This window comes from Vibrio sp. 10N.239.312.D08 (assembly GCF_041466145.1).
GTDB classification, from domain to species: Bacteria; Pseudomonadota; Gammaproteobacteria; order Enterobacterales; family Vibrionaceae; genus Vibrio; species Vibrio crassostreae_C.
In genome coordinates this window covers 1-57422 of record NZ_JBFSSD010000015.1, presented here as the reverse complement: position 1 = coordinate 57422, position 57422 = coordinate 1, and the positions used below count along the sequence as shown (strand labels likewise).

The following is a 57422-nucleotide window of genomic DNA, read 5'->3' as shown; positions in this document are numbered from 1 at the left end:
CTCGACTTGTCACTCGGCTCAGAATCTCAATATTGGTCACTTCCAAATCGAAATCCATTACCGATAGCTGACGCTTGTAGTCGATGCGGCTCTTCATTGTGGTCACGCTGATCTTTTCATTCGAGAACAGTGAGGTGATGTCTTTCAACAAGCCATTACGTTCTAGCGCTTCAACACGCAGCGTTAGGATGTATGAACCGACAAAGCCATTACCCCAAACGGTATCAATGATACGTTCTGGCGCATGCACGCTTAGCTCGCCTAGCTGTTCACAGTCAGCGCGGTGCACTGAGATACCACGACCTTGAGTGATGTAACCTTTAATCACATCACCTGGGATTGGCTGACAGCAACGCGCTAGGTGCGTCATTAGGTTATCTACGCCTTCAACGACAACTGCATCTTTCTTAGGACGACTCTGTTGTGCCGGCTTGTTTTCCGACTCAAGCAGTTTCTCTAGCGCTTTCTTGTCTTCTTCTTCCGCCGTTGGCTTATTCACTAGCGCATTGATGTGATTAACCACTTGGTTAATACGCAAGTCGCCACTACCAATACCTGCATAGAGTTCGTCTGGCGTATTCACGTTAAAGCGTTTTAGTGCGTATTGATCAGCATCTTTTAGGGTTGCGCCTACTTTCGCTAGCTCAACTTCCAGGATATCACGACCCGCTTCTAGGTTTTTCTCACGGCTTTGTGCGCGGAACCAAGCGTTGATTTTCGCTCGAGCTCGACCAGAATGAACAAAACCTGTGGTTGGATTTAACCAGTCACGAGATGGGTTCGGCTCTTTCTGCGTGATGATCTCAACTTGATCGCCCATCGATAGTTTATGAGTGAACGGTACGATACGCCCCGCTACTTTGGCACCGATACAGCGGTGTCCGACCATCGAGTGGATGTGGTAGGCGAAATCCAACGGGGTTGCGCCCATTGGTAAGTCGACCACGTCACCACGTGGAGTAAATGCGTATACACGGTCATCGAAGACTTGGCTACGTACCTCATCCAGCATCTCGCCAGAGTCCGACATCTCTTCTTGCCAGTCGATAAGTTTACGCAACCAAGTGATTTTCTCATCGTAGCCACTACGGCCGCTTGAAGCTCCTTCTTTGTACTTCCAGTGCGCCGCCACACCAAGCTCAGAGTCTTCGTGCATTTGCTTAGTACGGATCTGAATCTCAATGGTCTTGCCTTCAGGGCCAAGTACTACGGTATGAATCGACTGGTAACCATTTGGCTTAGGGTTCGCCACATAATCATCAAATTCGCTCGGGAGGTGCTTGTATTTAGTGTGTACCACCCCAAGGCCGGCGTAACAGTCTTGCAGCTGGTCAGCGATAATACGTACTGCTCGTACGTCAAAAAGCTCATCGAAGGCTAAGCCTTTCTTCTGCATTTTGCGCCAGATACTGTAGATGTGTTTTGGTCGGCCACTCACTTCAGCATTGATGTTTGAACGCTGCATTTCTGCGGTTAAATCATCAACGAAATCTGTGATGTATTGTTCACGAACGATACGACGCTCAGACAGCTGTTTTGCAATCTGCTTGTAGGTATCTGGTTGTTGGTAGCGGAATGCGTAATCTTCGATTTCCCACTTAAGTTGGCCGATACCTAAACGGTTTGCCAGTGGGGCATAGATGTTAGAACACTCTTTTGCGGCCGCGCGACGCACAGCATCAGGCGCTTTTTTTACCTCGATAAGGTTACAGATTCGTTCAGCGAGTTTGATGACTACGCAGCGGAAATCATCGACCATAGCCAGTAGCATGCGTCGAACGTTATCAACTTGACCCGAGGCAGCACTGCCTTCAAGGGTCACGTTTAACTGGCCTAAGGCCGCCATTTCTTCAACGCCATCGATCAACTTTACGGTTTCTTTACCGTAGCTTTCTTCAAACGCTTCGCGCTCAAAAACGCCGCTTGAGACGACGGGGAAAAGTTGTGCAGCAATTAAAGTGGCACGGTCCATGGACAAGGTGACCAAGATTTCGATCATCTCACGGCCACGCCAAAGCAAGAGCGATGCTTGCTCGTGATCTTTTAAAAGTTCTTCACAGTGACGATAAACTTTAATCAGTTTATTCGAGGTTTTTGCGTCTTGATTCAATGACGCAATCCAACTTTCTAGCTCAAACTGTTCGCTTGGGTTTAAATGTGCGCTTCGTACCGCAACCATCATGCCTTCCTAGTTATTATGTTTTATACCCAATTCAATATGACTAACTGGTTCCAAGTTAGTTCGACCATATTGATATCAGCGCAGGCTTCCCTGCGCCTTTGTGATTCATTTGAAGCCTTGTTTAAGGGCCTCTAAGCCTTGATAAAGAGAGCCATCGATTCTAGATGACTGGTGTGTGGGAACATGTCCAACATACCCAGTTTGGCTAATTGATAGCCTTGTTTTTCTAAGCTCTCAGAATCTCTAGCTAGAGTAGCAGGATTACACGAAACATAAACCACACGCTTCGCTCCTAACGCTGAAATTTGATCAACGATCCCACTCGCTCCCGCACGTGCCGGGTCAAGCAATACTTTATCGAATTTCTCTTTTGCCCAAGGCTGTGAAGATAAGTCTTCTTCAAGGTTAGCTTGGTAAAATTCCGTATTGCTTAACTGGTTTAACGCTGCATTAGATGCGGCTTGCTGAACCATTTCATCAACGCCTTCTACACCAACCACAAACGCCGATTGTTGCGCGATAGGCAGACTAAAGTTACCGAGACCACAAAACAGGTCTAGCACTCGCTCATCCGCTTGAGGTTCTAGCCACTCAATCGCTTGAGCCACCATCTGCTGATTCACTTTCTGGTTTACTTGGATAAAGTGGTTTGGCTCAAACGGTAACGTCACGCCAGTTTCGCTGTAGCTAGGCGCATCACCAACCAGACGGGCCAACTTATCGGTTTCAGGCATCGAGTACAGCGTAGCGCCTTCTTCTTTTACTAACGCAATCAGCGCTTGCTCATCTTTTTCAACTAAAGGCTTAAGGTGACGTAGAACCATAACAGGGCCAGTATCGCCCAACACCAATTCAACGTGTCCTAAAGACGTAAGGCTGTTGAAAGTGTTCAGTAAATTTTTCAGTTTTGGCAGCAACACATTAAGGCGAGGATCAAGCACGGCACAGTCGGTGATGTTTTCAATCTGCTTACTCTGCTTCTTACGGAAACCGAATTGAAGCTGTTGTGTCTTCTTATCAACAAATAGGCTGATACGTGCGCGACGTCGATAACCGGTTTCATCACCGACAATAGGTTGTGCAACTTCAGTGTTCGCCGTTTGGTATTGGCTCATCAGGTGCGTCAGAGATTGCGATTTATGCTCAACCTGAGAAGAGTAACCTAGGTGTTGAAGGTGACAGCCACCACACTGATTAAAGTGCTTACAAAACGGCTTTAAACGCTGCTCGCTCGGCTTCAATAACTTGATGAGTTTAGCTCGCGAAAACTTACTTTTGCTCTCAGTAAGTTGAATAACCACCTGCTCACCGGGCAATGCGCCATCAATGAAAACCGGTTTATTCTTTTGATAAGCGATGCCAGCGCCATTGTGATCCATTCGTTCAACCAAAACCGATTGATGCTTGGTCTCGAGTTGAGTTTTCTTTTTTGGTTGGAAAAAACGTGCCATTGCTTGTGCCTAATGTATCTTTTAATAAGTAATTGGTATCCAGGACTCACTATTATGTCTTGGAATCATTGTCGAACGTCACGGCTTTGATTAAGCTTACCGTTCACTTAACCGCCATTGTGTGCGTTATTTTCCCATATCCAGACCTCGATGTAATTAAAGAACATGACCAGATATGGCTTAAGAGCCCGTGTAATTACCTTAACTCTAGCTCCAACCCTGATTATTGGGTTGCTATTGAGTGCATTTTTCTCATTTAACCGCTATCAAGACCTTGAAGGTCAAGTGGTTAACACTGGTACTAGCATCATTGAGCCACTTGCGATTACGAGTGAATCAGGCATGAAGCTCGAAAGTCGAGAGTCTGTTCGTCAGCTTATTAGCTATGCGCATCGAAAGAATTCTAAGCTAGTGCGCAGTATCGCGGTGTTTGATGAGCGTCATGAGTTGTTTGTAACCTCAAACTTCCACCCCGATTTTGAAAGCCTGACCTACCCCAAAGATAAACCGATCCCGCATTTAAGCTCATCGAACCTTCTCGATAATACGCTGATTCTGCGGACACCTATCATCGCCGAAGGCCAGTACATCAATTCAGCCAACGGTCAGTCTCAAGCTAATCAAGCGATCGGCTACATTGCGATTGAATTAGATCTTTCATCACTTCGATTGCAGCAATATCAAGAAGTGTTCTCTGCATTCTTAGTGTTGATTCTCGGGCTTGGTTTATCGGGCGTGTTTGCGTTCCGCTTAATGCACGATGTCACTCAACCGATCACACACATGAAAAACATGGTCGACCGAATTCGTCGAGGTCACCTAGATGTGCGTATCGAAGGTAAGATGCATGGTGAGCTAGACTCGCTGAAAAACGGTATCAATGCGATGGCGGTATCGCTATCAGAGTATCACGTCGAGATGCAGCACAGTATCGACCAGGCCACATCAGATTTGCGTGAAACTCTTGAACAGCTAGAGATTCAAAACGTTGAGTTAGACATCGCGAAGAAACGCGCTCAAGAAGCGGCTCGTGTTAAGTCTGAGTTCTTAGCGAATATGTCTCACGAATTGAGAACGCCGCTGAACGGTGTGATTGGCTTTACTCGTCAAATGCTCAAGACTCACCTATCGAACAGTCAAACCGATTACCTACAAACCATTGAACGCTCGGCAAACAACCTGCTTAGCATCATCAACGATATCTTGGACTTCTCGAAACTTGAAGCCGGTAAATTAGCCCTAGAGAACATCCCATTTGAATTCCAAGCCAGCCTTGAAGAGGTAGTAAACCTTCAAGCAACCAACGCTCATGAGAAAGGCCTAGAACTGACACTGAAGATCGACCCTAAAGTACCGCCAGGTGTGGTGGGCGATCCACTGCGTATTCAGCAGATCCTAACCAACCTTGTTGGTAACTCAATCAAGTTTACCGAACGCGGCAACATTGATATCAGCGTTGAGCTTCGCTCACAAAGTGAAGACAACATCGAGCTGCAATTCATGGTTCGCGATACGGGTATTGGTATTTCTGAGCGTCAACAAGCTCAGCTTTTCCAAGCTTTCAGCCAAGCCGATGCAAGTATCTCTCGTCGTTACGGCGGTACAGGCTTAGGTCTGGTTATCACCCAAAAACTGGTCAGCCAAATGGGCGGAGAGATCAGCCTAACCAGTCGTCTTCACCAAGGCTCTACCTTCTGGTTCACCTTGAGACTATCAACGACTGATATGCCGATGACAGAGCTGATTGAGACGCAGTGTCTGCAAGACAAACAACTGCTGCTTATCGAGCCAAACATGCAAGCGGCATCGATTACTCAGCAAATCCTAACCCAAGAAGGCTTAGTGGTAACGTATCGTTCGGTGATGCCAGATGAGACGACCTCGTATGACTACGTTCTGCTTAACCTAGCCGCCAACCAAGAGTATCAATTTGATACTGTGAGTGGTTGGGCGATCGGTGCGAAGAAGATTGCTCAAAACGTGATTATTGGTACACCAAGTACCGAGCTAGCGTTGGGTGAGCAACTAATGAAAGAGGTCGATGTTCAGTGCATCACCAAGCCTCTTTCTCGTAAGAAGTTGCTGCAAACTCTGGTATCGAATCAGGCACCTACCTTGATTGCACCAGCGATTGAAACGCATTCTGAAGAGAAGTTACCGCTTACTGTGATGGCAGTAGACGACAACCCAGCCAACCTTAAGTTGATTACCGCGCTGCTTAAAGAGCGTGTAGAAACCGTCATCAGTTGTACCAGTGGTCAGCAGGCGATAGACAAAGCGACAGAGACGCCATTTGATATCATCTTCATGGATATTCAAATGCCACAGATGGACGGTGTAACCGCTTGTCAGAACATCAAAAAACTGGCGAACAATGCGAATACACCTGTAATTGCCGTGACCGCACATGCAATGATTGGCGAACGAGATCGACTGCTTGAAGCGGGCATGGATGACTACCTAACCAAACCTATTGAAGAGCATGTTTTACAGCAGGTTCTGATTCATTGGAGCTCGACCTCTGAGGTTGAGCACATCGAAAAAATAGATCCAGACCACCCAGCGGTCTCTGCTGAAGTCGACAACGGTCCGGTGTCAGAAACTGAAGCCAGCGTGCACACAAACATCATCATTGATTGGCAAGCTGCGATGAAACAAGCCGCCAATAAAGAAGACCTCGCACGCGATATGCTGCAAATGCTCGTCGACTTTATTCCAGAGGTGTATGAGGCAGCAGACAAAGCGATAGAAGACAGTGACTATCCAGTTGAAGAGCTGATACACATCATTCACAAGATGCATGGCAGCAGCTCGTACAGCGGCGTACCAAGGCTAAAATCGGTATGTGCGACAATAGAGAAAGAGCTGCGTTCAGGTACTTCTGTTGAAGACATTGAACCTGAGCTTTTCGAGCTTCAGGATGAATTAGATAAGGTTCAAGCAACCGCGATTCACTACTTGAAACAGGCGAAGGCCTAGCGGGTACTTGTTACTCACTAGTATTCTTTAGAGGGTTTACCCGCCAATAAAAAAGCAGAGCTCATGAGCTCTGCTTTTTTCTGTCTAGAGCCAAGAGCACTAGATATAAAGTCGCGATAATCTGTTTACGATTCGAGTAACACCGTTGCCACAGCGTAGTGACGCTCATCCGAGATAGTCAGATGAATCGATGTTGTGCCATTCGCCTCTGCGATTTCACGCGCTTTCTTGTGTAAGCTCAATACTGGCTTACCATGCTCATCGTTTGAAATCTCAAAGTCGTGGAAGGTAACACCCAGCGCAATCCCCGTACCTAACGCCTTAGATGCAGCTTCTTTAGCAGCAAAACGTTTTGCAAGGTAACGGCCTTTTTGCTTCAACTGTTGGAATACTTCAAACTCAGAATCCGTCAAAATACGCTGAGCAAAAGCGTCGCCACTTCGCGACAGCGCCTTCTCGACACGTTCGATTTCTGCGATATCTGTACCTAATCCAACAACTGCCATGTTTCTTCTACTACTTAACTTCTGTCTAATGATTAACTGTACATCGCTTAGTGCCGACGACTTGCCGAACTAAGCGTTGTTACGTGCTGTTTCCATGATTGCTTTCATGTCTGCAACGGCTTTGTTTAAGCCATCAAACACTGCACGTCCCATGATCGAGTGACCGATGTTCAGCTCGTAGATCTCTGGAAGTGCCGCAATAGGTGCTACGTTGTGGTAAGTCAGACCATGACCCGCATTGACTGTGATACCTAAGTCATCTGCATAGCTTGCGCCTGCTGCGATCTTCTTAAGCTCGTCTTGTTGATCTTCTTCTGTCTTAGCATCAGCATAGTGACCAGTGTGCAGTTCAATGAACGGTGCGCCACACGCTTTTGCAGCATCGATTTGCTCACGGTCAGCATCGATAAACAGAGATACCTTGATACCTGCTGCAGACAGTTTTTGTGTCGCCGCTTTGATCTTCTCTAGTTGACCAACTACGTCCAAGCCACCTTCAGTGGTTAGCTCTTCACGTTTTTCAGGAACCAGACAAACAAACTCAGGATTAGTATCGAGTGCAATTTGAACCATCTCGTCCGTTACGGCCATCTCCAAGTTCATGCGAGTTTGAAGTGTTTCAGCCAGAATACGCACATCGCGATCAACGATGTGACGACGGTCTTCACGCAGGTGAATAGTAATGCCATCTGCACCAGCACGTTCAGCGATTTCAGCTGCGTGTACTGGATCTGGGTATTTAGTACCACGTGCATTACGTAGTGTTGCAATATGGTCGATATTAACGCCTAAAAGGATTGAGCTCATTTTCCAATACTCCGTGCTCTGGAGAGGGCTATTGTTGGCATAAATAGCTCTCTACTTTTTAATGGTTTGCCGCCAAGATACGGCTTTAAGGCTATGCGTGTAAAGCGTTTTGCCGCTTTTAACTGCTCTTTAGTGATAAACCTACGTTCGCTGATTGCAATAAGTTCATCGCCCATAAAAGTCAGGTTATCTCGACGTACTGAAGCGATGAAACCTTTCTGCTCTCGATAGCGATAAGTCATGCTCGGATCAATCGCTTCGCCAGTGCCCGCGCAGTGTAAAAAGTCGACGCCGTAACCCATAGCAGATAATAGAGCCAGCTCAAAGCGACGCAGTGCTGGCTCAGGATTATCATTATGCGCCAGCTCTGTTAAAGCATGAAGATAGTCGTGAAAAAGTGCAGGCATCGGTACTTCCGCCATCAATACCCGACCGATAAGCTCGTTCACGTACATGCCTGAATACAGATTAATACCGGCGAGAGGGAGCCCCAAGCTGATGGGTTCAGCTTGGCGTAAGGTTTTCATCGAACCATTACCAGACCACTTAAGCAATAGCGGCGTAAAAGGTTGTAATGCACCTTTCAAATTGGAACGCTTGCTGCGAGCGCCTTTAGACATCAACGTCACCCGACCGAACTCTTCGCTGAAGACGTCCAAGATCAGGCTCGACTCACTGTATGGTCGACGGTGCAACACAAAGCATCGCTGTAACCCTTCGCTCAATCACTTACCCTTATTACAGATACAAAAAGAGAGAGTTCGCACTCTCTCTTGGATTTATCTTCAGTTCAACTTTCTTAATCTCAGAAAGTGACGTTCAATATATTATAGATCGTCGATGTAGCCTAACGAGCGAAGTGCACGCTCATCATCAGCCCAGCCAGATTTAACCTTGACCCAAGTCTCTAGGTAAACCTTACGGCCGAATAGCTCTTCCATATCGATACGCGCTTCACGACCAATCGTTTTGATCTTCTCGCCCGCTTTACCAATCACCATTTTCTTCTGGCCTGTACGCTCAACAAGAATCAGTGCATTGATGTGGAAGCCATCGTTATCTGGGTTGTAATCGAAACGTTCGATTTCAACCGTTACCGAGTAAGGTAGCTCGTCACCCGTAAAGCGCATCAGCTTTTCACGGATGATTTCAGATGCCATAAAACGTTGCGAGCGATCAGTCACGTATTCTTCAGGGAAGTGGTGTGTCGCTTTAGGTAAATGTTCACGTACGTGCTTACGCAGTACATCAATATTTTTACCTTGCTTCGCTGAGATTGGCACTACATCAATGAAGTCCATCTTCTTAGAGACTTCCATCATGTGCTGCATCACGTTAGTACGGTCTTGAACGTTATCTACTTTGTTGATGCAAAGTACAACTGGGAAGTCAGTCTTCTTCAGTTTGTTCAGAACCATCTCATCGTCGTCAGTCCAGTGAGTACCATCGACAAGGAAGAATACTAGGTTTACATCACTCAATGAGCTGTTCGCCGCACGGTTCATCAAGCGGTTGATGGCACGCTTTTCTTCAATATGAAGTCCAGGAGTATCAACAAAGATCGCTTGGTAATCACCCTCAGTTTCAACGCCCATAATACGGTGACGTGTCGTCTGTGGTTTACGTGATGTAATAGAAATCTTCTGACCCAGAATATGGTTCAGAAGCGTCGACTTACCTACATTTGGGCGACCGACAATAGCGATGAAGCCACAGTGTTGGTTTTCCGGTAGGCCTGTTTTTTTGCTATCAGATGAAAAGAATGCATCGATATCGAAATCTTGGTTGTTATCAGACATTGCTTAGTTGCTCTAATGCTGTTTCAGCAGCCGCTTGTTCTGCCTTGCGGCGGCTAGTGCCTTTACCGATAACAGGTTTATCCACACCTGCCACTTCACACTCAACCGTAAACTCTTGGTTGTGTGCTTCACCTTTAATATTAGTCACTGTGTAGACAGGTAGAGGATTTCTTCGACCTTGCAAAAACTCTTGTAGGCGAGTTTTCGGATCTTTTTGAGATACTCCAGGCTGAATAGCATCTAGGCGAGATTGGTACCAGCTTAAAATAATGCCGCGAACCGTCTCGGTATCACTATCTAAATAGACAGCGCCGATGACCGCTTCAACCGCATCCGCTAGAATAGAATCACGACGGAAACCGCCACTCTTCAACTCACCTGGACCTAATTTTAAGTAATCTCCTAGTTCGAATTCACGACCTAGTTCTGCCAATGTATGACCACGTACTAATGTTGCGCGCATGCGGCTCATATCACCTTCGTTTACCTTAGGAAAACGGTGGTAAAGATCATCAGCGATAACAAAACTTAAAATTGAATCGCCCAGAAACTCAAGACGTTCGTTATGTTTACCTGCGGCGCTGCGGTGAGTCAGCGCCAAGTGGATAAGATCGGCATCATTAAACTGATAGCCAATCTTTCTCTCTAGTTTATCAATTGGAGAATTCATGCTCTCTCGATGTGTTATGTGATCGATTAATGAATCCCACCGATGCGATTAAAACGCACACCAGTAGGAATCCATGTTGGAAGTACACTGTCTGAACCGCGTTCGAATTCGAAGCTGATCCAAATAGCAACGGCCTTACCAACAAGGTTTGCTTCAGGGACAAAGCCCCAGTAACGGCTATCGGCACTGTTGTCACGGTTATCACCCATCACAAAGTACTGGCCTTCTGGAACGACCCATTCGTTAACACCATTGCGAGGCTGATATGCTTGCACACGATCGCGGCGCAATGGGTTAACTAAAATCTGGTGTTCTACGTCTCCAAGCTGTTCGTTCAGCTGAATCAGAGGCACACCATCTTGAATAAATTGGCTCTCTTCAACATTACTTAGTTTCACTGGTTCACAGCTACTTGTACCCTTCGCCTGAATGCAGATCTCTTTACGACTGCTGTAGCGAATGGTGTCACCTGGCATACCAACAACACGCTTGATGTAGTCGATGTTAGGCTGAGGTGGGTACTTAAATACGATTGAATCACCACGCTCTGGCTTGCCCGTTTCTACCAGTTGAGTGCGCCATACTGGGTCTTTTAGACCGTACGCGTACTTCTCTACCAAGATGAAGTCACCAACCAAAAGCGTTGGCATCATCGAGCCAGAAGGGATTTGAAACGGTTCATAAATAAATGAACGCAGAACCAAAACAAATGCAATTACCGGGAAAATGGACACACTGTTCTCAACCCACCAAGGTTGAGCCGTAACTTTTGCGCTAGTTTCAGCGTCTAGGCCATTCGATTGTGCTTCAACGTCAGCAAGCTTTTGCTGGCGCTTCTTCGCCCACACAAACTTTTCCAACGCCCATACAATGCCGGTCACTAGAGTTACGATCACTAAGATAAGCGAAAATGTATTAGCCATTGATATCCCTTAAATTTCATTTCTTTAAAAATAACGAAAGTGAAAGAGCATAACTCTTTCACTCTGCTTAATATTTCTAATTTGTATCAATCATGCTGACTAAATGCTGGGAAGATTACGCAGGAAAAATCGTTTAGTTCGAGGCGCAAAGTGCAGTGACTAGTGGGCCTAATTGCAATCTTTGCAACAAAGAAATAAACGATTTTAACCAGTAATATTCAGCAGATAGTTAGTGCGATTGATACCTAGTCTTTGCCAACATGAAGGATTGCAAGGAAAGCTTCTTGAGGCAGTTCAACGTTACCGATCTGCTTCATACGCTTCTTACCTTCTTTTTGTTTCTTAAGAAGTTTCTTCTTACGACTGATATCACCACCGTAACATTTTGCGATTACGTTCTTACGCAGTTGTTTCACTGTAGAACGAGCAATGATGTGGTTACCAATCGCTGCTTGAATCGCGATATCGAACATCTGACGAGGGATGAATTCTTTCATCTTCTCTACCAGTAGACGACCACGAGACTGAGCAATATCTTTGTGCGTAATGATAGCTAGTGCATCAACTGTTTCGCCATTCAGCAGTACGTCTACACGTACCATGTTTGATGGCTCGTAACGTTGGAAGTTGTAATCCAATGATGCATAGCCGCGAGACGTTGACTTCAGACGGTCGAAGAAGTCTAGAACTACTTCTGCCATAGGAAGATCGTACGTCACAGCAACTTGGTTACCGTGGTAGACCATGTCTACTTGTACGCCACGCTTCTCAACACACAGTGTGATTACGTTACCTAGGTAATCCGAAGGTACCAGAATATTACAGCGTGCAATTGGCTCACGAATTTCTTCTAGGTCATTAACCGCTGGCAGTTTAGCCGGGCTATCAACGTAAAGAACCGTTTTATCTGTTTTTACAACTTCATACACTACTGTTGGAGCAGTTGTGATTAGGTCTAGGTCGTATTCACGCTCTAGACGCTCTTGGATGATCTCCATGTGAAGCATTCCTAAGAAGCCACAACGGAAACCAAAACCAAGTGCTGCTGAACTTTCTGGTTCAAAGAACAGTGATGCATCGTTCAGGCTTAATTTGCCTAACGCGTCACGGAAGTTTTCGTAGTCATCAGATGATACAGGGAATAGACCAGCGTATACCTGAGGCTTCACTTTTTGGAAACCAGGTAGACGTTCAGTGCTGCCGCCTTTTGCAAGCGTCAACGTATCACCAACTGGTGCACCTAGGATGTCTTTAATACCACAAACAACCCAACCTACTTCGCCAGTATTTAGCTCTGTAGTATCGATTTGCTTAGGCGTGAAGATACCTAGACGGTCAACACCCCATACTTGGTCTGTCGACATTACTTTGATCTTATCGTTCTTCTTCAGCTTACCGTTTTTGATACGAACCAAAGAAACTACGCCAAGGTAGTTATCGAACCAAGAGTCAATGATCAACGCTTGTAGAGGCGCTTCAGGATCACCTTCCGGTGGCGGGATTGCCGTCACGATGTTTTCTAGAACATCATCAACACCCAAACCTGTTTTCGCAGAACAGCGAGTCGCTTCCATCGCATCGATGCCAACGATCTCTTCGATTTCTTCAGCAACACGTTCTGGTTCAGCAGCTGGTAGGTCAATCTTGTTCAAGATTGGCACTACTTCCAGTTCCATTTCGATTGCTGTGTAACAGTTTGCTAGAGTTTGTGCTTCAACACCTTGGCCAGCATCCACTACAAGTAGTGCGCCTTCACAAGCCGCTAGAGAACGAGATACTTCGTAAGAGAAGTCTACGTGTCCAGGAGTGTCGATAAAGTTAAGTTGGTAAGTTTCACCATCTTTAGCTTTGTAATCTAAAGTCACACTCTGCGCTTTAATTGTAATACCACGCTCGCGTTCTATATCCATAGAATCGAGGACTTGAGCTGCCATCTCACGTTCACTTAATCCTCCACAAACTTGGATTAAGCGGTCAGAAAGGGTCGACTTACCGTGGTCGATGTGGGCGATAATCGAAAAATTACGAATGTGCTTCATAGGCTTGGTGTGACTAAACTCTTTGAATAGGGATAATAAGAAAGCCGCGACGCGTCCAATCTACAGTCAGCATTGGTGGCGGCATTTCAATCAAGTTGGCAGATTCTACCCAATTTAAGGGCAAGAAGCATCATAAATTAGACGAGAGACTCACCTAGGATTCGAATCAAGACGACTTCTTGCTTGGATTTGTCTTCCATGGGTTTGGCTAACCGCTTCGCTAAGGCAATCCCACCAGCAGTAAACAGTGCTGCACTTAAGATAACAATGCCCTCGCCGCCCTGGAGTAAGGGTTGTAACAAGAGTTGCCCAAAACCAGCACCAATCATCAACATGAAAAGTGGGATGAGATAAACAATCGCCGCCGACTGAAGTAGGCTTTTTTCTGGAAAGCCAATTTCTACGATTTGTCCAGCTTTGACTAAGCTTTTGGTTTTAAGCTGCCAAAACAAAGATTTATTGCCAACAGCCTTGGTCACAATACCCGTACCGCAGTTTTTTTGAGAAGAACAGCTGCTACAACTGGTTTGTTGTTCGCAGCTCAATTGAACAAAGTATTGCTTACCTTTTTGTTCAACCGAGCTAACGGTCGCCAGCGCGGTCATCATTGCGCTTGTACCGATTTATTAAATGTAACTGACTGAGCAATACGTTTTGCAGTTGCCGGCGGAATGTCACCAACCACAGAGATCTCTTTATCGCCAATCACTAAGCTGTGCAAGGTTCTACGCCCTTGACGCACCAGCTGCCCTTTCAATGAATGCTCATCTTTTTCCGCGATATAAACCGAAAAGTTAAACAGTCCATCACTGAAAAGCTGACTTTCAACCATTTTATCGGTCGCAGCCATTTGATAGCGGCTAAGCTCTTTTGATTTAAACCCTTCAGGAATCCACGACGCTTGCCAGTTAGTTTCACTCACTAAGCCTTCCGGTAATGATAAAACTTTCGGCAATTGAGCTTGGCTCAAGCCACCCATAGCCTCAGCAATCTTATCGTTCACCACGTAAGAGATAGTGCGGTACTGTTCAAGCACTTCGCCATCACGATCCAAAAGGTCGGCACGCAAAGGAAGATTCGTTTTTTCGTCTACCCAAACCACGTAAGAGTAGCGAAGGCCATCTTTCGGCACGACACGCAGCACTTGAGTGGTGCTACCTGCTTCACGAGAGCGACCAACTTTCACAAAGTCGTAGTACTGATTCAGAGATTCGATATCTCGATTAATCATCGGAATAACAGGCGCAACCATGCTGCCTGACTGAATCGTAAATGGCTCTGTACCCGGCTCGATGTAGCTAACTTCGTTGCCACGTCGAATGACTTCACGAACAGGGCCGCTTAGATAAACAAGGTGTGCAAGTTGTTGGTCGTCGTTAACCGCATGGCGATAAACAAGAGGCTCAATACTGCTCTTCTTTATCAAAATGTAGGAGAGTTCGTAATTTAGATGCTGACTGGCCTCGTTCATTTGATGCAACAAGGCCTTTGCAGTGGTTTCCTCTGCAAAGGCTGTTGGAGACATCAAGCTGAACAGTGTCAGTGCACTGACCAGGATTTTCTTCATTCAATGTCCGATTCTAGATGTGCATCTTGCATTGGCGATGCATCACTGTTTAATCTTAGCTGCAGCTCATAATCTTCTAACAATGCATGAACGCGTTTGCGCTGCTCTTGCAAGTTAGCTTCAGATGCTGGTTTCTCAACAGAGTCACGCGTTAAACTTACTGGTTCCGCAGAACCGGCAAATGGAATCGTCTGGAGTACAGGCAACTGCTCTGGTGCTGCAGGGTCGCTACCACCATATTGTTGAACACCTAATACAACGGCTAATGAAACACACGCTGCCACGGCAACTTGTCCAAACTGTTGTAACCACGCCGGAAGCTGACGCTTCGCTTGCTGAGGTTTAGGTTGCTCTTCAATTGGAGCAACAGTAGGTTCAACATTCACTTGGTGCAGGTTCGACATTGAACCATGTGCAGGCTCGTTCTCAAGCGCTGCCGCTACACTATTAGCAATGCTCCACTCTGGAGTTTCTGGCGAATCCCCACGCATAACATCACCAATTAAATGGTAACTCTGCCAAGTATCCATGCTTTCTTGATCAGATTCTAGATCTACAATGAGAGCTTTATCGATCGTTTCACCATCCATGAGTGCCGAAAGCTTTTCTTTATCAGCCATTATTTTCACCATAATTATTACAAGTTCTAGCGTTGCAAAAGAGGTTTGATTTTCTTTTCCACCGCTTCACGAGCTCGGAAAATACGCGAACGTACGGTTCCTACAGGGCAATCCATTACTTCTGCAATCTCTTCGTAGCTCAAACCTTCGAGCTCTCGCAACGTCATTGCAGTTTTTAAGTCTTCTGGTAGCGCTTCAATCGCTCCAAAAACAACTTGTTTCAATTCTTTTGACAGCGTTAAGTTCTCAGGGTTCGATATTTCTTTTAACGCGCTGCCTGTTTCGTAATATTCTGCATCTTCTGCATCAACATCGGTTGCTGGCGGCCTACGGCTTTGGGCAACGATATGATTTTTAGCGGTGTTCACGGCAATTCGGTATAACCATGTATAGAAGGCACTCTCGCCACGAAAGTTAGGTATCGCGCGGTAAGCTTTAATAAAAGCTTCTTGTGCTACATCAGGTACATCACCGGAATTATTCACGTATCGAGAGATAAGATTACAAACTTTGTTTTGATACTTAACCACTAGTAAGTTAAATGCCTGCTTATCTCCACTCTGAACTCGCTCAATCAACACTTGATCGGTTAGCTGCTCGTTCATTCGAGCGGGTACTCCTATTGTTATAACCCTCACCTTCACAGATATGGGGACTAATTATGCGAAATGTAGTATTGACACCACCGTCTACAAGAGCACTATTGTGACTAAGCCAAATACCGAAAGTTCCAACTTTCTTAAAATTATTTGCCATTATTGTTTCACAATGTGATGTAATAAAAATAGCTATCCCTATCAATTTGGGGAAACTTGAGCAAAAGCAATGGTATTGAGCAATTAAATATTTCTAGATAGCTGTCTATATATTGATTTTGCATAGCGTTTAAGGATGACTCTGGAGAGATTATAACAGTCTTAGCCAAACTCCTAAAACAAGACAAAGTCAATTGAGAGTGGACAACTCGACTATAGCCCGGGATTTAATAAGTTTTATGAACGCAAACCGTGAACATCAGTGTGATGTATTAGTGGTAGGAAGTGGTGCGGCAGGCTTGTCATTAGCCTTACGCGTAGCAGAACATGCAAAAGTAATTGTATTAAGCAAAGGACCACGCAGCGAAGGATCGACGTATTACGCACAAGGTGGTATCGCCGCGGTGTTCGATGAGTCGGACAGTATTGAGTCTCATGTAGAGGATACTCAAATCGCTGGGGCTGGGTTATGCGAAGAAGATACAGTTCAATTCATTGCTGAAAATGCGAAAGAGTGTGTGCAATGGCTGATTGATGGTGGTGTTCCATTTGATAAAGATGAGAACAGCACAGAAGGCCAACCAAAATATCACCTCACTCGTGAGGGTGGCCACAGTCACCGCAGAATTCTGCACGCTGCCGATGCAACTGGCATGGCGATGCAAACCTCACTACAAGATAACGTCAACAACCACCCAAATATCGAGATCTTCGAGCGCCACAATGCGCTGGATTTGATCACGGAAGATAAGATTGGTGGTTCAAAAGACAAGGTGATCGGTGCCTACATTTGGAACCGTAACCAAGAACATGTTGAAACCGTGCGCGCTAAGTTTGTTGTATTAGCAACAGGCGGCGCTTCAAAGGTTTACCAATACACCTCTAACCCAGATGTTTCTTCAGGTGATGGTATTGCTATCGCTTGGCGTGCGGGTTGTCGTGTGGCAAACCTTGAGTTCAACCAGTTCCACCCAACTTGTTTATTCCACCCAGAAGCGCGTAACTTCCTACTAACGGAAGCACTGCGTGGTGAAGGTGCTTACTTGCGTCGTCCAGATGGTTCTCGCTTTATGAAGGACTTCGATGAGCGCGGTGAACTGGCGCCACGTGATGTGGTTGCTCGTGCAATTGACTTCGAAATGAAGCGCTTAGGTGCCGACTGTATGTATGTTGATATCAGCCACAAGCCTGAAGAATTCATCACAGCGCACTTCCCGATGATCCATACTCGCTTGATGGACTTGGGCATCGACATGACCAAAGAGCCGATCCCTATCGTACCAGCCGCTCACTACACGTGTGGTGGTGTCATGGTGAATAAGCAGGGTCAAACCGACCTAACGAACTTGTATGCGATTGGCGAAGTGAGCTACACCGGCTTACACGGTGCAAACCGAATGGCTTCTAACTCACTGCTTGAGTGTGTGGTTTACGCATGGGCAGCAGCAAAAGATATCGTTGAGAACATCGACCAATCTCAACTGTGCGCTGAACTGCCAGCATGGGATGAAAGCCAGGTCACCAACAGTGATGAAGAAGTTATCATTCAACACAACTGGCACGAACTGCGCCTATTCATGTGGGATTACATGGGCATTGTTCGAACGGATAAACGACTAGAGCGAGCATTGCGTCGCATTCAGATGCTGCAACAAGAAACTCATGAGTACTACAGCTACTTCAAGGTTTCGAATAACCTATTAGAACTGCGTAACTTGCTACAAGTGGCAGAACTAATGGTTCGTTGTGCAATGCAACGTAAAGAGAGCCGCGGCCTCCACTACACGTTGGATTACCCTGAACTTGCAGAAGACAGTGGCCCAACGATTCTGACGCCAGAGAAACGCCAATCATAATAATTGGTTAAACGTGCTTAGCGAATTAGCCGTCAGCGGAAAATGATTAAACGAAAGGGAGCCGAGTGCTCCCTTTTCTTTTGTCTAACGCTTTCTTTTATCTAATACTTTCTTTCATCGAATAGTTTGGCTTCTCTAGCGCGCTCGTTGTAAGTTCGCCAGAAAATGGCGATATTCTCGCTCGCAACAGCTGTCCCGCCAAAGCAGTACCGAGTGCCCACATTCAAACTGCAATTTAACGAAGAACTGCGCCCAGATCTTATCAACGGACTTGAGTCGGTAAGTTCGGTCATTGAGTCGAATATCACCATCCTCTCTGTAATCAAAACGCCCATAGACACTATTTAGAATCACATGATTGTTTCTGAACAAGCGGATCATTAAAGCTAAGCAATAAAGGCTGGCGGCAAGTGGAATAGAAGACAGGACGATGAAAAACAAAAGGCACCCAAAAATAGTGCCTTTTGCAAATAATGCGGAATACGAAGGGTTAAGCTGAAGCTTAACGAACCTTGCTGAGGTTGTGTGCGACAATTTTATCAACCATTGATGCATGGCCTAGGTTTTCACTGCGTCCGTGTCCCATCACCCAAGTAAACAAATCTGGGTCATCACACTCTAATAGAGAAACAAACTCGCGCTGTTCCTGCTCTTGCAATGAATCAAAACACTCTTCGAAAAATGGCATGATGACTACATCAAGTTCTAACATGCCGCGACGGCAACCCCATTTAATTCGTGCTTTCTGCTCTGCAGTGTACATTGGCTATCCTCACCTATAATTTTTCTTTCTCGGAGTGTAACAAGTCATACGCCCTGTAACTACTATGTGAGTCACAGTCCCTATCTAAGCTCACAAAAAAACCTAGGCTGACAAAGAAACAGAACCGGATTAACATAGAGCCAAATAAAATTCTTAGGAAAGATAAAATGGATTGGAAAAACACATTTCAGCCACTCGCTCATACGCAAAATGAATCGCTTCCAGAACTGATGATGACACACGTGTCAGACTGGAGTGCAATTACCATGATAGGCGATGACAAAAAGTCGTACCTACAGGGTCAAGTAACGTGCGATGTCGTCACTCTTCCTAATGATGAATCCACATTAGGCGCGCACTGTGATGCAAAAGGAAAGGTATGGAGTATCTTTCGTTTGTTCCACCACAACGGTGGCTACGCACTCATGCAACCTAAATCAGCGATTGAAGTCGAGCTCGTTGAAATCAAGAAGTACGCGGTGTTCTCTAAGGTCGATATCGAGCAAACGTCTGACGTTGTTATCGGTGTGATGGGTTCGTCAGCTAATCAATACATTGATTCTATTTCAGAAAGCCAAGGTAATGTGCGTGCTATCTCTGGTGGTACAGCGGTTCAAGTTGCAGATAACCGCTGGGCTCTACTTGTGACAGAAGAAGCCGCTGAAGCCTTGGTATCAAACAGCGCTGCGGAGAAAGTATCAGAAACACTTTGGCAATATCATGAAATTCTTGATGCTCAGCCTAACCTATCGAAAGCAGAGCAAAACGAGCACATCCCTCAAGCGCTTAACCTGCAAGCGATTGGCGGTATCAGCTTTTCAAAAGGCTGTTACACAGGTCAAGAAACGGTTGCTCGTGCTAAGTACCGTGGCATGAACAAGCGTGAGATGCGCATTGTGTCGGGCACAACTGCGGACGTGCTGTCGTTAGAAAACCCTATTGAACTGGAACGTAGTGTGGGTGAGAACTGGCGTGGCGCAGGCCGACTATTAAACGTCTATCAATTTGCTGATAACCGAGCGATTGGTTTGATGGTACTGCCAAACAACCTTGATGACGATGTTCAGCTGCGACTGACCGCGCAGCCTGATCAAACATGGAATATCCTGCCACTGCCGTACAGCCTTGACGACGAGTAACCACGTGGAAACGCTGATTACACAATGGCTGGATCAACAGCAGGTGAATTATCGCCTGCTGATGCAAAGCAAGCCAACCACCAGCATTGAAGAAACCGCACAAGAGCGAGGCATCGACGCCTCTCAAATGGTGAAGTGCATCCTGCTTAAGGATATGGGTAACCAGTATGCGTTAGCCTGTACTGCTGGTGACCGCTCTGTCGATCCCAAGAAAGTACGCTCGGTACTGAATTGCCGTCGAATGACCTGCGTGTCTCTCTCTGATGTTGAAACAATCACTGGCTTTAAAGTGGGTTGTGTTGGCCCGCTCGCTCTCAAGAGACACATGCCGATCATTTTTGATCCTTCCATTCAAAACAACTCGACCGTAACCATTAGCTCCGGCGACCGAATGGCTGGCGTTGCGCTGGATCTCAATGATCTTATGGCGCTATGTGCACCGACCGTCGCGGACATCAGTCGATGATCGTTTAGATCATGCTTCGCAAACTTCATTTTAATATTTCATTGAGTACATTTTTAGTGTGAACCTCGTCATAAGAAGAACACACCATTTATAAATAGTTACTCAAAATAAAAGCATAAGTAGTCACAAAGTTAAATTTGCGTTATTGTAAATTTACTGACTAGCTATTAAGCAAATCAGTGCAAGTGAATCCACTGAGTAACATCAGTATCCACTTTTGTGTAATGCATCTGTGACTATTCGCCCGTTTTAGACGGGCTTTTTTTTGTCCGAAATTTACAATTTGATTACACAAACAAAAAAATCCCGCCTATTCTTATACTTGTAACATTATCACTGCTTAATACTGAACAGAAAAGTTCACGGCAGTTCACTACTCAATATTATTTTGGGGAGGAGCTCACGTAAAAATAGATATTTACTGAAGAAAGTGCTTAGAACAGCACAAATATCTAATTAACGTCAACGCTACTGCATATAACTCCATGCTTATCACAATTATTATCTCGGAGTTTTTCTATAATATGCAGGCTAGGTAAATATAAGGATAATTAAGAATGAGACTGTTTAAGCGCTATACACCGAGTATGATTGCTAAACATGTAAGTCGACTTTTCAAAGGACGAATCTACATTTACGGCGTAGGAAAATTTGAGTTTGATAACGGTAAGCTAGTGCTACCAGACCGAGCAGAAAAACGTCACTTTCAAACAGTGAAAGAAATAAATAGTGAAATCATGAAACTGCGCTGCGCGTACGCATGACCTGATTATCTACAGAATTAAAAACAAAAAGGGTTGGCATTATGCCAACCCTTTTTTCGTACCAATTTTCGTATCAATGATGATTCGATATACCACCAGAACACTATGTCATTATCGATGAGTCACTGGACGCTTAGCTAAGTCAGGAAGATTGCCAGACAAACCCAGTGCGCGCTTCATGATCTCATCTTTCGCACCCGGTAATTGGCCCGCAAGCTTCATACCAATGCCACGAATCAGCTTCTTAGCTGGGTTATCGCCTTCAAACAGATCTTTAAAGCCCTGCATTGAAGCAATCATTTTCGCCGCCTCTGCTTTTCTCCAGCGCTCGTAGCCGCGAAGATTACGCTTGGTGCCAATGTCTTCACCCGCAGACCATAGCTTTAACAGCTCTTGCGCTAGGCTTGCTGCGTCTAATAGGCCAAGGTTCACGCCCTGCCCTGCTAATGGGTGAATGGTATGAGCAGCATCACCAACCAAAGCCACACGCTCTACCGCAAAGTCACGCGCATAACGCATGCGCAGTGGGAAGGCAAAACGGTCACCAACCACTTCACATAAGCCCAGCTTTGCATCGAACTCAGCTGTTAACTGCTTGTTGAATTCAGCATCCGACATTGATACGAGGTTCTCGGCACGATTTGGTTCCGTAGACCAAACAATCGAGCTCATGTTGCTTGGTTGCATTGGTAGGAATGCCAATGGGCCTTGAGGCGTGAAGATTTGACGAGCAACGCTGTGGTGCGGCTCTGTGGTTTTGATGTTCGCGACAATCGCACTGTGTCCGTAATCCCAATGTGTTAATGGGATATCTTGCTGCTTACGAACCCAAGAGTTTGCGCCGTCTGCTCCAACAACTAACTTAGCTGTCAGTGCTTGACCATTGTCCAATATTAACCAAGCTTCACTTTCACCAATCGCCATCGTTTTACACGTTGCGGGCATATACAGGCTGACGTTGTCTTGTTTCTTAACCTGATCAAGCAGCGCTAATTGAATCACACGGTTTTCAACGATATGACCAAGATTAGGCTGAGCCAAGCGTGTCGAGTCAAACTCAATACGAGCGAAACTGTCTTGTTCCCACACTTCCATCGCTTGATACGGTGCAGCGCGTCTTTGTTCGATACCTTGCCATGCACCTAGGTTACGAAGAATCACTTCACTAGAACGACTCAACGCGGATACACGCACATCAGGCAGCTCACTCAGCCCTTCACTAGGCGCTCTGCCTTCAATGACAGCGATTCTTAGGTCACTGTCTTTTAGGGCAGCAGCAAGCGCTAGGCCAACCATGCCACCACCAACAATCGCGATATCAACACTTTGCATCATTATTTATTACCTTATCTTTCTACTAGGCCAAGCGTATGACGCAAAAGTGGACCTTTAAGTGGTGGAAGGTTATCTATTACGGCTAACCCAAGATTACGCCCAATGCGAGCGGTCATATAATCGTTTGAGAACAGGTGAACTAGGCTTGAAGTCAACGTGATCGTTGCGTCTCGGTCTTGTTCTCTACGCTTTCTAAAGTTAACAAGACCACGGTAACGACCTACATCATCTAACTGGGTACACAACTCTTCTGCCAAGGAAGCCACATCTCGGATGCCTAGGTTAAAGCCTTGCCCCGCAATTGGGTGAAGCGTTTGAGCAGCATTACCAACAATGGCAAATCGATGAGAGATATTTTGCTGTCGGTGACGAAGAATCAGAGGGTAACTCGCGCGCTTGCCGACCTTCTCTAATCGGCCAAGTCGCCAGCCAAAGTCATTCTGCAATTGCTCAAGAAATTCATTGTCGTTTAGCGTCATCACTTTTTGTGCTTGCTCTGGTGTTAAACACCAAACCAGCGATAAACGGTTGTCACTCATCGGTAATAGAGCAACTGGCCCATGATGGGTAAAACGCTCAAATGCGCGACCTTGGTGAGGTTCACTCGCCACAATATTGGCAATCACAGCGACTTGCTCAAAGTCATGCTCACTCAATGAGATATTGAGCTGTTGGCAACAGGTTGAGATTGCACCGTCAGCAGCAACCAGTAACTTAGTGGTTACTGTTTGCCCACTTGTCAGTTCAATCGTCGTCAACGCTTCTTCACGTTCAACTTTACTAACAGACTCAGGACAAAGCATGGTAATTGCCGCTTCTGATTCAAGTTTCTGCTGATAGATTCGACCCACATCTGCTAACTCGACCACGTAGCCAAGCGCATCTACAGCAAGTTCTTCACTGTAGATGTCTGTCATTCCGGCATGCCCGCGATCCGAAACATGGATATCTTTAATCGGGGTCGCGACCGGAGCGATAGATTGCCATAAGCGCAAAGAATCCAGGATCTGCACTGTGCCATAGGACAAAGCAATCGAACGAGAATCAAACCTAGGGTGAGCTTGATGATCAACCTGATAAGGCTCCACTACCGCAATCGACAGTGAACCTTGGCTTAGGTGATTCAAAGCAAGGGCTAAGGTTGCCCCTGCCATTGCGCCACCAGCAATTACAACATCATACTGAGCCATCATAACCTCAAACCGGCCAACGAATTAATGAATGGTAGGCGCCGCATCTTCAGATGGGCGAGCACCAAATTCAGCATGAATCGTTAGTGCACACGCTTTTACGTGCTCAATAACGTGCTCTAGAAGCTGCGCTTGCTCTTCCAGATCATCATCTTCGTCAATGCCTAGCTTGGCCATCTCTTCTAGATCAACTAATGCTTCTTTTGTACTGTCAGACGCTTTGTTCAATTGAGCGCCAACCAAGCCTAGACCAGAAATGAAATGGTTAATCCAATCAGACACACCATCAGCCAAGTCAAATAGGCTTGCGCTTGCGTCTTCGTCCGGCAGCAGCATAGACAGTTCCATGCCTGAGCCTGTGATTTCACTGGTTGTGACTTTCAGTGTTGCTTCCGCAAGCGTTAGCGCGCGATCTGGCCAGCCCATACCTTCATTGGTGTAATCGAAGATCAGTGGTTGCCAGCTTTTATCTGCAAGGTTTAAGCCTCCGCTTAACATACCCGTTAATAAACCATGCATCTCAGCAGGGGTTACGGCTAGACTTGCCGATTGAAGTTCAGTCGCAACCGTTAGGTAGTCAGGTAAAGTAGTTTCGCTCATCAGATAGCTCGCTCAGTTATTCTTTATATCGATAGTATAATCGTACCACTTCACCCCAATTCTGGTAAGCATCGATCCCCAGCAATTGAAGGATGACTGACTACCAATTGTTCAATTTGCTGAATTACTGTGTGCTCAAGCTCTCATTTACAAACAGTCACTCTGAAAAGCTTGAATCTTAATAGCGGTTTACCTATAGTTTCTCCCTCAGAGGAGATTGCTTCCTCATCGGTACTTGCACTTTTTCTTTCTCAAAAAATGGCGAAGGGCAACAGCCTTAAAATAGCGCGTTAAAGAGTTCATCCATCATGAGTAATCAAGCGGTAGACGTTGAAATATTAGGAAAACTGACTCGAGTGAATTGTCCACCAGGGCAAGAAGAGTCATTGATTGCAGCGGCGGCCGATCTTGATAATCGATTGAAAGAGATGGCTGAACGTACTAAGGTAACCAATGAAGTGAAGCTGCTGACTATCGCAGCTCTGAATATTTGCTACGAATTACAAACCAAGAAGTTTGAAGCAAATGATGAACAAAACGCACTGACCGAGCGAATGGAACAGCTCACGACATCACTTTCAGATGTCCTCAGTAAAGTTAAGCACGGACAGCAATAGCGTACACAAAATTTACCCTGGAGTGTTTGTCAGAGGATTCACGTCCCCGAGCCGATAAGCAATCCCTAAGGGTTAGTACTTGAGTGCTATTGAGCATGCTCGGCCCGACCGAGAAGCCTACGGTAATCATTGCTGATCCGCCTTGAACTCGCTGGTTCAAGGGCCATCTATTCTCAACGGCACTTTGGGGTATCCCTTCTTATGAAGACGCTCACACGCAGCGAATTTCGCAAACAGATCCGTATCAAACGCAATGCCTTATCTGGCGACCAACAAACTCAATCCGGTATCGACTTAGTTAAGCAGTGCATGCAGCTTGATGAAATTCAGTCTGCTCAGCATATTGCCCTCTATATCTCTATCGATGGCGAACTCGATACTCAGCCTTTAATCGAATGGTTATGGGCGCAAGGTAAGCAAACTTATTTACCAGTATTGCACCCCTTCTCTGCCGGGCACCTGCTGTTTTTACACTACTCGCCAACCACACCGACGGTCTTGAATAAGTACGGTATTGTCGAACCTCAGCTCAATCAAATGCTGGTTAAACCTTGTCAGCAACTCGACCTTATTCTTACGCCCCTTGTCGGCTTTGACTCCCATGGCCATCGTTTAGGTATGGGCGGCGGATATTACGATCGCACCTTGGCAAAGTGGTTCGAGACGGGCGAAGGTGCAGCTCCTATTGGTTTGGCTCATGATTGCCAACATGTTGATACGCTACCGATTGAAGAATGGGACATTCCGTTACCTAAAATCGTGACTCCGAGTAAAACTTGGCAATGGGAAAACAACCATTAAAGCGCTATAATCGCGCCGCAAACGTTAACCTCGATATATAAACGTTAACTTCAATACGCGAACGATTAATTCAAAGCGCAAGACCTTATTCAGGAGAATGGCATGACTCAAGATGAAATGAAAAAAGCAGCTGGCTGGGCAGCACTTCAATATGTTGAAGAAGGCAGCATTGTAGGTGTAGGTACTGGCTCTACAGTAAATCACTTCATCGACGCACTTGGCACAATGAAAGACAAAATCAAAGGTGCGGTTTCAAGCTCTGTAGCCTCTACTGAAAAACTAGAAGCACTAGAAATCAAAGTATTTGAGTGCAACGACGTATTCAAACTAGACATCTATGTTGATGGCGCAGACGAGATTAACGCTTCACGCGATATGATCAAAGGCGGCGGCGCTGCTTTGACTCGTGAAAAAATCGTAGCGGCTATCTCTGATAAGTTTGTGTGTATTGTTGACGGCACTAAAGCAGTTGATGTGTTGGGTAAATTCCCACTGCCTGTTGAAGTAATCCCAATGGCACGTTCATACGTGGCACGTGAGTTGGTTAAGCTTGGTGGTGACCCAGTTTACCGCGAAGGCTGCACAACCGATAACGGCAACGTGATCCTAGATGTGTACGGCATGGCGATCGAAAACCCGAAACAACTAGAAGATATCATCAATGGTATAGCTGGTGTGGTGACGGTTGGTCTGTTCGCTCACCGTGGTGCTGATGTGGTTATCACCGGCACGCCTGAAGGTGCAAAAATCGAAGAATAAATAATAGAAGATTGAGTTTTTCTGTTACTTCATTACATACGGTGCCCTAGGGCGCCGTTTTTTTTGCTTTATTGCTGTAAAATTATGTCTTATTCCGTAATTTTCTTACCCAAAACATTTTTTTTTTGTTACTTTATTGTTCAGAAGACGCACAGGGAAAACGTTTGTCTCCTAACAAAGTGGTGAATTTGTTCCCCTTTCAGCCATTTTGTAGCACGTGCGCCGCATTTGCCCAACCTTTCCATTTTAAGGACGAGAACAATGGCCAAAGTTTCACTGGAAAAAGAAAAAATTAAAATTCTACTTCTAGAAGGTCTTCACCCTTCTTCTGTAGAAGTACTGCAAGCCGCTGGTTACACAAACATTGAGTACCACAAAGGCTCGCTACCGGAAGATGAACTTCTTGAAGCAGTAAAAGATGCTCATTTCATTGGTATTCGTTCTCGCACTAATATCTCCCAAGAAGTTATTGATGCAGCTGAAAAGCTGGTTGCCGTCGGTTGTTTCTGTATTGGTACTAACCAAGTCAACCTTCAAGCAGCAGCAAAACGCGGTATCCCTGTGTTCAACGCACCGTTCTCAAACACTCGAAGCGTTGCTGAGCTCGTTCTTGGTCAGGTTCTATTGCTACTACGTGGCATTCCAGAAAAGAACGCGCTTGCACACCGTGGCATCTGGAAAAAGAGTGCCGACAACTCTTACGAAGCCCGTGGTAAGCGTTTAGGTATTATTGGCTACGGTCACATCGGTACTCAACTGGGTATTATTGCTGAAAACCTTGGCATGCGTGTTTACTTCTACGACATTGAAAACAAACTGTCTCTGGGTAACGCAACGCAAGTTCATACCATGACGGAATTACTGAACAAGTGTGACGTAATCTCTTTGCATGTACCTGAAACCAACGAAACAAAAGACATGATGGGTAAAGAAGAGTTCGAGCGCATGAAGCCTGGTTCTATCTTTATCAACGCAGCTCGTGGCACGGTAGTCGATATTCCTGCTCTGTGTGGCGCTCTGGAGTCTGGACACCTTGCAGGTGCGGCTATTGATGTTTTCCCAACAGAACCAAAAACCAATGCAGACCCGTTTGAGTCTCCATTAATGCAGTTCGATAACGTGATCCTAACGCCTCACGTGGGTGGTTCAACTCAAGAAGCACAAGAGAACATTGGTGTTGAAGTTGCTGGTAAGCTAGCGAAATACTCTGATAACGGCTCTACGCTATCAAGTGTTAACTTCCCTGAGGTATCACTACCACTGCATACTGGAACGTCTCGTTTATTACACATTCACGAAAACCGCCCAGGCATCCTAACTCAGATCAACACCATCTTCGCTGAGGAAGGGATCAACATCGCGGGTCAATACCTACAGACTGCGGCTGATATGGGTTATGTCGTTATCGATGTAGAAGCCGATCGCTCTGAAGAAGCACTGCTTAAACTGAAAGAGATCGAAGGCACAATCCGTGCTCGTCTTCTTCACTAATCATCGCACTCAAAATGCATAAAAAAGGCTCTCATCATGAGAGCCTTTTTAGCATTTGGCCTATCGTAGGTAATTAGGTCGTCATGATCCAAAACCTTCTATAGCACTGTCATTACTCTTCGATCTGGTAGATCACATTCACGCGATCACGAATGGTGATCGTTGAGTCTTCATAAGAGTTCGATTCTGTTCTTGCATCCATCGCCATTGAACGCATGAGTACTGGCTGAGAAGATTGGGCGTTGTAATCCACGCGCCATACATCACCTAACTCGCGCTCAAAACCACTCGCCAATGATTTAGCTTTTGATGTCGCATCTTTAATGGCTTCTAAGCGCGCTTGCTCTTGATACTTAGCTTGGTCGCGAACTTGCAGTTGGATGTTGTCGATCTGATTAATGCCTTCTCCAATCGCAATATCCATGTACTCATTAAGATTAGCTAGCTCAGTCACTTGAACGGTCACATTACGTGAGGCGCGGTAGCCAACCAGTTCCGGTTTGCCATCTTTCGGGTAATGATATTGAGGAGATAAATACAGGTTAGAGCTGTGTACACTCGCCTCATCAACACCAGCTTGATGCAGCTTGTTTAGAAAGCCTGTCACGACTTTATCAACGGTATTTTTAGCCTGTTCAGCAGTCATCGTCGATTCCACGACTCTCACAGAGAATGTCGCCATATCAGGTGTAGCGATCACTTCACCATAGCCTGTCGTTGAAATATGAGGAAAGGATGGAGAGTCAGCCAATGATGGAAAACTCACAGCACTCAACGCCGCAGTAAGAGTAAGAGACGTTGCTAACATCTTTGGTACAAGCTTCATTAGGTATGACCTATGCTAAACAAATGTCCTTTCATCATAGAGCAATTTATCGTTTAGCCAATCCAGAGCACACACTTCTAACAGAACTTTGACGCTGAAAAAACCAACAGTTTACTGAGGTAAGTGATTGTGAGCAAAACTCAATATTGCTTGGGATACCTCTTTTAATACTCCGCTCTCAAGCTGCCAATGGTGCCAATAGATGCGATAAGAGAGCAGAAAGCCAGGGGTAATATCAATCAGAGCACCAGACTCGAGCTCATCGATAATCTGTAATCGGGGGATCAAGCAATAGGCTACACCCGATAATGCCAAGCGCACAAATGCTTCTGAACTGCCGACTGTATGATTGATCACACTGTCTCTCGGGACGTTAAAATGATCATGCAGAAACTTCTTATGCAGATCATCGTATTGATCATAGGAAACCGCAGGTGCTTTGCTTAAGGTGGCGTAGTTTACGCCCTCTGCAAAGTAACGCTGATGAAAGTCAGGGCTAGCCACGCACACATAATCCATCCTACCGAGATAGTCAGCACTGCAGCCAGGAATCGCTTGAGACTCCAAACTGATTGCACCGGCCACCTCGCCACTTTTAATCTTTTCAATGGTTCTCGACTCACCATGAATCGCGAGGTTCAACTCGACTTGGCGAGACTTAATCACATCCGACAAAGCTGGTAGCAACCATGTCGCCAAACTATCAGCGTTGGTGGCTATGGATATCGATAGTGGTTGATTACCCTCTTCATTCATCAACTCAGGCACAAGCTCGTGCTCTAACAAACGAACACGGCGATATAAGCCCAGTAGTTTTTTACCCGCAGGCGTTGGCCTAGGCGGGCTTTCTCTCACCAAGGCTGGCTGAGCCAACCACTTTTCCAGCTGTTTGATGCGTTGAGATACCGCCGACTGGGAGATATATAACTGCTCAGCAGCCCTTTCGAAACTACGTTGTTTTACTACAGCATCCAGTGCTTCAATCCATTTATAATCCAATCCGCGCATCAATTTGCTTCCTTTTTAAGCTAACTCATCACCACATTAGCAACTCTAATAATGGATTAAAATCATTAATTATACTTATTTAAAGGGTCAGAGTATCTTCGCCATATAGCACGTAAATATCGTTAAATAAGTGGAGGTTAAAATGAGTTTTTGGGTTTTATTACAAGGTTTTGGTCTAGGGGCAAGTATGATTATCCCTATTGGCGCTCAGAATGCGTACGTCCTAAATCAAGGGATAAAACGCAATCATCATTTAACGACAGCAACGATTTGTAGCCTGCTCGATACTCTGTTTATCTCATTAGGCATTTTTGGCGGCGGAGCGATCTTGTCGCAAAATGAATTACTGCTTACCTCAGTGACACTAGGTGGCATCGCTTTTCTGACTGTGTATGGTTTGCTCTCACTACGCAGTGCATTCAAAGTGCGCACCAGTGATGAGTCGAAAGGTGAGATATTAGCGCGTGGCAAGCGCACCGTTATTTTAGGGGCATTGGCAGTAACAGTATTAAACCCACATCTCTATTTGGATACCGTGGTAATTCTTGGATCCATTGGTGGGCAATTTGAAGGCAACGACAGAATTGCATTTGCTATGGGGACTATATTGGCTTCGTTCGTCTGGTTCTATTCTTTGTCATTAGGCGCTGCAAAACTAGGCCCGACGCTATCTAAACCTAAGGTTAAGAAAGGCATTGATATCGCAGTCGCAACCATGATGTTCGCCATAGCAACGGTGCTTACCGATGGACTTATTGAGCAATACTGGTAAATCTATTTAGCTTCATGAAACCAACAAAAAAGGCGGATAACCTAAGTTATCCGCCTTTCCTTATAAAAGCTTATAGTTATAAAAACTAACTAGGAATTAAGCTTCTACTTTATTCATGTGTACATCCATTTGCGGGAATGGAATTTCGATACCCTCGTTATCCAAGCCTTCTTTGATTGCTTGCATCAGGTCGAAATAAACATTCCAGTAGTCAGCAGTGCTAACCCATGGACGAACAACGAAGTTAACTGAAGAATCAGCAAGCGTATGAACACCAACTTGAACGCCAGGTTCTTTCAGTACACGCTCATCAGATTCACAGATCTTAGTCAGTAGCGCTTTTGTCTTCTGAAGATCAGCGTTGTAAGAAACACCAATCATTAGATCAATACGGCGCGTCGCATGACGAGAATAGTTTGTGATTGGGCTGCCGATAACGCTACCGTTAGGTACTACAACCATTTTGTTGTCTGGCGTTGTTAGAACCGTTTGGAAGATTTGAATAGAATCAACTGAACCTGCCACACCACCAATTTCCACATAGTCACCAGACTTAAATGGACGGAATGCAACGATAAGTACACCAGCAGCAAAGTTAGATAGTGAGCCTTGTAGTGCAAGACCAACGGCTAAACCAGCCGCACCAATAACAGCAACTACAGATGCCGTTTGAACACCTAAACGACCAAGTGCAGCAATTAAAACAATCACAAACAACAAGTAACGAACTAAACCATGGACGAACTCCACAACTGCTCGGTCCATTTTCTTCTTCTGAAGAACCTTAGACACGCTATTCGCTACTGCTTTAACAATAAGGTTACCAATAAATAGAATTATCAGTGCTGAAATGATATTTACGCCATATTGGATAAATAAATCTGAATTATTTGTTAACCACTGCTCTGCTTGAGACAAACCATCCACAAGTGGAGTCTCAATCGCTGTCGAACTATCAGCCATAATGTGCATCCTCTATATAATATGCTATGGGCTAAACTGCCTTAAGCCTCATTTACTCTGCAATATAATAAACAGTGTAATTACCGTTAAGTCATTGTGTTAAAAGTAAATTAAAGCCAAGTCCTTTTTATAAACTGAACCAAGTTCAGTTTTTCGGCACGATATCCTATCTTTGACAGATTGCAAAGTCATATTTATGTAAGCTTTTGAATTATTAAAACTTACCGATAAACACAAATACCGATAACTAAAAGACTACGAAATTTATTCACCGCACGCTAGGTTTTTCACATATTTAGTACAATTTTTTATCAGATATAAAAAAACCCGCTCAATGAGCGGGTTTTTAAAACTTAAAGAGTACTTAATTCAAAGAATTATAGTACGTCTACAGCGTTAAGGTCAGCAAATGCTTTCTCTAGACGAGCAACCATTGAAGCTTGACCAGCACGTAGCCATACGCGTGGATCGTAGTACTTCTTGTTTGGAGCAGCTTCGCCAGTTGGGTTGCCGATTTGACCTTGTAGGAAATCGAAGTTGTCAGCAGAGTACTGACGGATACCGTCCCAAGTTGCCCACTGTGTATCAGTATCGATGTTCATTTTGATAACACCGTAGCCGATAGACTCTTGGATTTCTGCTTCAGAAGAACCAGAACCACCGTGGAATACGAAGTTTAGAGCGTTAGGTGCGATACCGAACTTCTCTGCACAGTATGCTTGAGAGTCACGTAGGATAGTTGGAGTAAGTACAACGTTACCAGCTTGGTAAACACCGTGTACGTTACCGAAAGATGCAGCGATAGTGAAACGTGGGCTAACAGCCATTAGTTTCTCGTAAGCGTATGCTACGTCTTCTGGAGAAGTGTAAAGCTCAGATGCGTCCATATCAGAGTTATCAACGCCGTCTTCTTCACCACCAGTACAACCAAGTTCGATCTCGATTGTCATGTTCATTTTAGCCATGCGCTCTAGGTACTTAGCACATGTTTCGATGTTCTCTTCTAGAGACTCTTCAGAAAGGTCTAGCATGTGAGAAGAGAATAGAGGCTTACCAGTTTGTGCGAAGAACTCTTCACCAGCGTCTAGTAGACCGTCGATCCATGGAAGAAGTTTCTTAGCAGCGTGGTCAGTGTGCAGGATAACTGGAACACCGTAAGCTTCAGCTACAGCGTGTACGTATTTTGCACCAGCTACAGCGCCAAGAACTTGTGCGCCTTGACCTTCAAGTTTAACGCCTTTACCTGCGAAGAATGCAGCGCCGCCGTTAGAGAACTGAACAACTACTGGAGCTTTAACTTTAGCAGCTGCTTCTAGTACTGCGTTTACAGAGTCAGTACCAACAACGTTTACAGCAGGAAGAGCAAATTTGTTTTCTTTTGCTACTTCAAATACTTTCTGTACGTCATCGCCAGAAATCACACCAGGTTTTACAAAATCGAAGATCTTAGACATGGAAATAGTCCTATTTATTCTATCGTTTTAAGATTAAAAAACTTAAGTTTAAAAACTTGCAATCGTTTGCTCACAACTTATGCCATTCTAGCAAAAAAGTGTGATATGCAGCAAACGTTAAAAGGCGAGATTCACATCTCGCCTTTCTAAATCAATTATGCTTTAGCACGCTCTTCAAGCATTGCTACTGCAGGAAGTACTTTACCTTCAACGAATTCAAGGAAAGCGCCACCGCCAGTAGAGATGTAAGAAACGTCAGCTTTGATACCGAACTTATCGATAGCTGCTAGCGTGTCACCACCACCTGCTACAGAGAAACCTGCAGACTCAGCGATTGCTTTAGAGATACCAGCTGTACCCGCTTCGAAGTTCTTGAATTCGAATACGCCTACAGGGCCGTTCCAAAGGATTGTTTTCGCGTTGCCGATGATTTCAGCTAGTGCCGCAGTTGAATCTGGACCAAGGTCGAAGATCATGTCGTCGTCTTGAACTTCAGAAACGTGCTTGATTTCAGCTTCTGCGTTTTCGTCGAATGCTTTAGCACATGCAACGTCAGTTGCTACTGGGATAGCACACTCTTTCATTAGCTTTTGAGCCGTTTCAACTAGGTCAGCTTCGTATAGAGACTTACCTACGTTGTGGCCTTCAGCAGCGATGAATGTGTTCGCGATACCACCACCAACAACAAGCTGGTCAGCAATTTTAGAAAGAGATTCTAGAACGGTTAGTTTAGTAGAAACTTTAGAACCACCAACGATAGCCACTAGTGGGCGAGCTGGGTTGTCCATTGCTTTACCAAGCGCTTCAAGCTCAGCAGCTAGAAGAGGGCCAGCACATGCTACAGGAGCGTAAGTACCAACGCCGTGTGTAGAAGCTTGAGCACGGTGAGCTGTACCGAATGCATCCATTACAAAGATGTCACATAGTGCAGCGTATTGCTTAGAAAGTGCTTCTTCGTTCTTCTTCTCGCCTTTGTTGAAACGAACGTTTTCAAGAACAACAAGTTCACCAGCGTTTAGCTCTAGGCCGTTTACGTAATCTTTAGCTAGTTTAACTTCGCAGTCTAGTGCGTCGTTTAGGTAGTTAACTACAGGAGCTAGAGAGAACTCTTCGTTGTATTCGCCTTCAGTAGGACGACCAAGGTGAGAAGTAACCATTACCTTTGCGCCAGCTTCTAGGCAAAGTTTGATAGTTGGTAGAGATGCAAGGATACGTGCATCTGAAGTTACTTTACCGTCTTTTACTGGTACGTTTAGGTCAGCACGGATAAATACGCGTTTACCTGCAAGTTCCAGGTCAGTCATCTTGATCACAGACATGATTTGTCCTCTCAAATTTAAATAAATATAAAGTTTTGGAAACTCAGCAACCCTGCTAAGCCTATAAATTATTCAACTGGTAATTCTTTCACTACTAATAATATGTGGACTCTTAGTATTTATTTCAAGCTAAAAAATAAATAATCCGCACATTTGCTTCTAGGTCTTACTTCTTGCCTTCAGAAGCTTGCATTGCAAGAACCGTATCCAGCATTCGGTTCGCAAAGCCCCATTCATTATCACACCACACTAGCATTTTAACTAAGTGGCCGTTGCTCACTCGCGTTTGTGAACCATCAACGATTGCGCTATGGGGATCGTGATTAAAGTCGATGGAAACGAGCGGCGCTTCAGTATAGTCAACTATATTGTGTAATGTACACTGGGATGCATTAACAATGGTTTGATTTACGTCATTAACTTTCACATTTGCATTAATTGTGACACTTAAATCCATCGCTGTTACGTTTACCGTCGGCACACGCACAGATATAGCTTCAAATTTGTTGGAAAATTTCGGGAAGATTCTTTCAATACCTTTATGCAACTTGGTATCGACAGGAATGATCGATTGGCTTGCTGCTCGAGTACGACGCAAATCGCTGTGGTACGCATCGATAACTTGTTGATCATTCATTGAAGAGTGAATAGTCGTAATCGTACCGGACTCGATACCAAAGGCGTCATCAAGAACCTTAATGATAGGGACAATACAGTTGGTGGTGCACGAACCATTGGAAACGATTTGGTGGTCCGCTTCGATGGTATCGTGGTTCACACCATAGATAATGGTGTTATCGAGGTCATTGGCACCGGGGTGAGAAAACAGTACCTTTTTCGCCCCTGCAGCAATGTGCGCGAGGCCGTCATCTCGGCAACCATAAACACCGGTACAATCGAGAACGATATCCACCTCAAGGTCACGCCAAGGCAACAGCTCAATATCAGCAAGATGTAAGATACGAATGGTATCAAACTCACCCTTGTCTTCAGCACCAATGCCATGATGGACATAAATGTGCTCTTGATCGTTAGAGATTTTCTTACCGAAGCGGCCGTGACTGGTGTCGTACTGCAATAGGTGAGCCATAGCGTCAGGCTGAGCAAGCTCATTGACCGCTACTACTTTGATTTGTTGGCTTTTGCCACTTTCATAGACAGCGCGCAATACATTACGCCCTATTCGTCCAAATCCATTTATCGCGACTTTTAGCATAGTTCCGTACATCTAACCAAAATTTCGTGCAACAGATGATAACTGAATCCTACCCAAAAGGCATTACTTGAATAACTCAGCTTGTTCATGACAGATTGATCTGTTGCTTATAGAGATGAGTCTAGGAGAAACAAATCCCAGAGACAAAAAACCGAGCTCAGCGCTCGGTTTTTTTATTCATTTCATTGTTAGCACTAAGCTAGCAATCAATGATTAAGCAAGAAGCTCTTTCGCGGTGTTTACTACGTTTTCAGTAGTGAAACCGAACATCTTGAATAGCTCGCCTGCTGGTGCAGATTCGCCGAACGTTGTCATACCTATGATCTTGCCACCGAAACCAACGTACTTGTACCAGAAGTCAGCGATGCCAGCTTCTACTGCGATACGAGCAGTAACGTCAGATGGAAGTACAGACTCACGGTATTCAGCATCTTGCTTGTCGAACGCGTCAGTTGCAGGCATAGATACTACGCGTACTGCTTTACCTTCAGCGGTTAACTGTGCAGCAGCTTCAACAGCAAGCTCAACTTCAGAACCTGTTGCAATGATGATTAGCTCAGGCTTGCCTTCACAATCTTTCAGGATGTAACCACCCTTAGCGATGTTAGCTACTTGCTCAGCATTACGATCTTGTTGTGCAAGGTTTTGACGAGAGAAGATTAAAGATGAAGGACCATCTTTACGCTCAATAGCCAGTTTCCAAGCAACAGCAGACTCAACTTGGTCACATGGGCGCCATGTGCTCATGTTTGGCGTTAGACGTAGAGAAGCGATCTGTTCAACCGGTTGGTGAGTAGGACCATCTTCGCCTAAGCCGATAGAGTCGTGCGTGTAAACTTGGATGTTCTGAACTTTCATCAGAGCAGCCATACGCATTGCGTTACGCGCGTATTCCATGAACATTAGGAACGTTGCGCCGTATGGTACGAAACCACCGTGCAGAGCGATGCCGTTCATGATAGCCGTCATACCGAATTCACGTACACCGTAGTGGATGTAGTTACCAGAGAAGTCAGTTGCTTCAAGAGACTTAGAGCCAGACCACATAGTTAGGTTGGAAGGCGCTAGGTCAGCAGAGCCGCCCATGAATTCTGGAAGCATTTGACCAAACGCTTCTAGAGCATTTTGAGATGCTTTACGTGAAGCAATGTTTGCAGGGTTAGCTTGAAGATCAGCAATGATTGCGTTTGCTTTCTCTTCCCATTGTGCTGGAAGTTCACCGTTAGTACGACGTTTGAATTCTGCTGCTAGCTCTGGGTAAGCCGCTGCGTATGCGTCAAACTTAGCATTCCACGCAGCTTCTTTTGCTGCGCCCGCTTCTTTCGCATTCCACTCAGCTGCGATATCTGCTGGGATTTCGAAAGGACCGTGTTCCCAACCAAGTGCTGCTTTAGTTGCTGTAATTTCATCAGCACCTAGTGGAGCGCCATGGCAGTCGTGCGTACCAGCTTTGTTTGGAGAACCAAAACCGATGATAGTTTTAGTACAGATAAGCGTTGGACGAGGGTCTGCTTTAGCTGCTTCGATAGCTGCATTGATTGCTTCCGGATCGTGACCGTCTACTGCTGGGATTACGTGCCAGCCGTATGCTTCAAAACGCTTAGGAGTATCGTCAGAGAACCAACCTTCCACTTCACCATCGATAGAGATACCGTTGTCATCCCAGAAAGCAACTAGCTTACCAAGACCTAGCGTACCAGCTAGTGAACATGCTTCGTGAGAGATACCTTCCATCAGACAGCCATCACCCATGAATGCATAAGTGTAGTGGTCTACGATGTCGTGGCCTTCTTTGTTGAACTGTGCAGCCAGTGCTTTCTCTGCCATTGCCATACCAACAGCGTTAGTGATGCCTTGACCTAGAGGACCCGTCGTTGTCTCGATACCAGGAGCGTAACCGTACTCTGGGTGACCAGGAGTCTTAGAGTGCAGTTGACGGAAGTTTTTCAGATCTTCAATTGAAAGCTCGTAGCCTGCAAGGTGAAGCAGAGAGTAAATCAACATTGAACCATGGCCGTTAGACAGGATAAAACGGTCGCGGTCAGCCCACTCTGGGTTTGCTGGGTTGTGGTTCAAGTGGCCACGCCAAAGAACTTCAGCGATGTCAGCCATACCCATAGGTGCGCCTGGGTGGCCTGAATTTGCTTGTTGAACACCGTCCATGCTAAGTGCGCGGATTGCATTGGCTAGATCTTTACGAGAAGGCATGTCTGCTCCTGGATACATAAGCGATTTAAAAAAGAGATAGTGCTAATGTTTTCATTTTAATTAGCGCGGGTATTCTCTCAAACGACTATTGCGACTGCAAACGTTTTACTGGCATTTTAACGGTCATTTTTCGCAATTTTCGAACATTTACATCACTTGGCAGTGGCTTATCTCAATCGATACGCAAACGATTAGTTATGACATATCATAAAAAAGAGCTTGTAATTCGACCGCTGGAATTTAGAATAGCCGTCTAGATGTAGAAACACCTACAAAATATACTGTATTTAATGGCGCGCTTCCTAGCTTGCGACGCCATAAACTATTTACACCAAAAACTAAAAGTGGAGCTCTCATGGCTAAGCACCTATTCACTTCTGAATCTGTTTCAGAAGGCCATCCAGATAAAATTGCAGACCAAATCTCTGATGCTGTTCTTGATGCCATCTTGGAACAAGATCCAAAAGCACGTGTTGCTTGTGAGACTTACGTTAAAACCGGCATGGTTATGGTTGGCGGTGAAGTAACAACGTCTGCATGGGTTGATATCGAAGAAATCACTCGTGAAACAGTACGTGAAATTGGTTACGTTCATTCTGATATGGGCTTTGACGCTGACTCTTGTGCTGTTCTAAACACAATTGGTAAGCAGTCTCCAGACATCAACCAAGGTGTTGATAAAGAAGACCCTAAAGAGCAAGGCGCAGGCGACCAAGGCATCATGTTTGGTTACGCGACTAACGAAACACCAATCCTAATGCCGGCTCCAATTACTTACTCTCACCTTCTTGTTAAGAAGCAAGCTGAAGTACGTAAGAGCGGTAAACTTGACTTCCTTCGCCCTGATGCGAAATCTCAAGTTACGTTCCAATACGACCAAGGTAAAATCGTTGGTATCGACGCTGTTGTTCTTTCGACTCAACACTGCGATTCAGTAACAACACCGGATCTACGTGAAGCAGTAATGGAAGAGATCATCAAACCAGTACTTCCTGCTGAGTGGATCAACAAAGACACTAACTTCTTCATCAACCCAACAGGCCGTTTCGTAATCGGTGGCCCAATGGGTGACTGTGGTCTAACAGGTCGTAAGATCATCGTTGATACCTACGGCGGCGCAGCTCGTCACGGTGGCGGTGCATTCTCTGGTAAAGATCCATCAAAAGTTGACCGTTCTGCAGCTTACGCGGCTCGTTACGTTGCGAAAAACATCGTTGCTGCTGGCATGGCTGACCGTTGTGAGATTCAACTGTCTTACGCTATCGGTGTTGCTGATCCAACATCTATCATGGTTGAAACGTTTGGTACTGAAAAAGTAGCTCACGAAATTATCATTGAAGCAGTTCGTCAAAACTTCGACCTACGTCCATACGGTCTTCAAGAGATGTTGAACCTTCTTCAGCCTATCTACAAGCAGACTGCTGCATACGGCCACTTCGGTCGTGAAGAGTTCCCTTGGGAAGCGACTGACAAAGCAGCAATCCTTGCGGACTTCGCTGGCCTAAAATAATTTAGCCACTGCGATTTGTTTCTTTAAAGCCCTTACTTCTTAGTAAGGGCTTTATTTTTATGTACTTACCTTACTTTCACTCGCCATTCTCTTCTCTAATGCCCTTCTTTACCGTTAACCACTTAGTATAAAAAACCGCTGATAATTTGTGTTTTCTAACACTACTGACAATAGTTAAGGTAACTCCTAAGAGATCAAGCTCACATTTAACTTAAATTAATTCAGCCTGATAACGCTCGTTAAATGCACGCTAGAACAAAAACTGGGATGACAAAGAGCAATTTAGCTCAACACCATAACTCTCACACAAGCCACATCGATGAGCCTTATGGAATTATAACTAGGACGTTATTTAACTAGGGGGATCTATGCCTCGTACCGCGCACCCATCCGAACTGAACGATAAAAAACACAAGGTCAGCGATAAGGATTACGCTCGCACCATTCCTTGTAACCAAATCAGTATTTCCGCACCCTTTCATTGGTTGTCGCTTGCTCTGCATGACTTAGTAAGAATGCCATTAATCAGCGCATTCTACGGTTTGTGCTTTATGGGAGCGGCAATCGCCATTGTTCAGCTTGTCCAATGGCAAGGAACACACTTGGTCGTAATGCCAAGCCTGATCGTGTACATGCTAATAGGGCCGTTTCTTGCTCTGGGCTTGTATGACGCCGCTTGGGAAAGAGAAAAAGGCCACAACGCAAGCCTACTGCACTCGATGAAAGCCATCACTCGCAACTCCACCCACCAATGGGCCTTTGCGATCGTATTGATGGTTGCGATGATATTCTGGATGCGTATCGCTGCGTTATTGCACGCGCTCTACCCTTCAGTGCAAGGCGCACCACTGGCTGAGTTCGCTCCCTTCTTAATTACGGGTTCTGTGATTGGTTTTGTTATCGCAAGCCTCATATTTAGCATCTCAGCATTTTCAATTCCGTTAATGATGGAGAGACGCGTTGATGTGATGAGTGCAATTTTCACTAGCTTTAATGCCGTGAAATCGAACATTCCTGCAATGGTGGTTTGGGCAAGTATTATTTGTGCCGGTATTCTGGTGGGTTTTGCCACCTACGGCATCGGAATGATCGTCACCATGCCGCTACTTGGTTATGGTACATGGCACGCTTATCACGAGATCATTAAGAAAAAACATCACGTGTAAAGCATCGCTAGATCAAAAAGCAATGTTATGATGAGGCCTTGGCTTAAACGCTGAGGTCTTTTATTTGGAGTTAACAACGTTTGTCTTACACCCCGCAACAACACCGAGCAAATAAGAAATTGGCCGAATGCCTAGCTATCGCAAATCAACATTTCTCTCGTGAATTTCCACACCCAACTATCACCTTCAAGTTAAGAGGCAAAGCGGCGGGAAAGGCCTACCTTCAGCTCAACGAAATTAAGCTCAACCACGTACTATTTTCTGAAAATGAAGATGCCTTCATCAACGAGGTTGTGCCACATGAACTCGCACACCTGATCACGCATCAGGTTTTCGGACGTGTTAGGCCTCACGGAAACGAGTGGAAATACGTGATGGAAAAAGTATTCAACGTGCCAGCCAGAACAACTCACAGCTTTGAAATCGCGTCAGTTCAAGGGAAAACCTTTGAATATCGATGTGAGTGCACCACTTACCCATTATCAATCAGACGACACAACAAAGTACTTCGGAATCAATCGACCTACCGCTGCCAATTGTGCCAGCAAACCTTAGCTTTCACGGGAACTCAACTAAGCTAGTGACAGGTTGATTTACTCGGTAGAACAAATCTAATAGAGAGATCTAACATTTGAGTGCTAGACTGATGTTTATCATACTTTTATCAGTCTTTTTCTATGCAAAAACTCACCTTCAAAGCATTTGGCCTACCTGTATCTTTTTACTTAACAATAGTATTTGGCCTACTGGTAACCCAAAGCGTTCTCGCCGCACCACCGAGCTCATTTTCCAAAGCAAAAAGAGAAGCGGTGAAGATTTACCTCGACCATCCGACTTCATTTTATTGCGGCTGTGACATTACATGGAAGGACAAAAAGAAAGGCATTCCCGACCTTGATGGCTGTGGCTATCAAGTCCGAAAACAACAAAAGCGGGCGAGTCGAATTGAGTGGGAACACGTGGTTCCAGCTTGGCAATTTGGCCACCAGCGTCAGTGTTGGCAAGATGGTGGGCGCAAGAACTGCACTCGCAATGACAAAATATTCAAATCCATGGAAGCCGACCTTCACAACCTAACTCCGGCCATTGGCGAGGTTAACGGTGATCGCTCCAACTACAACTTCAGTCAGTGGAATGGCATGGATGGTGTGAGCTATGGTCAGTGTGAAATGCAGGTCAACTTCAAGCAGCGTAAAGTTATGCCGCCAGACAGAGCAAAAGGCTCTATCGCGCGTACTTACCTTTACATGAGCCAAGAGTATGGTTTCAAACTATCTAAGCAACAAACCAACCTAATGATGGCGTGGAACAAGCAATTTCCTGTCGACAAGTGGGAATGTACTCGTGATGAGCGAATCTATGCCATCCAAGGTAATCACAACCCATTTGTTTACCCTGCTTGTAAATAACGTCGCTCGTACAATCAACATTCCTAACTATCTCAAACAAGAGTTTCAGAATTGCCCCTGAAACTCTTGCTCTACCCTTGTTTTTTCAACTAAAAGCATCCATGTTAGGCAGAGACAAAATACCCAAATGAACATATTTATAGGTTTACCAGCATGAGAATCCCTCGTATTCATCACCCAGAACGCATTCATCAGTTAGGTTCACTCGCTTTAGGCGAAGATGCCGCGGGTCATGTTGGTCGTGTCCTTCGCATGAAAGAAGGCCAAGAAGTCCTTCTATTTGATGGCAGTGGCGCTGAATTCCCTGCGACGATAGCCGAAGTATCAAAGAAAAATGTCACCGTTAATGTTTCTGAACGCATCGAACGCAGCAGCGAATCTCCGTTAGACTTACATTTAGGCCAAGTGATTTCACGTGGCGACAAAATGGAGTTCACGATTCAGAAATCGGTTGAGCTTGGTGTGAACACCATTACCCCTTTAATTTCAGAGCGCTGTGGCGTTAAGCTTGATACAAAACGCTTCGAGAAAAAACTCGCACAGTGGCAAAAGATTGCTATCGCGGCGTGTGAACAGTGTGGCCGCAATACGGTTCCAGTCATTCGCCCTATCATGCAACTTGAAGAGTGGTGTAGCGAACCGAGTGAAGCATTAAAGCTGAACTTACATCCTCGTGCAAAATACTCAATTAATACCCTTCCAGAACCTATCAGTAAGGTACGCCTATTGATCGGCCCTGAAGGTGGCTTGTCGGCTGAAGAAATCGGCATGACAGAACAATACAAATTTGAAGAGACGCTACTCGGCCCACGTGTACTTCGTACCGAAACAGCAGCTCTAACCGCAATTACTGCCTTACAAGTCCGTTTTGGCGATCTAGGCTAGGAGAAAAAAATGATCAAACTTGGCATCGTAATGGATCCAATTTCATCCATTAACATCAAAAAAGACTCTAGCTTTGCCATGATGCTTGAAGCTCAGCGTCGTGGTTACGAAATCCATTACATGGAAATGGATGATCTACATTTAGATCAAGGCGTAGCCATTGCTGACACTAAGGTTGTTGAACTAAAAGAAGATCCAAACGGTTGGTACGAGTTCAAATCAGAACAGACTATCGCGCTATCCGATTTAGATGCGGTACTAATGCGTAAAGATCCTCCGTTTGATACTGAGTACATCTACGCAACTTACATTCTTGAGCGTGCTGAAGAGAACGGCGCACTGATCGTCAACAAACCACAAAGCCTACGTGACTGTAACGAGAAGTTGTTCACGGCATGGTTCCCTGAACTGACACCGACCACCATCGTGACTCGTAAAGCTGAAAAAATTAAAGCGTTCCGAGAAGAACACGGCGACGTGATTCTAAAACCACTTGATGGCATGGGCGGCGCGTCTATCTTCCGTGTGAAAGAAGGCGATCCAAACGTATCAGTTATTATTGAAACCTTGACCAACCACGGTCAGAACTACGCAATGGCACAAACTTTTGTTCCAGACATCAGCAATGGTGATAAGCGTATTCTTGTGGTTGACGGTGAGCCAATGCCTTACTGTCTAGCGCGTATTCCTGCAAAAGGGGAAACTCGAGGTAACCTTGCTGCTGGCGGTACAGGTGAAGCTCGTCCTCTAAGTGAAACAGACTGGGCTATCGCAAGAGCAGTTGCTCCAGCACTGAAAGAGAAAGGCTTAATCTTTGTTGGGCTTGATGTTATCGGCGACAAGCTGACTGAAATTAACGTGACTAGCCCTACTTGTATCCGTGAAATTGAAGCCGCTTTTAATATTTCAGTTACAGGTAAATTAATGGATGCAATTGAGCGTCGCGTTAACGCTAAATAGCCTAAACTAAAGAAAGCCTTAGCTATTCGAAAACACAGAAATATCTAGGCAAAGAACAATGAGCGGCTTTACGCCGCTCTTTTTCCTTTACTGGGAACACACTGGCAGGAGGCTCTATGAATTTAACGAACCACTTCCTGGTTGCTATGCCCGGAATGAAAGACCCATACTTTCAAAATTCGGTGATTTACCTTTGTGAGCACAATGACGAAGGCGCGATGGGTTTGATGATCAACGCCCCTATTGATGTCACTGTCGGTAGCATGCTTAAGCAAGTTGAGGTTGATTCTGATCAGCCAAAACCCAACCAAGCAAGTCTTGATAAGCCTGTATTGAATGGTGGACCGGTCGCAGAAGACCGTGGGTTTATTTTGCACAAACCTAAAGGCAACTATCAATCCAGTATCAGCATGACGGATCAAATCTCAGTGACAACCTCAAAAGATATCTTGATGGTGTTGGGCACAGAAGATGAGCCGATGAATTATTTAGTCGCACTTGGGTATGCAGGATGGGAACCGGGACAACTGGAAACCGAACTGACCGAGAACTCGTGGTTAACAGTTGAAGCCGACCCGAAGGTCATCTTCGATACACCGATTTCTGACCGCTGGAAAGTCGCTGTACAGATGTTAGGCATTAATGCAGCTCAGCTTTCAGCAGACGCTGGTCACGCCTAGCTCAAATCAACTAAGTAAAATAAACAGACACTCTCAAACACAGATAAATTTGGAAACCCCATGTCACGAACAATTATGGCATTTGACTACGGTACAAAAAGTATCGGTAGTGCGATAGGACAAGAAATCACGGGCACCGCAAGCCCTCTAAAAGCTTTTAAAGCCAAAGATGGCATCCCAAATTGGGACGATATCGAAAAGCAAATTAAGGAGTGGCAGCCGAATCTTATCGTGGTTGGTCTTCCTACCGATCTTCATGGTAAAGATCTAGCCGCGATTACACCAAGGGCGAAGAAGTTTGCCAATCGCCTAAAAGGGCGCTTTGGTGTCGATGTTGAACTGCATGATGAAAGACTTTCTACGACAGAAGCAAGGGCCGACCTTTTTGAAATGGGCGGCTACAAAGCACTAAGTAAAGGTAATGTCGATAACCAGTCTGCAGTCGTCATTTTAGAGAGCTGGTTTGAAGCACAATATTCATAACGAAAATTAAGAGCTCAAAGATTAAACTCCTTTGTGATCCTATAATGATATTACGGCGTAATGTCGAAGCAATTCATTATTAGGTAAGTGGGAGTTCACATGAAAATTTTTCTAGCAATCTTCGTAGCTCTAGCAATATCAGCATGCAGTTCGACAAGCTCCAATAATGCAGGTTATATGAATCATACTTCGACTGACGCAGACGTAATCAGCGAGCCTAAGAACAAGAAGCGTTGATAATACAGACGCAGTCGAACGATGAATATGATGAACGCCTGATTTTAACCTAGAATCAAATCAGGCGTTTTTTATCACCCCATATCTATCTTCACACCAGCCAACGCCCCAGTTCCGTAGTCGTCATCACCACGTCTAGTTTTGAGCATTAAGCGCAAGTCATTAGCAGAATCGGCACTGTGGAACGCATCCTCTTCGCTGATCTTGCCTGCTATCACTAAATCATACAAAGCTTGGTCAAAGGTCTGCATACCTATCTCTTTCGATTTAGCCATGGTTGCTTTCAGTTCGTGTAGTTCACCACGACGAATCAAGTCAGAAACACGAGGGCTATTCAGCAGAATCTCGAATACACCATGACGCCCGCTGCCATTCTTGTCGCGAATGAGTTGCTGAGCGACGACACCACGCAGGTTCATCGATAGGTCAAACAAGAACTGTTCTTTCTGCTCTTTCGGCACCAAATGAAGAATACGCTCTAGCGCTTGGTTAGCGTTATTGGCGTGCAAGGTTGCCATACACAAGTGACCCGTTTCAGCAAAGGTCATCGCGTATTCCATGGTCTCACGGCTACGGATTTCGCCAATCAAGATCATGTCTGGTGCTTGGCGTAGCGAGTTCTTAAGCGCGACTTCGTAACTCTCGGTGTCGAGCCCGACCTCACGCTGCGTCACGATGCACTTTTTATGTTCGTGCACAAATTCAATAGGGTCTTCAACCGTCAAGATATGTCCCGAGCGATTGGTGTTGCGATAGCCTGTCATTGCAGCCATTGAGGTCGATTTACCAGAGCCTGTCGCACCAACCACCAGCACAAGTCCGCGCTTAGCTATTGATAGGTCCTGTAGTACATCAGGAAGCTTTAGTTGCTCAAAGGTTGGGATGTTAGTCTCGATACGTCGAATGACCGCTCCAGGTAGCTCTCGCTGAAAGAATGCACTGACACGAAAACGACCAAAGTCACGCACAATCGCAAAATTAGCCTCACGCGTTTGCTGATATTCATCACGTCGGTCTTGTTCCATCATCGCATCAAGTAATTGAGCAACTTGAGCCGCATTCAGCTTCTCTCCTTGGGGGCGTAATTCACCATCCACACGAAAAAGGATTGGCGCATCAACCGTGATATAAAGATCCGATGCCTTTTGAGATAGCATCCCCTCAAGGATTTGATTCAATTCCATTTTGTTCACCTTGATTAAAACATTGAGGTTTCAATTTCGATCTTTTTCTCGACCTCTTCCGAATCAACCAAGCCCTGCGCCATCAGCTGCTTCGCATTTTGTTCCATGGTCTGCATGCCGTGCGCTGCGCCCGTTTGAATGATCGAGTACATCTGCGCAACCTTATCTTCACGAATCAAGTTTCTGATCGCAGGTGTTGCCATCATGATTTCATGACACGCCACACGACCACCACCAACACGCTTTAGCAGCTTCTGGGCTATCACCGAGCGCAGTGATTCAGACAACATCGAACGAACCATATCTTTATCGCTACCTGGGAACACATCGATAATACGGTCGATCGTTTTAGCCGCAGAACTGGTGTGCAGAGTACCAAAGACCAAGTGACCCGTTTCTGCTGCGGTTAACGCTAAGCTAATCGTCTCTTGGTCACGAAGTTCACCAACCAGAATCACGTCTGGGTCTTCACGTAAGGCACTGCGCAGTGCCGCTTTAAAACTGTGGGTATCACGGTGAACTTCACGCTGGTTGACTAGGCATTTATTATTGGTGTGAACGAATTCAATCGGGTCTTCAATCGTCAGAATATGCTTATTGTGGTTGCGATTTACGTAATCAACCATCGCCGCAAGAGTCGTTGATTTACCAGAGCCAGTTGGACCAGTGACGAGCACTAACCCTTTTTCGTAGTTAGCAATCCTTTCGAAGATCTCAGGTGCACCTAACTGATCTAAAGTCGGGATTTCGACAGGGATAGTTCGAAAGACAGCTGAGCAGCCACGGGCTTGGTTAAACGCATTAACACGAAAGCGACCAACATTGGGTAATTCAAAAGAGAAGTCGACTTCCAGTTTTTCTTCAAACTCGCCGCGTTGTGAATCGCTCATGATCTCAAAAACCAAACGATGCACATCAGCATGACTCAAAGCTGGGATTCCAAGCTTCCTTACTTCACCATCTATACGTACCATTGGAGATACACCCGCAGAAAGATGTAGATCTGACGCGTTATGCTTTACACTAAAATCTAGTAACTCAGTGATATCCATTTATTTTCCCTTAAGTAAAGTCAGCTATGAGTAGTATTCAACAAAATATCGAACAAATCACCTCACAGATTCGTAGTGCTGAGCAAAAGTGCGGACGAGCTCCAGAGTCCGTGCAACTTTTAGCCGTCAGCAAAACTAAACCTATTGATGCGATTCTAGAAGCCGCACTCGGAGGCCAAGTTGCCTTTGGTGAAAACTATGTTCAAGAAGGTGTAGATAAAGTAAAACACTTTTCAGAACAACATTCTAACCTAAATTTAGAGTGGCATTTTATTGGTCCAATTCAATCCAATAAAACCCGCCCAATCGCGGAAAGCTTTCAATGGGTGCATTCCGTCGATCGCGATAAGATCGCACAAAGGCTTAATGATCAACGACCAAGCGAACTTCCACCTTTGCAAGTGTTGATTCAGGTAAACACCAGTGGTGAAGAGTCCAAATCTGGAACCTCAGAAGAGACAGTTTTTGCACTCGCGGAGTTGATTTCATCGCTCCCCAACCTCACCTTAAGAGGATTGATGTCGATTCCTGCAAACGTATCTGACTATCAATCTCAGCTTAATGCATTTTCTCAACTGGCAGAGCTTAAAGACAAGCTAGCCGCGAAGTATTCAGACATTGATACCCTTTCGATGGGGATGAGTGGTGATATGGATGCAGCAGTTGAGGCTGGCAGCACAATGGTTCGTATTGGAACAGCTATTTTCGGCGCTCGTGATTACGCGAAATAGCCGTAGTAAGTAACGACAAGTACAAGTATTGATACCGCTTCGCCTTATCCGCGCAGCGACACGCTCAGGATTTTATATATGGTACATAAGAACATCGCCTTTATTGGGGCGGGAAACATGGTTCGCTCAATTGTAGCTGGCTTAGTTGCTAGTGGTTACCCAGCGCAAAAGATTACTGCGACAGCACCTTCAGAAACCAGAAGGCTGCCGTTAGAACAAGAATACGGCATCAATACCACCAGCGATAATATTGCCGCAGCTGAAAAAGCAGACGTTGTTGTGTTATCAGTGAAACCACAGATGATGGCTGATGTATGTAAACCCTTACAAAGCATCGACTTTAGCAACAAACTGGTTATCTCCATTGCTGCGGGTATTAATGCGAATCGACTCAATGAGATGTTAAACTGCCAACTGAACCTTGTTCGTGTGATGCCAAACACGCCATCACTGCTAGGTAAAGGAATGAGCGGTCTTTATGCCGATTCAACGGTCAGCCAAAATGATAAAGACTTTGCATCTCAGCTGATGCAAGCTGTAGGTGAAGTGAGCTGGGTTGAACAAGAATCTGGTATCAACAACATCATTGCGGCGGCGGGGAGTGCTCCAGCTTACTTCTTCCTGTTTATGGAAGCGATGCAAGTTGAGGCAATCAACCAAGGCTTCGACCAAGAAACCGCTCGTAAATTAGTGCAGCAGTCTGCATTAGGCGCGGCAGAGATGGTGGTAGCGAATCCAAATACTGAATTATCGACACTGCGTGAACAAGTGACTTCAAAAGGCGGAACAACTGCAGAAGCATTGCGCACGTTCAATGAACATCAACTATCAGACATCGTAGCCAAAGCCATGCAAGCGGCGGTCGCTCGAGCTGAAGAGATGGAAAAACTGTTTTAAGCATTTTGTCGCTCGGGTTATATCTAAGCGGCAAGTAAATCCGAAAAAGGAAACAATATGAACTCGATGAGCTTTCTGATCTCGACCGTTTTTGATCTTTACATCATGGTTGTGATCTTGCGTATCTGGCTACAAGCATCACGTGCAGATTTCTACAACCCATTCTCACAATTCATCGTAAAAGCGACACAACCAGTTGTTGCCCCACTGCGCCGAGTTATTCCATCAATCGGCAGCCTAGATCTTGCGACGGTTATTTTTGCTTATGTGCTATGTGTGCTTAAGTTCGTTGCTCTCAACCTGATTATCTCTGGCGGCGCAGCTGTATTCGATATCAGCTTCCTGATCTTTGGTGCACTATCTTTGCTAAAAGCGGCGGGTGGTTTGATCTTCTGGGTTCTGCTAATCCGTGCAATCCTTAGCTGGGTTAGCCAAGGCCGTAGCCCAATCGAGTACGTATTCCATCAACTGACTGAACCAATGCTAGTGCCTATCCGCCGTATCCTTCCGGACATGGGTGGTTTCGACCTAAGCGTACTGGTTCTGTTCATTGTTCTGCAATTTGCGAACTTCCTAATGGGCGACATGATTGGCCCTATTTGGTATCAGCTATAATTCAAGTACGAACATCAGGTACTTTGACGATGCCAAAAGCGGTTTGGGCCGAGGAAAACGATATTCTTCTTAGGCTCTATATCCAACCCAAAGCAAGCCGAGACAAGATTGTTGGCTTGCATGGTGAGGAACTCAAAATTGCCATAACTGCTCCACCAGTAGATGGCAAAGCCAACGCCCACTTAGCGAAATACCTTGCGAAACAGTTTAAGGTCGCAAAAGGGCAAATTAAGATAGAAAAGGGAGATCTCGGTAGGCACAAGCAAGTTCGAATATGCTCGCCAAGCCAAATCCCAACTGAAGTCAAAGCCATCCTATGATGGCTTTTTGCTATTTATTGGAGTCATTATGCGTTTATGGATAACAGCACTACTCACCGCTCTTGTTGCCTTACCAAGCTCAGCAGGGCAATTTAAGAACATTAAGGATGTCGAGGTTCATTACTCGGCTTTTAATTCCACGTTCTTAACTTCGCAAGTCGCTAAGCAATACAAACTTAAGCGAAATGGATACTCAGCAATCCTCAACATCAGCGTGTTAGACAAGGCTTCTCTAGGCAAGCCTGCGACAACGGCTAAAATTACGGGAACAGCGAAGAACCTCGTTGGAAACACCCGTACTTTGAAGTTTCGAGAAATCAAAGAAGGCGATGCGATTTATTACCTTGCTGAGTTCCCCGTAACTCACGAAGAAAACATCACCTTCGACATCGATGTGAACGCAGGCCTAAAAGGCACTGGTCCACTGCGTTTCACACAGAAATTCTATATAGAAGAGTAAGCTCAAACCTTACTTTTCATTTATTAACTTATTTAGAGCTACATTCCCATGAGTAAGATTGTTTTAGCAACAGGCAACCAAGGTAAAGTTCGCGAGATGGCAGATATTCTGTCTGAGTTTGGTTTTGACGTTGTCGCGCAAAGTGAATTTAACGTTTCAGAAGTCGCTGAAACAGGAACGACTTTCATTGAAAATGCCATCATCAAAGCTCGCCACGCAGCGAAAGAAACAGGGCTGCCAGCCATTGCTGACGACTCAGGTTTAGAGGTTGATTACTTAAATGGTGCGCCAGGTATCTATTCAGCGCGTTACTCAGGTGAAGGGGCAACCGATAAGCAGAACATCAAAAAACTATTAGATGCGATGCAAGGTGTCGAAACTGAAAAGCGTACTGCGCGTTTCCACTGTGTGTTGGTGCTAATGCGTCACGAGAATGATCCAACACCTCTAGTGTGTCACGGTAAATGGGAAGGTCGTATTCTTACTGAAGAACACGGTGAGAATGGCTTTGGCTACGATCCTGTGTTCTTTGTACCAGAAGATAACTGCGCCTCAGCAGAGCTTGAATCTTCGCGTAAGAAGCAACTATCACACCGTGGTAAAGCGCTTGCGTCACTATTCAAGACTCTCAAGGAGCAAGCTCTGTAATGCACAATGCAGCGCTAATACCACCCGCACTTAGCCTCTATGTACACATCCCATGGTGTGTACAAAAGTGTCCGTATTGTGATTTTAACTCTCACGCTCTGAAAGCCGAGATCCCTGAAAAAGAGTACATCGATGCACTGCTTGAGGATCTCGATACTGATATCGAAAAATATCAGCTCAATGGTATGCCTCGCCCACTGCATTCGATCTTTATTGGTGGCGGTACCCCAAGCCTGTTTTCTCCTGAAGGAATTGGCCGATTGTTACAAGGCATTGAACAGCGCATCCCGTTCAAACCTGAAATAGAAATCACCATGGAAGCCAACCCGGGAACTATCGAAGCTGAGCGTTTTGCAGGTTACCAAAAGGCAGGCATTACTCGAATCTCGGTGGGTGTGCAAAGTTTTGAGCAAGAGAAACTGGAAAGACTTGGGCGTATTCATGGTCAAGATGAAGCGGTAAATGCTGCTCATTTAGCGCATAAGATTGGATTGAATAGTTTCAATTTAGACTTAATGCACGGCTTACCCGAACAGAGTATTGAACAAGCGTTGGCTGATTTGGATAAAGCGATAGAACTCGACCCTCCGCATTTATCTTGGTACCAGCTAACAATAGAACCTAACACCATGTTCTATTACAAAACGCCAACTCTACCTGATGACGATGATCTCTGGGACATCTTTGAATTGGGCCACAAAAAGCTCGCTGATGCAGGGTATGTGCAGTACGAAATATCAGGCTACAGCAAGCCGGGATATCAGTGCCAACATAACCTCAACTACTGGCGCTTTGGTGACTATCTAGGTATTGGCTGTGGCTCTCATGGCAAGCTGAGCTTTACAGATGGACGCATTGTTCGTACCACTAAGGTTAAGCACCCTAGAGGCTATCTAGCTGCGTACCAAAACATGGTAAAACCTTATCTATCAGATGAATTTGAAGTGCCGAATGAAGACCGCCCTTTTGAGTTTTTCATGAACCGCTTTAGGTTAATGGAAGCATGTCCAAAGCAGGATTTCATTGATACGACAGGGCTTGGTTTTGACTCGATTCAAAAAACGATTGAATGGGCAAAAGAGCTAGGCTACTTGAAGGAAACCGACACTCACTGGCAGATCACTGAAAAAGGAAAGCTGTTTCTCAATGATCTGTTAGAAGCCTTTATGGCAGAAGAAGACGAGTAGTTCGAGATTCGAGATTCGAGATTCGAGATTCGAGAAGCATTGCGTAAGGGTTGGCTTTAGGGTCAACCCTTTTTGTTTTATAGCCCTCTCTCGGAGCGAAGCGTTCTATAGGACAACGTCCGTGCTCGAATCTTTCTCTTAGAAAATAGAACGACCAATTCGCTCTGAAAGCAACTCTAGAGCCTTAGTACCTGCGAGCGAGTTGCCAGAAGGATCAAGCTCTGGAGACCACACCGCAATCGTCATTTCGCCAGGAACGATAGCAATAATACCGCCACCAACGCCCGATTTTCCTGGCATACCAACACGGTAGGCAAACTCACCAGCCCCATCGTACAAGCCACACGTCGCAAGCAAAGCATTCAACTGCTTGGTTTGAACTGGCGTGATGATCTCTTTCTTGGTTTGAACCGACACGCCTTTGTTTGCTAAATAGCTAAAGGTTTTTGCCAAATCCACACACGTCATTTTAAGCGCACAAGCGTGGAAGTAGTTATTCAGAACTGGGATAACATCATTCTCAAAATTACCAAATGAACGCATCAAATAAGCAATGGCAGCATTACGATCGCTGTGCATCATTTCTGAAGCCGCTACCACCTTGTCATACACAATATGAGTATCACCCGATAACTGACGCACAAACTCTAACAAGCGGTGCCTAGGCGCAGACAAGCGGCTTTGTAGTAGGTCTGCAACGACAATTGCCCCCGCATTGATGAACGGGTTGCGGGGAATACCATACTCCATCTCAAGCTGAATCATCGAGTTAAAGGCTTGACCAGAAGGCTCTTTGCCTACTCTTTGCCAAATCTCTTCAGGCTTATATAGCACCATAGCTAGCGTCAGGCTCAAGGCTTTAGAAATAGATTGCACAGAAAATGCTTCTTCAGCATCGCCTGCTTTAATCACCTCACCTTCATTGGTGTATACCGCGATCGCCAGTTTCTGGTTCGATACGCGAGCCAGTGCAGGGATATAATCAGCGACCTTTCCCTGTCCAATTAAAGGACGAACTTCGTCTAAGATCTCGGCCAAAATAGCTTGAGTTGGTTTCATGTGCGCTTACTTCTATATTGTTATTTTTGTAGGGGTGTAACATATACCAATCGTAGTAAATAACTGCTCACTCTAGCTTGTTAAAATGCTCGATAACTGCGTTAGAATTTTTGATTGTAGAGTAACTACTTATCGAAAAATGCTGCCTTGTTCTCAAGCCTTTTTCCTACGCTATTTCTGATCACTTACTTACTGTGATTGGTATTACTTTCTGTCGTTAAGCCTTTACTAAAATAAAAGCCTAAGGACAAAAAAGCCAACATTACAATAATGTTGGCTTTAATCAATCCCATAAAGTGTAGGGGTTAAACCCTAAGTCGGATTACCCTTCACTTAATTTGATTCGAAGTTACTTAGTACGCTTGAACTTAATGTCCCAAACACCATGACCTAAACGGTGGCCACGCGCTTCAAACTTAGTTAGCGGGCGCTCATCCGGACGAGGGATGTAATCACCATCTTCAGCGATGTTTTCGAAGCCTGGAGCTACGTTCATCACTTCAATCATATGTTCTGCGTAGTTTTCCCAGTCTGTTGCCATGTGGAAAACACCAGTATCAAGTTGAAGCTTGCCGCGAACCATCTCTGCAAACTCAGCCTTAACGATACGACGTTTATGGTGACGAGCTTTGTGCCATGGGTCAGGGAAGAACAGTTGCAGAGTATGCAGGCTGCTATCTGGGATCATGTGTTCAAATACTTCTACAGCATCGTGACACATTACACGCAGGTTAGTTACGCCAGCATCGCGAGCTGTACCTAAACACGCACCAACACCCGGGCTATGAACTTCAATACCTAAGAAGTTTTTCTCAGGTGCGTTCTTTGCCATTTCAACCAGTGATGCACCCATACCGAAGCCAATCTCTAGTACAACCGGGTTATCGTTGCCAAATACTTCTTTCCAGTTAAGAAGCTCTGGGTTGTAGTCGATACCCATTGTTGGCCAACATTCATTCATCGCGTTCTCTTGGCCTTTTGTTAAGCGGCCTTCGCGGCGAACAAAGCTACGGATCTTACGAACCAGTTTGCCGTCTTCAGTATATTCGTTAGTGGTCACTTCACTCATTGATTTTTGCCTGCACATTGATTAATCAAAGCGGGGATTATCCAAAGAATTGCCTCCGGTGCAAGTCTTTCCGTGGATAAATTCCCACACAATTTGTCTGTTTTACATCCAACGTTAAGTGTGGTGCAATTTCGCTTCTAATAATAGCAAAGCATAGAGCATGTCGTGACTCCTTTCGCAACCGCCATATTAAAGTGGTATGACGCCTACGGGCGTAAAGAATTACCTTGGCAACAAAACAAAACCGCCTACACCGTTTGGCTATCTGAAATCATGCTTCAGCAGACTCAGGTTGCTACGGTGATTCCATACTACCAACGCTTCTTAGAACGCTTTCCAACGGTTATCGACCTAGCGAACGCCGAACAAGATGAGGTACTCCACTTATGGACAGGGCTTGGTTACTACGCACGAGCTCGTAACCTACACAAAGCTGCCAAGATCGTCGCAGAGCAATATGGTGGGGAGTTTCCACTTTCCCTCGAAGAAATGAATGCGCTTCCAGGCATTGGCCGCTCAACAGCGGCAGCCGTTCTGTCCTCTGTTTACAAGCTCCCTCATGCGATCCTTGATGGTAACGTGAAGCGAACGCTTGCAAGAAGCTTTGCTGTCGAGGGCTGGCCTGGTCAAAAGAAGGTTGAAAACCAACTCTGGGAACACGCAGAGGCACACACCCCAAAGCAAGATGTCGATAAATACAATCAAGCTATGATGGATATGGGAGCAATGGTTTGTACTCGTAGCAAGCCTAAATGTACTCTGTGCCCAATTGAAAACATGTGTGAAGCTAAAAAACTCGATAGACAACTCGACTTCCCTGGCAAAAAGCCAAAGAAAGAGAAACCAGTAAAAGAGACATGGTTTGTAATCCTGTATCACGATAACCAAGTGTGGCTTGAGCAGCGCCCTCAATCTGGTATCTGGGGCGGATTGTTTTGTTTCCCTCAAAATGAAAACGCAGAGATCGAACATCAACTAGATCTTCGTTCGATCAAAGACACTCAAACCAATTCGATCAAGACCATGATTGCGTTTAGACACACTTTCAGCCACTACCACTTAGATATCACGCCAGTATTGGTGAAATTAGATAAACAACCAGATTTGATAATGGAAGGGACTAAAGGTCTCTGGTATAACTTATCAAAACCGGAAGAAATTGGCCTAGCCGCTCCTGTAAAGCAGCTTATTGAGAGCCTACCCTTTGAACTGAACGACGACGTTTGAATCAACGAACGCGATAAGAGGAACCACTATGAGCCGCACTGTATTTTGTGCTCGCCTTCAAAAAGATGCTGAAGGCCTAGATTTTCAACTTTACCCAGGTGACTTAGGTAAGCGTATCTTTGACAACGTGTCTAAAGAAGCTTGGGGACAATGGCAAAGCAAGCAAACTATGCTTATCAATGAAAAGAAGCTAAACATGATGGATCCTGAGCATCGTAAACTTCTTGAAACTGAGATGGTTAACTTCCTTTTTGAAGGTAAAGATGTCGTAATTGATGGCTATACTCCACCAAGCGAATAAGACATTTATTTAAGCAATTTTTAATGACATCATGGTTAACGCTGCGATGTCATTTTTGTATGAGGAACTATGAAAAAGCTAAGTTACTTCCTAACAGCCATGTTATTAACTGGCTGCAGCCGTGAATTTGTCGAAAGCATTTATGATGTCAATTACGAGCCAACCAACCGGTTTGTGAAGAATTTAGCTGAGCTACCCGGACAATTTGAAAAAGATACCGGGGCGCTAGATTCATTAATAGATAGCTTTTCAGGCAACATTCAAAAACGTTGGGGTAGCAGTGAAATCAAGATAGCAGGTAAGAGTAACTATGTGAAATACATAGATAATTACTTAAGTCGTTCAGAAGTGAATTTTAGCCAAGGCCTGATAACGGTGGAAACGGTTTCCTCTACCGAACCGAAAAAACACCTCAAAAATGCGATCATGACGACCCTTTTGACGCCAGATGATCCGGCGCATGTCGATCTATTCTCTTCTAAAAGCATCAAGCTAGAAGGCAAACCTTTCCTCTATAATCAGGTCGTAGACCAAGAAAAAAAGCCCATTCAATGGACTTGGCGAGCGAACCAGTTTGCGGATTACCTGATCGCGAATAACCTAAAAACCAAAGAAGTCGACTTTAAAAAAGCCTACTACGTTGAAATCCCAATGGTGGCCGACCACGCTAGCCAGCGTAGTTATCAATATGCCGACATCGTTCGACGAGCGTCTCAGCGTTATGACATCCCTGAAGATTTAATCTACGCTATCATCAAGACAGAGAGTAGCTTCAACCCGTACGCCGTAAGCTGGGCTAATGCTTATGGTCTTATGCAGGTGGTACCTAAAACCGCTGGTCGAGATGTATTTGAACACGTCAAAAAGAAACCTGGTGAACCAAGCCCTGAGTACTTATTCAATCCAGAAAACAACATTGATGCTGGCACCGCATACTTTTACATCCTTAAAAATCGTTATTTGAAAGACGTAAAAAACCCATTAACGCTTGAATACAGTATGATTTCAGCCTATAACGGCGGTACTGGTGGCGTACTCAATACCTTCAGTAAGGACAGAAAGCGAGCAATGCAAGACTTAAACTCGCTGCAACCGAGCCAAGCCTACTGGGCGCTTACCAAGAAGCATCCAAATAAAGAGTCGCGCCGATACCTCGAAAAAGTAACGCAATTCAAAAAAGAATTTAACCAAGGTAAAACATAACCCTCACTTTTGAATAAAAAAACAACGAACGAACGGTTTTTTTAATTATTTTCAAAAAAGGAGTTGACGGTTATGCAGAAAATCCGTTTAATAGCGCTCCGTTGCCCGGATAGCTCAGTCGGTAGAGCAGAGGATTGAAAATCCTCGTGTCGGTGGTTCGATTCCGCCTCCGGGCACCACAATTTGATTTGTTGGTGTCAACACTCTTTAACAGGGAGTAACAACACGGACAAAAGCATAAAGAATTTAGTGTGCCGACTTAGCTCAGTAGGTAGAGCAACTGACTTGTAATCA

At 45.2% G+C, this 57422-nt stretch carries 58 protein-coding genes, 1 tRNA gene and 1 other RNA gene (1 of these 60 running past the window's edge); 31 read left to right on the top strand and 29 right to left on the bottom strand.

Going from position 1 to position 57422, the window contains the following annotated elements:
• Both relA and rlmD read right to left on the bottom strand, forming a co-directional pair.
• Nucleotides 1-2179, bottom strand: the 5' portion of a protein-coding gene (gene relA / locus AB6D58_RS10370) for a GTP diphosphokinase (RefSeq protein ID WP_017059036.1). The gene continues 44 nt to the left of window position 1, outside the view; only the first 2179 of its 2223 coding nucleotides appear in the window; its start codon is at nt 2177-2179; its stop codon lies off the left edge, out of view.
• Nucleotides 2180-2313: 134 nt separating this feature from the next.
• Entirely contained in the window at nt 2314-3633 is a 1320-nt protein-coding gene (rlmD, locus tag AB6D58_RS10365) for a 23S rRNA (uracil(1939)-C(5))-methyltransferase RlmD (protein WP_372157199.1), read from the bottom strand.
• Nucleotides 3634-3798: 165 nt separating this feature from the next.
• Here rlmD and barA point away from each other — a divergent pair, with 165 nt between their 5' ends.
• Nucleotides 3799-6612 carry a two-component sensor histidine kinase BarA gene (gene barA / locus AB6D58_RS10360; protein WP_372074332.1) on the top strand — a complete coding sequence of 938 codons (2814 nt, stop codon included), beginning with the start codon at nt 3799-3801 and terminating at the stop codon, nt 6610-6612.
• 125 nt (nt 6613-6737) lie between these two features.
• Here barA and acpS read toward each other — a convergent pair whose 3' ends face one another.
• From acpS to rpoE, 11 genes are all read right to left on the bottom strand, one after another.
• Nucleotides 6738-7118: a holo-ACP synthase gene (acpS, locus tag AB6D58_RS10355; RefSeq protein WP_017059039.1), complete on the bottom strand. Its 381-nt coding sequence runs from the start codon at nt 7116-7118 to the stop codon at nt 6738-6740.
• Between the two features lie 69 nt (nt 7119-7187).
• Nucleotides 7188-7925: a pyridoxine 5'-phosphate synthase gene (pdxJ, locus tag AB6D58_RS10350; RefSeq protein WP_017059040.1), complete on the bottom strand. Its 738-nt coding sequence runs from the start codon at nt 7923-7925 to the stop codon at nt 7188-7190.
• Entirely contained in the window at nt 7922-8650 is a 729-nt protein-coding gene (recO, locus tag AB6D58_RS10345) for a DNA repair protein RecO (RefSeq protein ID WP_019826299.1), read from the bottom strand. The genes pdxJ and recO overlap by 4 nt, the downstream gene beginning before the upstream one ends.
• Nucleotides 8651-8752: 102 nt before the next feature.
• A complete protein-coding gene (era, locus tag AB6D58_RS10340) occupies nt 8753-9724 on the bottom strand; it encodes a GTPase Era (RefSeq protein ID WP_017059042.1) in 972 nt (323 codons plus the stop codon).
• On the bottom strand, nt 9717-10394 hold the full coding sequence (gene rnc, locus AB6D58_RS10335) for a ribonuclease III (RefSeq protein ID WP_017066012.1): 678 nt from the start codon (nt 10392-10394) through the stop codon (nt 9717-9719). Before rnc ends, era begins: the two co-directional genes overlap by 8 nt.
• A gap of 26 nt (nt 10395-10420) precedes the next feature.
• Nucleotides 10421-11317, bottom strand: a complete 897-nt coding sequence (gene lepB, locus AB6D58_RS10330; RefSeq protein WP_017068697.1) for a signal peptidase I — start codon at nt 11315-11317, stop codon at nt 10421-10423.
• A gap of 245 nt (nt 11318-11562) precedes the next feature.
• Nucleotides 11563-13356 carry a translation elongation factor 4 gene (gene lepA, locus AB6D58_RS10325; protein WP_017059045.1) on the bottom strand — a complete coding sequence of 598 codons (1794 nt, stop codon included), beginning with the start codon at nt 13354-13356 and terminating at the stop codon, nt 11563-11565.
• Nucleotides 13357-13493: 137 nt separating this feature from the next.
• A complete protein-coding gene (locus tag AB6D58_RS10320) occupies nt 13494-13964 on the bottom strand; it encodes a SoxR reducing system RseC family protein (protein WP_017059046.1) in 471 nt (156 codons plus the stop codon).
• Nucleotides 13961-14923 (bottom strand): sigma-E factor regulatory protein RseB, encoded by a 963-nt coding sequence (gene rseB, locus AB6D58_RS10315; protein ID WP_017059047.1) that lies wholly within the window; start codon nt 14921-14923, stop codon nt 13961-13963. Before rseB ends, AB6D58_RS10320 begins: the two co-directional genes overlap by 4 nt.
• Nucleotides 14920-15543 carry an RseA family anti-sigma factor gene (locus AB6D58_RS10310; protein WP_372157197.1) on the bottom strand — a complete coding sequence of 208 codons (624 nt, stop codon included), beginning with the start codon at nt 15541-15543 and terminating at the stop codon, nt 14920-14922. Before AB6D58_RS10310 ends, rseB begins: the two co-directional genes overlap by 4 nt.
• A 26-nt stretch (nt 15544-15569) precedes the next feature.
• The gene (gene rpoE / locus AB6D58_RS10305; protein ID WP_008223963.1) at nt 15570-16148 is read right to left on the bottom strand and encodes an RNA polymerase sigma factor RpoE; all 579 of its coding nucleotides are present in this window, start codon (nt 16146-16148) and stop codon (nt 15570-15572) included.
• Nucleotides 16149-16537: 389 nt separating this feature from the next.
• Here rpoE and nadB point away from each other — a divergent pair, with 389 nt between their 5' ends.
• Nucleotides 16538-18154, top strand: a complete 1617-nt coding sequence (nadB, locus tag AB6D58_RS10300) for an L-aspartate oxidase (RefSeq protein WP_017059049.1) — start codon at nt 16538-16540, stop codon at nt 18152-18154.
• A gap of 135 nt (nt 18155-18289) precedes the next feature.
• Here nadB and AB6D58_RS10295 read toward each other — a convergent pair whose 3' ends face one another.
• Both AB6D58_RS10295 and AB6D58_RS10290 read right to left on the bottom strand, forming a co-directional pair.
• Nucleotides 18290-18709: a protein YgfX gene (locus AB6D58_RS10295; RefSeq protein ID WP_324295273.1), complete on the bottom strand. Its 420-nt coding sequence runs from the start codon at nt 18707-18709 to the stop codon at nt 18290-18292.
• On the bottom strand, nt 18657-18917 hold the full coding sequence (locus AB6D58_RS10290) for a succinate dehydrogenase assembly factor 2 (protein ID WP_004735374.1): 261 nt from the start codon (nt 18915-18917) through the stop codon (nt 18657-18659). Before AB6D58_RS10290 ends, AB6D58_RS10295 begins: the two co-directional genes overlap by 53 nt.
• A 167-nt stretch (nt 18918-19084) precedes the next feature.
• On the opposite strand from AB6D58_RS10290, the gene ygfZ reads away from it, so the two are divergent.
• From ygfZ to AB6D58_RS10275, 3 genes are all read left to right on the top strand, one after another.
• Entirely contained in the window at nt 19085-20056 is a 972-nt protein-coding gene (gene ygfZ / locus AB6D58_RS10285; RefSeq protein WP_017068701.1) for a tRNA-modifying protein YgfZ, read from the top strand.
• A gap of 4 nt (nt 20057-20060) precedes the next feature.
• Nucleotides 20061-20522, top strand: a complete 462-nt coding sequence (locus AB6D58_RS10280; protein ID WP_136981612.1) for an aminoacyl-tRNA deacylase — start codon at nt 20061-20063, stop codon at nt 20520-20522.
• A gap of 557 nt (nt 20523-21079) precedes the next feature.
• The gene (locus AB6D58_RS10275; protein WP_009847660.1) at nt 21080-21286 is read left to right on the top strand and encodes a DUF1107 domain-containing protein; all 207 of its coding nucleotides are present in this window, start codon (nt 21080-21082) and stop codon (nt 21284-21286) included.
• 111 nt (nt 21287-21397) lie between these two features.
• On the opposite strand, the gene AB6D58_RS10270 is transcribed toward AB6D58_RS10275, so the two are convergent.
• The 3 genes from AB6D58_RS10270 to AB6D58_RS10260 are packed head-to-tail and all read right to left on the bottom strand — an operon-like array spanning nt 21398 to nt 24411.
• On the bottom strand, nt 21398-22621 hold the full coding sequence (locus tag AB6D58_RS10270) for an FAD-dependent 2-octaprenylphenol hydroxylase (RefSeq protein ID WP_136981611.1): 1224 nt from the start codon (nt 22619-22621) through the stop codon (nt 21398-21400).
• An 11-nt stretch (nt 22622-22632) separates the two neighbouring features.
• Nucleotides 22633-23811, bottom strand: coding sequence for a 2-octaprenyl-6-methoxyphenyl hydroxylase (gene ubiH / locus AB6D58_RS10265; protein ID WP_136981669.1), 1179 nt, complete (start codon nt 23809-23811; stop codon nt 22633-22635).
• Between the two features lie 24 nt (nt 23812-23835).
• On the bottom strand, nt 23836-24411 hold the full coding sequence (locus tag AB6D58_RS10260) for a YecA family protein (RefSeq protein WP_136973763.1): 576 nt from the start codon (nt 24409-24411) through the stop codon (nt 23836-23838).
• Nucleotides 24412-24719: 308 nt separating this feature from the next.
• Between AB6D58_RS10260 and zapA the strand changes: the two genes are divergently transcribed.
• From zapA to serA, 5 genes are all read left to right on the top strand, one after another.
• Complete coding sequence (zapA, locus tag AB6D58_RS10255; protein WP_004735366.1) at nt 24720-25028, top strand: cell division protein ZapA; 309 nt, start codon at nt 24720-24722, stop codon at nt 25026-25028.
• 11 nt (nt 25029-25039) lie between these two features.
• A non-coding RNA gene (gene ssrS, locus AB6D58_RS10250) (6S RNA) lies at nt 25040-25223 on the top strand.
• Nucleotides 25224-25229: 6 nt separating this feature from the next.
• Nucleotides 25230-25829, top strand: coding sequence for a 5-formyltetrahydrofolate cyclo-ligase (locus AB6D58_RS10245; RefSeq protein ID WP_017059056.1), 600 nt, complete (start codon nt 25230-25232; stop codon nt 25827-25829).
• Nucleotides 25830-25931: 102 nt separating this feature from the next.
• On the top strand, nt 25932-26588 hold the full coding sequence (rpiA, locus tag AB6D58_RS10240) for a ribose-5-phosphate isomerase RpiA (protein ID WP_048605825.1): 657 nt from the start codon (nt 25932-25934) through the stop codon (nt 26586-26588).
• Between the two features lie 261 nt (nt 26589-26849).
• The gene (serA, locus tag AB6D58_RS10235; RefSeq protein ID WP_017059058.1) at nt 26850-28079 is read left to right on the top strand and encodes a phosphoglycerate dehydrogenase; all 1230 of its coding nucleotides are present in this window, start codon (nt 26850-26852) and stop codon (nt 28077-28079) included.
• A 112-nt stretch (nt 28080-28191) separates the two neighbouring features.
• On the opposite strand, the gene AB6D58_RS10230 is transcribed toward serA, so the two are convergent.
• Nucleotides 28192-28905, bottom strand: coding sequence for an oxidative stress defense protein (locus AB6D58_RS10230; protein WP_017059059.1), 714 nt, complete (start codon nt 28903-28905; stop codon nt 28192-28194).
• A 111-nt stretch (nt 28906-29016) separates the two neighbouring features.
• The gene (locus AB6D58_RS10225; protein WP_017068706.1) at nt 29017-29913 is read right to left on the bottom strand and encodes a LysR family transcriptional regulator ArgP; all 897 of its coding nucleotides are present in this window, start codon (nt 29911-29913) and stop codon (nt 29017-29019) included.
• A 142-nt stretch (nt 29914-30055) separates the two neighbouring features.
• Between AB6D58_RS10225 and AB6D58_RS10220 the strand changes: the two genes are divergently transcribed.
• Complete coding sequence (locus AB6D58_RS10220; RefSeq protein WP_017059061.1) at nt 30056-30685, top strand: LysE/ArgO family amino acid transporter; 630 nt, start codon at nt 30056-30058, stop codon at nt 30683-30685.
• Nucleotides 30686-30781: 96 nt separating this feature from the next.
• Here the strand turns inward: AB6D58_RS10220 and mscS are convergent, their stop codons facing one another.
• From mscS to tkt, 5 genes are all read right to left on the bottom strand, one after another.
• On the bottom strand, nt 30782-31648 hold the full coding sequence (mscS, locus tag AB6D58_RS10215) for a small-conductance mechanosensitive channel MscS (RefSeq protein ID WP_017063201.1): 867 nt from the start codon (nt 31646-31648) through the stop codon (nt 30782-30784).
• A gap of 377 nt (nt 31649-32025) precedes the next feature.
• The gene (fbaA, locus tag AB6D58_RS10210) at nt 32026-33102 is read right to left on the bottom strand and encodes a class II fructose-bisphosphate aldolase (protein ID WP_010435694.1); all 1077 of its coding nucleotides are present in this window, start codon (nt 33100-33102) and stop codon (nt 32026-32028) included.
• A gap of 155 nt (nt 33103-33257) precedes the next feature.
• Nucleotides 33258-34421 (bottom strand): phosphoglycerate kinase, encoded by a 1164-nt coding sequence (locus AB6D58_RS10205; RefSeq protein ID WP_017059064.1) that lies wholly within the window; start codon nt 34419-34421, stop codon nt 33258-33260.
• 166 nt (nt 34422-34587) lie between these two features.
• Nucleotides 34588-35637, bottom strand: a complete 1050-nt coding sequence (gene epd, locus AB6D58_RS10200; protein WP_032545627.1) for an erythrose-4-phosphate dehydrogenase — start codon at nt 35635-35637, stop codon at nt 34588-34590.
• Nucleotides 35638-35850: 213 nt separating this feature from the next.
• Complete coding sequence (gene tkt, locus AB6D58_RS10195; RefSeq protein WP_102394120.1) at nt 35851-37845, bottom strand: transketolase; 1995 nt, start codon at nt 37843-37845, stop codon at nt 35851-35853.
• Nucleotides 37846-38200: 355 nt separating this feature from the next.
• Here tkt and metK point away from each other — a divergent pair, with 355 nt between their 5' ends.
• From metK to AB6D58_RS10150, 9 genes are all read left to right on the top strand, one after another.
• On the top strand, nt 38201-39355 hold the full coding sequence (gene metK, locus AB6D58_RS10190) for a methionine adenosyltransferase (RefSeq protein WP_017062234.1): 1155 nt from the start codon (nt 38201-38203) through the stop codon (nt 39353-39355).
• Between the two features lie 368 nt (nt 39356-39723).
• Nucleotides 39724-40521, top strand: coding sequence for a DUF2189 domain-containing protein (locus AB6D58_RS10185; RefSeq protein WP_017067802.1), 798 nt, complete (start codon nt 39724-39726; stop codon nt 40519-40521).
• Between the two features lie 80 nt (nt 40522-40601).
• Complete coding sequence (locus tag AB6D58_RS10180; RefSeq protein ID WP_017062236.1) at nt 40602-41102, top strand: SprT family zinc-dependent metalloprotease; 501 nt, start codon at nt 40602-40604, stop codon at nt 41100-41102.
• Nucleotides 41103-41198: 96 nt separating this feature from the next.
• Complete coding sequence (locus AB6D58_RS10175) at nt 41199-41930, top strand: endonuclease (RefSeq protein ID WP_017063198.1); 732 nt, start codon at nt 41199-41201, stop codon at nt 41928-41930.
• 153 nt (nt 41931-42083) lie between these two features.
• On the top strand, nt 42084-42815 hold the full coding sequence (gene rsmE / locus AB6D58_RS10170) for a 16S rRNA (uracil(1498)-N(3))-methyltransferase (RefSeq protein WP_017062238.1): 732 nt from the start codon (nt 42084-42086) through the stop codon (nt 42813-42815).
• 9 nt (nt 42816-42824) lie between these two features.
• Nucleotides 42825-43775 (top strand): glutathione synthase, encoded by a 951-nt coding sequence (gene gshB, locus AB6D58_RS10165; RefSeq protein ID WP_372157195.1) that lies wholly within the window; start codon nt 42825-42827, stop codon nt 43773-43775.
• Between the two features lie 116 nt (nt 43776-43891).
• Nucleotides 43892-44455 (top strand): YqgE/AlgH family protein, encoded by a 564-nt coding sequence (locus tag AB6D58_RS10160; protein WP_017062239.1) that lies wholly within the window; start codon nt 43892-43894, stop codon nt 44453-44455.
• A gap of 60 nt (nt 44456-44515) precedes the next feature.
• Nucleotides 44516-44938, top strand: a complete 423-nt coding sequence (gene ruvX / locus AB6D58_RS10155) for a Holliday junction resolvase RuvX (RefSeq protein ID WP_004735480.1) — start codon at nt 44516-44518, stop codon at nt 44936-44938.
• 99 nt (nt 44939-45037) lie between these two features.
• Nucleotides 45038-45175, top strand: coding sequence for a hypothetical protein (locus AB6D58_RS10150; protein ID WP_170791814.1), 138 nt, complete (start codon nt 45038-45040; stop codon nt 45173-45175).
• 74 nt (nt 45176-45249) lie between these two features.
• Here the strand turns inward: AB6D58_RS10150 and AB6D58_RS10145 are convergent, their stop codons facing one another.
• Both AB6D58_RS10145 and AB6D58_RS10140 read right to left on the bottom strand, forming a co-directional pair.
• Nucleotides 45250-46359 carry a PilT/PilU family type 4a pilus ATPase gene (locus AB6D58_RS10145; RefSeq protein WP_017062241.1) on the bottom strand — a complete coding sequence of 370 codons (1110 nt, stop codon included), beginning with the start codon at nt 46357-46359 and terminating at the stop codon, nt 45250-45252.
• Between the two features lie 14 nt (nt 46360-46373).
• Nucleotides 46374-47411 (bottom strand): type IV pilus twitching motility protein PilT, encoded by a 1038-nt coding sequence (locus AB6D58_RS10140; protein WP_017062242.1) that lies wholly within the window; start codon nt 47409-47411, stop codon nt 46374-46376.
• 26 nt (nt 47412-47437) lie between these two features.
• On the opposite strand from AB6D58_RS10140, the gene AB6D58_RS10135 reads away from it, so the two are divergent.
• The 7 genes from AB6D58_RS10135 (at nt 47438) to hemW (ending at nt 52269) form a co-directional block, all read left to right on the top strand.
• Nucleotides 47438-48142: a YggS family pyridoxal phosphate-dependent enzyme gene (locus tag AB6D58_RS10135; protein WP_017062243.1), complete on the top strand. Its 705-nt coding sequence runs from the start codon at nt 47438-47440 to the stop codon at nt 48140-48142.
• Nucleotides 48143-48220: 78 nt separating this feature from the next.
• Nucleotides 48221-49039, top strand: coding sequence for a pyrroline-5-carboxylate reductase (gene proC, locus AB6D58_RS10130; RefSeq protein WP_108209503.1), 819 nt, complete (start codon nt 48221-48223; stop codon nt 49037-49039).
• 57 nt (nt 49040-49096) lie between these two features.
• Complete coding sequence (locus AB6D58_RS10125) at nt 49097-49654, top strand: YggT family protein (protein ID WP_108209502.1); 558 nt, start codon at nt 49097-49099, stop codon at nt 49652-49654.
• 29 nt (nt 49655-49683) lie between these two features.
• A complete protein-coding gene (gene yggU, locus AB6D58_RS10120; protein ID WP_017062245.1) occupies nt 49684-49974 on the top strand; it encodes a DUF167 family protein YggU in 291 nt (96 codons plus the stop codon).
• A gap of 28 nt (nt 49975-50002) precedes the next feature.
• Complete coding sequence (locus AB6D58_RS10115; RefSeq protein WP_017062246.1) at nt 50003-50434, top strand: DUF4426 domain-containing protein; 432 nt, start codon at nt 50003-50005, stop codon at nt 50432-50434.
• A gap of 48 nt (nt 50435-50482) precedes the next feature.
• A complete protein-coding gene (locus tag AB6D58_RS10110; RefSeq protein WP_017062247.1) occupies nt 50483-51082 on the top strand; it encodes an XTP/dITP diphosphatase in 600 nt (199 codons plus the stop codon).
• A complete protein-coding gene (gene hemW, locus AB6D58_RS10105; protein WP_372136399.1) occupies nt 51082-52269 on the top strand; it encodes a radical SAM family heme chaperone HemW in 1188 nt (395 codons plus the stop codon). Before AB6D58_RS10110 ends, hemW begins: the two co-directional genes overlap by 1 nt.
• Nucleotides 52270-52407: 138 nt before the next feature.
• On the opposite strand, the gene glsB is transcribed toward hemW, so the two are convergent.
• Together glsB and trmB are read right to left on the bottom strand one after the other, a co-directional pair.
• On the bottom strand, nt 52408-53328 hold the full coding sequence (glsB, locus tag AB6D58_RS10100) for a glutaminase B (protein ID WP_017062249.1): 921 nt from the start codon (nt 53326-53328) through the stop codon (nt 52408-52410).
• Between the two features lie 349 nt (nt 53329-53677).
• Nucleotides 53678-54397 carry a tRNA (guanosine(46)-N7)-methyltransferase TrmB gene (trmB, locus tag AB6D58_RS10095; RefSeq protein ID WP_017062250.1) on the bottom strand — a complete coding sequence of 240 codons (720 nt, stop codon included), beginning with the start codon at nt 54395-54397 and terminating at the stop codon, nt 53678-53680.
• 165 nt (nt 54398-54562) lie between these two features.
• Between trmB and mutY the strand changes: the two genes are divergently transcribed.
• The 4 genes from mutY to AB6D58_RS10075 all read left to right on the top strand — a co-directional run bounded on the left by mutY (nt 54563) and on the right by AB6D58_RS10075 (nt 57307).
• Nucleotides 54563-55624, top strand: a complete 1062-nt coding sequence (gene mutY / locus AB6D58_RS10090; protein ID WP_372113238.1) for an A/G-specific adenine glycosylase — start codon at nt 54563-54565, stop codon at nt 55622-55624.
• A gap of 28 nt (nt 55625-55652) precedes the next feature.
• Nucleotides 55653-55925, top strand: a complete 273-nt coding sequence (locus tag AB6D58_RS10085; protein WP_010435637.1) for an oxidative damage protection protein — start codon at nt 55653-55655, stop codon at nt 55923-55925.
• 69 nt (nt 55926-55994) lie between these two features.
• Nucleotides 55995-57128: a membrane-bound lytic murein transglycosylase MltC gene (mltC, locus tag AB6D58_RS10080; RefSeq protein ID WP_017063191.1), complete on the top strand. Its 1134-nt coding sequence runs from the start codon at nt 55995-55997 to the stop codon at nt 57126-57128.
• Nucleotides 57129-57231: 103 nt separating this feature from the next.
• Nucleotides 57232-57307: transfer RNA gene (locus tag AB6D58_RS10075), tRNA-Phe, on the top strand.
• The last annotated feature ends 115 nt before the right edge of the window (nt 57308-57422 follow it).

Excerpts from the sequence above, each read along its gene's own strand:
- era (WP_017059042.1), bottom strand. The coding sequence starts at position 9,724 with ATGTCTGATAACAACCAAGATTTCGATATCGATGCATTCTTTTCATCT.
- AB6D58_RS10160 (WP_017062239.1), top strand. The coding sequence starts at position 43,892 with ATGAATTTAACGAACCACTTCCTGGTTGCTATGCCCGGAATGAAAGAC.
- fbaA (WP_010435694.1), bottom strand. The coding sequence starts at position 33,102 with ATGTCTAAGATCTTCGATTTTGTAAAACCTGGTGTGATTTCTGGCGAT.
- rpoE (WP_008223963.1), bottom strand. The coding sequence starts at position 16,148 with ATGAACGAGCAGCTAACCGATCAAGTGTTGATTGAGCGAGTTCAGAGT.
- ygfZ (WP_017068701.1), top strand. The coding sequence starts at position 19,085 with ATGGATTGGAAAAACACATTTCAGCCACTCGCTCATACGCAAAATGAA.
- tkt (WP_102394120.1), bottom strand. The coding sequence starts at position 37,845 with ATGCCTTCTCGTAAAGATCTAGCCAATGCAATCCGCGCACTTAGCATG.
- AB6D58_RS10185 (WP_017067802.1), top strand. The coding sequence starts at position 39,724 with ATGCCTCGTACCGCGCACCCATCCGAACTGAACGATAAAAAACACAAG.
- ruvX (WP_004735480.1), top strand. The coding sequence starts at position 44,516 with ATGTCACGAACAATTATGGCATTTGACTACGGTACAAAAAGTATCGGT.
- AB6D58_RS10175 (WP_017063198.1), top strand. The coding sequence starts at position 41,199 with ATGCAAAAACTCACCTTCAAAGCATTTGGCCTACCTGTATCTTTTTAC.
- AB6D58_RS10110 (WP_017062247.1), top strand. The coding sequence starts at position 50,483 with ATGAGTAAGATTGTTTTAGCAACAGGCAACCAAGGTAAAGTTCGCGAG.
- AB6D58_RS10220 (WP_017059061.1), top strand. The coding sequence starts at position 30,056 with ATGAGTTTTTGGGTTTTATTACAAGGTTTTGGTCTAGGGGCAAGTATG.
- lepB (WP_017068697.1), bottom strand. The coding sequence starts at position 11,317 with ATGGCTAATACATTTTCGCTTATCTTAGTGATCGTAACTCTAGTGACC.
- trmB (WP_017062250.1), bottom strand. The coding sequence starts at position 54,397 with ATGAGTGAAGTGACCACTAACGAATATACTGAAGACGGCAAACTGGTT.
- rpiA (WP_048605825.1), top strand. The coding sequence starts at position 25,932 with ATGACTCAAGATGAAATGAAAAAAGCAGCTGGCTGGGCAGCACTTCAA.
- zapA (WP_004735366.1), top strand. The coding sequence starts at position 24,720 with ATGAGTAATCAAGCGGTAGACGTTGAAATATTAGGAAAACTGACTCGA.
- AB6D58_RS10135 (WP_017062243.1), top strand. The coding sequence starts at position 47,438 with ATGAGTAGTATTCAACAAAATATCGAACAAATCACCTCACAGATTCGT.
- nadB (WP_017059049.1), top strand. The coding sequence starts at position 16,538 with ATGAACGCAAACCGTGAACATCAGTGTGATGTATTAGTGGTAGGAAGT.
- proC (WP_108209503.1), top strand. The coding sequence starts at position 48,221 with ATGGTACATAAGAACATCGCCTTTATTGGGGCGGGAAACATGGTTCGC.
- lepA (WP_017059045.1), bottom strand. The coding sequence starts at position 13,356 with ATGAAGCACATTCGTAATTTTTCGATTATCGCCCACATCGACCACGGT.
- AB6D58_RS10320 (WP_017059046.1), bottom strand. The coding sequence starts at position 13,964 with ATGATGACCGCGCTGGCGACCGTTAGCTCGGTTGAACAAAAAGGTAAG.
- AB6D58_RS10115 (WP_017062246.1), top strand. The coding sequence starts at position 50,003 with ATGCGTTTATGGATAACAGCACTACTCACCGCTCTTGTTGCCTTACCA.
- AB6D58_RS10290 (WP_004735374.1), bottom strand. The coding sequence starts at position 18,917 with ATGTACACTGCAGAGCAGAAAGCACGAATTAAATGGGGTTGCCGTCGC.
- AB6D58_RS10085 (WP_010435637.1), top strand. The coding sequence starts at position 55,653 with ATGAGCCGCACTGTATTTTGTGCTCGCCTTCAAAAAGATGCTGAAGGC.
- yggU (WP_017062245.1), top strand. The coding sequence starts at position 49,684 with ATGCCAAAAGCGGTTTGGGCCGAGGAAAACGATATTCTTCTTAGGCTC.
- hemW (WP_372136399.1), top strand. The coding sequence starts at position 51,082 with ATGCACAATGCAGCGCTAATACCACCCGCACTTAGCCTCTATGTACAC.
- metK (WP_017062234.1), top strand. The coding sequence starts at position 38,201 with ATGGCTAAGCACCTATTCACTTCTGAATCTGTTTCAGAAGGCCATCCA.
- AB6D58_RS10145 (WP_017062241.1), bottom strand. The coding sequence starts at position 46,359 with ATGGAATTGAATCAAATCCTTGAGGGGATGCTATCTCAAAAGGCATCG.
- rseB (WP_017059047.1), bottom strand. The coding sequence starts at position 14,923 with ATGAAGAAAATCCTGGTCAGTGCACTGACACTGTTCAGCTTGATGTCT.
- rsmE (WP_017062238.1), top strand. The coding sequence starts at position 42,084 with ATGAGAATCCCTCGTATTCATCACCCAGAACGCATTCATCAGTTAGGT.
- gshB (WP_372157195.1), top strand. The coding sequence starts at position 42,825 with ATGATCAAACTTGGCATCGTAATGGATCCAATTTCATCCATTAACATC.
- AB6D58_RS10230 (WP_017059059.1), bottom strand. The coding sequence starts at position 28,905 with ATGAAGCTTGTACCAAAGATGTTAGCAACGTCTCTTACTCTTACTGCG.
- AB6D58_RS10245 (WP_017059056.1), top strand. The coding sequence starts at position 25,230 with ATGAAGACGCTCACACGCAGCGAATTTCGCAAACAGATCCGTATCAAA.
- rlmD (WP_372157199.1), bottom strand. The coding sequence starts at position 3,633 with ATGGCACGTTTTTTCCAACCAAAAAAGAAAACTCAACTCGAGACCAAG.
- AB6D58_RS10295 (WP_324295273.1), bottom strand. The coding sequence starts at position 18,709 with ATGCATCAATGGTTGATAAAATTGTCGCACACAACCTCAGCAAGGTTC.
- epd (WP_032545627.1), bottom strand. The coding sequence starts at position 35,637 with ATGCTAAAAGTCGCGATAAATGGATTTGGACGAATAGGGCGTAATGTA.
- AB6D58_RS10125 (WP_108209502.1), top strand. The coding sequence starts at position 49,097 with ATGAACTCGATGAGCTTTCTGATCTCGACCGTTTTTGATCTTTACATC.
- ubiH (WP_136981669.1), bottom strand. The coding sequence starts at position 23,811 with ATGGCTCAGTATGATGTTGTAATTGCTGGTGGCGCAATGGCAGGGGCA.
- pdxJ (WP_017059040.1), bottom strand. The coding sequence starts at position 7,925 with ATGAGCTCAATCCTTTTAGGCGTTAATATCGACCATATTGCAACACTA.
- mscS (WP_017063201.1), bottom strand. The coding sequence starts at position 31,648 with ATGGCTGATAGTTCGACAGCGATTGAGACTCCACTTGTGGATGGTTTG.
- serA (WP_017059058.1), top strand. The coding sequence starts at position 26,850 with ATGGCCAAAGTTTCACTGGAAAAAGAAAAAATTAAAATTCTACTTCTA.
- acpS (WP_017059039.1), bottom strand. The coding sequence starts at position 7,118 with ATGGCAGTTGTTGGATTAGGTACAGATATCGCAGAAATCGAACGTGTC.
- AB6D58_RS10140 (WP_017062242.1), bottom strand. The coding sequence starts at position 47,411 with ATGGATATCACTGAGTTACTAGATTTTAGTGTAAAGCATAACGCGTCA.
- rnc (WP_017066012.1), bottom strand. The coding sequence starts at position 10,394 with ATGAATTCTCCAATTGATAAACTAGAGAGAAAGATTGGCTATCAGTTT.
- barA (WP_372074332.1), top strand. The coding sequence starts at position 3,799 with ATGACCAGATATGGCTTAAGAGCCCGTGTAATTACCTTAACTCTAGCT.
- AB6D58_RS10275 (WP_009847660.1), top strand. The coding sequence starts at position 21,080 with ATGAGACTGTTTAAGCGCTATACACCGAGTATGATTGCTAAACATGTA.
- AB6D58_RS10150 (WP_170791814.1), top strand. The coding sequence starts at position 45,038 with ATGAAAATTTTTCTAGCAATCTTCGTAGCTCTAGCAATATCAGCATGC.
- AB6D58_RS10260 (WP_136973763.1), bottom strand. The coding sequence starts at position 24,411 with ATGAGCGAAACTACTTTACCTGACTACCTAACGGTTGCGACTGAACTT.
- AB6D58_RS10225 (WP_017068706.1), bottom strand. The coding sequence starts at position 29,913 with ATGCGCGGATTGGATTATAAATGGATTGAAGCACTGGATGCTGTAGTA.
- glsB (WP_017062249.1), bottom strand. The coding sequence starts at position 53,328 with ATGAAACCAACTCAAGCTATTTTGGCCGAGATCTTAGACGAAGTTCGT.
- mltC (WP_017063191.1), top strand. The coding sequence starts at position 55,995 with ATGAAAAAGCTAAGTTACTTCCTAACAGCCATGTTATTAACTGGCTGC.
- AB6D58_RS10270 (WP_136981611.1), bottom strand. The coding sequence starts at position 22,621 with ATGATGCAAAGTGTTGATATCGCGATTGTTGGTGGTGGCATGGTTGGC.
- AB6D58_RS10205 (WP_017059064.1), bottom strand. The coding sequence starts at position 34,421 with ATGTCTGTGATCAAGATGACTGACCTGGAACTTGCAGGTAAACGCGTA.
- AB6D58_RS10310 (WP_372157197.1), bottom strand. The coding sequence starts at position 15,543 with ATGGCTGATAAAGAAAAGCTTTCGGCACTCATGGATGGTGAAACGATC.